Source organism: Peribacillus sp. NPDC094092, from assembly GCF_050279365.1.
GTDB lineage: Bacteria > Bacillota > Bacilli > Bacillales > DSM-1321 > Peribacillus.
On the sequence record NZ_JBNNUC010000002.1, the window covers coordinates 488,539 to 545,620 of the forward strand.

General features: G+C 41.8%; 62 protein-coding genes and 4 riboswitches (2 of these 66 running past the window's edge). Of the genes, 33 read left to right on the forward strand and 29 right to left on the reverse strand.

Annotation, left to right across the window (positions count from 1 at the left end):
• From ACQKNS_RS11320 to ACQKNS_RS11335, 4 genes are all read left to right on the forward strand, one after another.
• Positions 1–10 carry the 3' portion of an SNF2 helicase associated domain-containing protein gene (locus ACQKNS_RS11320; protein ID WP_427642928.1) on the forward strand. Its footprint begins 3,200 nt before the window's first position, so only the last 10 of its 3,210 coding nucleotides appear in the window; its start codon lies beyond the left edge, outside the window; it ends in the stop codon at positions 8–10.
• Positions 11–215: 205 nt separating this feature from the next.
• Positions 216–698, forward strand: a complete 483-nt coding sequence (locus ACQKNS_RS11325; RefSeq protein ID WP_427642929.1) for a DUF2975 domain-containing protein — start codon at positions 216–218, stop codon at positions 696–698.
• A 10-nt stretch (positions 699–708) separates the two neighbouring features.
• Positions 709–930, forward strand: a complete 222-nt coding sequence (locus tag ACQKNS_RS11330; protein ID WP_427642930.1) for a helix-turn-helix domain-containing protein — start codon at positions 709–711, stop codon at positions 928–930.
• A 70-nt stretch (positions 931–1,000) separates the two neighbouring features.
• Complete coding sequence (locus ACQKNS_RS11335) at positions 1,001–1,792, forward strand: DUF817 domain-containing protein (RefSeq protein ID WP_427644178.1); 792 nt, start codon at positions 1,001–1,003, stop codon at positions 1,790–1,792.
• Between the two features lie 113 nt (positions 1,793–1,905).
• Here the strand turns inward: ACQKNS_RS11335 and ACQKNS_RS11340 are convergent, their stop codons facing one another.
• The 3 genes from ACQKNS_RS11340 to ACQKNS_RS11350 all read right to left on the reverse strand — a co-directional run bounded on the left by ACQKNS_RS11340 (position 1,906) and on the right by ACQKNS_RS11350 (position 3,806).
• Positions 1,906–2,220 carry a DMT family transporter gene (locus tag ACQKNS_RS11340; protein WP_427642931.1) on the reverse strand — a complete coding sequence of 105 codons (315 nt, stop codon included), beginning with the start codon at positions 2,218–2,220 and terminating at the stop codon, positions 1,906–1,908.
• Positions 2,220–2,561: a DMT family transporter gene (locus ACQKNS_RS11345; RefSeq protein WP_427642933.1), complete on the reverse strand. Its 342-nt coding sequence runs from the start codon at positions 2,559–2,561 to the stop codon at positions 2,220–2,222. Before ACQKNS_RS11345 ends, ACQKNS_RS11340 begins: the two co-directional genes overlap by 1 nt.
• Positions 2,562–2,635: 74 nt before the next feature.
• Positions 2,636–2,737: riboswitch (guanidine-I (ykkC/yxkD leader) on the reverse strand.
• Positions 2,738–2,834: 97 nt separating this feature from the next.
• Positions 2,835–3,806, reverse strand: a complete 972-nt coding sequence (locus ACQKNS_RS11350) for a DMT family transporter (protein ID WP_427642935.1) — start codon at positions 3,804–3,806, stop codon at positions 2,835–2,837.
• Between the two features lie 500 nt (positions 3,807–4,306).
• Between ACQKNS_RS11350 and ACQKNS_RS11355 the strand changes: the two genes are divergently transcribed.
• Positions 4,307–4,591 (forward strand): AbrB/MazE/SpoVT family DNA-binding domain-containing protein, encoded by a 285-nt coding sequence (locus ACQKNS_RS11355; protein WP_427642936.1) that lies wholly within the window; start codon positions 4,307–4,309, stop codon positions 4,589–4,591.
• A gap of 59 nt (positions 4,592–4,650) precedes the next feature.
• On the opposite strand, the gene ACQKNS_RS11360 is transcribed toward ACQKNS_RS11355, so the two are convergent.
• The 4 genes from ACQKNS_RS11360 to ACQKNS_RS11375 form a co-directional block, all read right to left on the reverse strand.
• Positions 4,651–5,088 carry an N-acetyltransferase family protein gene (locus ACQKNS_RS11360; RefSeq protein WP_427642938.1) on the reverse strand — a complete coding sequence of 146 codons (438 nt, stop codon included), beginning with the start codon at positions 5,086–5,088 and terminating at the stop codon, positions 4,651–4,653.
• Positions 5,089–5,349: 261 nt separating this feature from the next.
• Entirely contained in the window at positions 5,350–6,495 is a 1,146-nt protein-coding gene (locus tag ACQKNS_RS11365; protein WP_427642940.1) for a Ger(x)C family spore germination protein, read from the reverse strand.
• 4 nt (positions 6,496–6,499) lie between these two features.
• A complete protein-coding gene (locus ACQKNS_RS11370; protein WP_427642941.1) occupies positions 6,500–7,984 on the reverse strand; it encodes a spore germination protein in 1,485 nt (494 codons plus the stop codon).
• Positions 7,959–9,059: an endospore germination permease gene (locus ACQKNS_RS11375; protein ID WP_427642943.1), complete on the reverse strand. Its 1,101-nt coding sequence runs from the start codon at positions 9,057–9,059 to the stop codon at positions 7,959–7,961. The genes ACQKNS_RS11370 and ACQKNS_RS11375 overlap by 26 nt, the downstream gene beginning before the upstream one ends.
• Positions 9,060–9,297: 238 nt before the next feature.
• Here ACQKNS_RS11375 and ACQKNS_RS11380 point away from each other — a divergent pair, with 238 nt between their 5' ends.
• The 4 genes from ACQKNS_RS11380 (at position 9,298) to ACQKNS_RS11395 (ending at position 13,768) form a co-directional block, all read left to right on the forward strand.
• Positions 9,298–9,816 (forward strand): YfiT family bacillithiol transferase, encoded by a 519-nt coding sequence (locus ACQKNS_RS11380; RefSeq protein WP_427642944.1) that lies wholly within the window; start codon positions 9,298–9,300, stop codon positions 9,814–9,816.
• A gap of 34 nt (positions 9,817–9,850) precedes the next feature.
• The gene (locus ACQKNS_RS11385; RefSeq protein ID WP_427642945.1) at positions 9,851–10,360 is read left to right on the forward strand and encodes an N-acetyltransferase family protein; all 510 of its coding nucleotides are present in this window, start codon (positions 9,851–9,853) and stop codon (positions 10,358–10,360) included.
• Positions 10,361–10,374: 14 nt separating this feature from the next.
• The gene (locus ACQKNS_RS11390; protein WP_427642947.1) at positions 10,375–10,860 is read left to right on the forward strand and encodes an SRPBCC family protein; all 486 of its coding nucleotides are present in this window, start codon (positions 10,375–10,377) and stop codon (positions 10,858–10,860) included.
• A gap of 826 nt (positions 10,861–11,686) precedes the next feature.
• Positions 11,687–13,768 (forward strand): methyl-accepting chemotaxis protein, encoded by a 2,082-nt coding sequence (locus tag ACQKNS_RS11395; protein ID WP_427642949.1) that lies wholly within the window; start codon positions 11,687–11,689, stop codon positions 13,766–13,768.
• Positions 13,769–14,225: 457 nt separating this feature from the next.
• On the opposite strand, the gene ACQKNS_RS11400 is transcribed toward ACQKNS_RS11395, so the two are convergent.
• Positions 14,226–14,507, reverse strand: coding sequence for a HesB/IscA family protein (locus ACQKNS_RS11400; protein WP_427644179.1), 282 nt, complete (start codon positions 14,505–14,507; stop codon positions 14,226–14,228).
• A 380-nt stretch (positions 14,508–14,887) separates the two neighbouring features.
• Here ACQKNS_RS11400 and ACQKNS_RS11405 point away from each other — a divergent pair, with 380 nt between their 5' ends.
• A complete protein-coding gene (locus tag ACQKNS_RS11405; RefSeq protein WP_427642951.1) occupies positions 14,888–16,090 on the forward strand; it encodes an NlpC/P60 family protein in 1,203 nt (400 codons plus the stop codon).
• On the opposite strand, the gene ACQKNS_RS11410 is transcribed toward ACQKNS_RS11405, so the two are convergent.
• The 8 genes from ACQKNS_RS11410 to ACQKNS_RS11445 all read right to left on the reverse strand — a co-directional run bounded on the left by ACQKNS_RS11410 (position 16,080) and on the right by ACQKNS_RS11445 (position 24,746).
• Positions 16,080–16,724 carry a poly-gamma-glutamate hydrolase family protein gene (locus ACQKNS_RS11410; RefSeq protein ID WP_427642952.1) on the reverse strand — a complete coding sequence of 215 codons (645 nt, stop codon included), beginning with the start codon at positions 16,722–16,724 and terminating at the stop codon, positions 16,080–16,082. The genes ACQKNS_RS11405 and ACQKNS_RS11410 overlap by 11 nt on opposite strands.
• Before the next feature lie 81 nt (positions 16,725–16,805).
• Positions 16,806–16,955, reverse strand: coding sequence for a CapE family protein (locus ACQKNS_RS11415; RefSeq protein ID WP_427642954.1), 150 nt, complete (start codon positions 16,953–16,955; stop codon positions 16,806–16,808).
• 70 nt (positions 16,956–17,025) lie between these two features.
• The gene (locus ACQKNS_RS11420; RefSeq protein WP_427642956.1) at positions 17,026–18,609 is read right to left on the reverse strand and encodes a gamma-glutamyltransferase family protein; all 1,584 of its coding nucleotides are present in this window, start codon (positions 18,607–18,609) and stop codon (positions 17,026–17,028) included.
• Between the two features lie 69 nt (positions 18,610–18,678).
• Positions 18,679–19,953, reverse strand: a complete 1,275-nt coding sequence (locus ACQKNS_RS11425) for a CapA family protein (protein ID WP_427642957.1) — start codon at positions 19,951–19,953, stop codon at positions 18,679–18,681.
• 10 nt (positions 19,954–19,963) lie between these two features.
• Complete coding sequence (gene pgsC, locus ACQKNS_RS11430; RefSeq protein WP_063232582.1) at positions 19,964–20,413, reverse strand: poly-gamma-glutamate biosynthesis protein PgsC; 450 nt, start codon at positions 20,411–20,413, stop codon at positions 19,964–19,966.
• A 15-nt stretch (positions 20,414–20,428) separates the two neighbouring features.
• Positions 20,429–21,610, reverse strand: coding sequence for a poly-gamma-glutamate synthase PgsB (pgsB, locus tag ACQKNS_RS11435; RefSeq protein WP_427642959.1), 1,182 nt, complete (start codon positions 21,608–21,610; stop codon positions 20,429–20,431).
• 792 nt (positions 21,611–22,402) lie between these two features.
• Positions 22,403–22,618 carry a hypothetical protein gene (locus ACQKNS_RS11440; RefSeq protein ID WP_427642961.1) on the reverse strand — a complete coding sequence of 72 codons (216 nt, stop codon included), beginning with the start codon at positions 22,616–22,618 and terminating at the stop codon, positions 22,403–22,405.
• 448 nt (positions 22,619–23,066) lie between these two features.
• Entirely contained in the window at positions 23,067–24,746 is a 1,680-nt protein-coding gene (locus ACQKNS_RS11445) for a methyl-accepting chemotaxis protein (protein WP_427642963.1), read from the reverse strand.
• A gap of 185 nt (positions 24,747–24,931) precedes the next feature.
• Positions 24,932–24,974, forward strand: a riboswitch (PreQ1 riboswitch).
• 55 nt (positions 24,975–25,029) lie between these two features.
• Here ACQKNS_RS11445 and queC point away from each other — a divergent pair.
• From queC to queE, 3 genes are read left to right on the forward strand one after another with little or no spacing between them, the layout of a single operon-like run.
• Entirely contained in the window at positions 25,030–25,695 is a 666-nt protein-coding gene (queC, locus tag ACQKNS_RS11450; RefSeq protein ID WP_427642965.1) for a 7-cyano-7-deazaguanine synthase QueC, read from the forward strand.
• The gene (gene queD, locus ACQKNS_RS11455) at positions 25,695–26,165 is read left to right on the forward strand and encodes a 6-carboxytetrahydropterin synthase QueD (protein WP_076366231.1); all 471 of its coding nucleotides are present in this window, start codon (positions 25,695–25,697) and stop codon (positions 26,163–26,165) included. The genes queC and queD overlap by 1 nt, the downstream gene beginning before the upstream one ends.
• A complete protein-coding gene (gene queE / locus ACQKNS_RS11460) occupies positions 26,158–26,886 on the forward strand; it encodes a 7-carboxy-7-deazaguanine synthase QueE (protein WP_427642967.1) in 729 nt (242 codons plus the stop codon). The genes queD and queE overlap by 8 nt, the downstream gene beginning before the upstream one ends.
• Positions 26,887–26,937: 51 nt before the next feature.
• On the opposite strand, the gene ACQKNS_RS11465 is transcribed toward queE, so the two are convergent.
• The 4 genes from ACQKNS_RS11465 to ACQKNS_RS11480 form a co-directional block, all read right to left on the reverse strand.
• A complete protein-coding gene (locus ACQKNS_RS11465) occupies positions 26,938–27,285 on the reverse strand; it encodes a DUF4260 domain-containing protein (protein WP_427642968.1) in 348 nt (115 codons plus the stop codon).
• A gap of 51 nt (positions 27,286–27,336) precedes the next feature.
• Positions 27,337–27,906 (reverse strand): TetR/AcrR family transcriptional regulator, encoded by a 570-nt coding sequence (locus tag ACQKNS_RS11470; RefSeq protein ID WP_427642969.1) that lies wholly within the window; start codon positions 27,904–27,906, stop codon positions 27,337–27,339.
• A 227-nt stretch (positions 27,907–28,133) separates the two neighbouring features.
• Positions 28,134–28,574, reverse strand: a complete 441-nt coding sequence (locus ACQKNS_RS11475) for an SRPBCC family protein (RefSeq protein ID WP_427644181.1) — start codon at positions 28,572–28,574, stop codon at positions 28,134–28,136.
• A 47-nt stretch (positions 28,575–28,621) separates the two neighbouring features.
• Positions 28,622–29,095, reverse strand: a complete 474-nt coding sequence (locus tag ACQKNS_RS11480) for an SRPBCC family protein (protein ID WP_427642970.1) — start codon at positions 29,093–29,095, stop codon at positions 28,622–28,624.
• Between the two features lie 184 nt (positions 29,096–29,279).
• Positions 29,280–29,322: riboswitch (PreQ1 riboswitch) on the forward strand.
• Between the two features lie 50 nt (positions 29,323–29,372).
• Here ACQKNS_RS11480 and ACQKNS_RS11485 point away from each other — a divergent pair.
• Both ACQKNS_RS11485 and ACQKNS_RS11490 read left to right on the forward strand, forming a co-directional pair.
• Positions 29,373–29,915 (forward strand): VUT family protein, encoded by a 543-nt coding sequence (locus ACQKNS_RS11485; RefSeq protein WP_427642972.1) that lies wholly within the window; start codon positions 29,373–29,375, stop codon positions 29,913–29,915.
• A 20-nt stretch (positions 29,916–29,935) separates the two neighbouring features.
• Positions 29,936–30,085, forward strand: coding sequence for a hypothetical protein (locus ACQKNS_RS11490; RefSeq protein ID WP_289319850.1), 150 nt, complete (start codon positions 29,936–29,938; stop codon positions 30,083–30,085).
• 111 nt (positions 30,086–30,196) lie between these two features.
• Here ACQKNS_RS11490 and ACQKNS_RS11495 read toward each other — a convergent pair whose 3' ends face one another.
• Positions 30,197–30,517, reverse strand: a complete 321-nt coding sequence (locus ACQKNS_RS11495; RefSeq protein ID WP_427642973.1) for a PadR family transcriptional regulator — start codon at positions 30,515–30,517, stop codon at positions 30,197–30,199.
• 310 nt (positions 30,518–30,827) lie between these two features.
• Here ACQKNS_RS11495 and ACQKNS_RS11500 point away from each other — a divergent pair, with 310 nt between their 5' ends.
• Positions 30,828–31,574, forward strand: coding sequence for an alpha/beta hydrolase (locus ACQKNS_RS11500; protein WP_427642974.1), 747 nt, complete (start codon positions 30,828–30,830; stop codon positions 31,572–31,574).
• A gap of 106 nt (positions 31,575–31,680) precedes the next feature.
• On the opposite strand, the gene ACQKNS_RS11505 is transcribed toward ACQKNS_RS11500, so the two are convergent.
• Positions 31,681–32,385: a DUF421 domain-containing protein gene (locus ACQKNS_RS11505; protein ID WP_427642975.1), complete on the reverse strand. Its 705-nt coding sequence runs from the start codon at positions 32,383–32,385 to the stop codon at positions 31,681–31,683.
• Positions 32,386–32,601: 216 nt separating this feature from the next.
• Positions 32,602–32,702: riboswitch (purine riboswitch) on the forward strand.
• Between the two features lie 172 nt (positions 32,703–32,874).
• Here ACQKNS_RS11505 and ACQKNS_RS11510 point away from each other — a divergent pair.
• Positions 32,875–34,068 (forward strand): nucleoside transporter C-terminal domain-containing protein, encoded by a 1,194-nt coding sequence (locus tag ACQKNS_RS11510; protein WP_427642976.1) that lies wholly within the window; start codon positions 32,875–32,877, stop codon positions 34,066–34,068.
• A gap of 91 nt (positions 34,069–34,159) precedes the next feature.
• Here ACQKNS_RS11510 and ACQKNS_RS11515 read toward each other — a convergent pair whose 3' ends face one another.
• From ACQKNS_RS11515 to ACQKNS_RS11525, 3 genes are all read right to left on the reverse strand, one after another.
• A complete protein-coding gene (locus tag ACQKNS_RS11515; protein ID WP_427642978.1) occupies positions 34,160–35,302 on the reverse strand; it encodes a CAP domain-containing protein in 1,143 nt (380 codons plus the stop codon).
• Between the two features lie 39 nt (positions 35,303–35,341).
• Complete coding sequence (locus ACQKNS_RS11520) at positions 35,342–35,647, reverse strand: hypothetical protein (protein WP_427642980.1); 306 nt, start codon at positions 35,645–35,647, stop codon at positions 35,342–35,344.
• 149 nt (positions 35,648–35,796) lie between these two features.
• Positions 35,797–36,168 carry a winged helix-turn-helix transcriptional regulator gene (locus tag ACQKNS_RS11525; protein WP_427642982.1) on the reverse strand — a complete coding sequence of 124 codons (372 nt, stop codon included), beginning with the start codon at positions 36,166–36,168 and terminating at the stop codon, positions 35,797–35,799.
• A gap of 185 nt (positions 36,169–36,353) precedes the next feature.
• Here ACQKNS_RS11525 and ACQKNS_RS11530 point away from each other — a divergent pair, with 185 nt between their 5' ends.
• The 8 genes from ACQKNS_RS11530 (at position 36,354) to ACQKNS_RS11565 (ending at position 46,070) form a co-directional block, all read left to right on the forward strand.
• Positions 36,354–37,559, forward strand: a complete 1,206-nt coding sequence (locus tag ACQKNS_RS11530) for an MFS transporter (protein ID WP_427642984.1) — start codon at positions 36,354–36,356, stop codon at positions 37,557–37,559.
• Between the two features lie 173 nt (positions 37,560–37,732).
• A complete protein-coding gene (locus tag ACQKNS_RS11535; protein WP_427642986.1) occupies positions 37,733–38,575 on the forward strand; it encodes an aldo/keto reductase in 843 nt (280 codons plus the stop codon).
• Positions 38,576–38,772: 197 nt separating this feature from the next.
• The gene (locus ACQKNS_RS11540; RefSeq protein ID WP_427642988.1) at positions 38,773–39,801 is read left to right on the forward strand and encodes an NADH:flavin oxidoreductase/NADH oxidase; all 1,029 of its coding nucleotides are present in this window, start codon (positions 38,773–38,775) and stop codon (positions 39,799–39,801) included.
• 351 nt (positions 39,802–40,152) lie between these two features.
• Positions 40,153–42,666 (forward strand): PEP/pyruvate-binding domain-containing protein, encoded by a 2,514-nt coding sequence (locus ACQKNS_RS11545; protein ID WP_427642990.1) that lies wholly within the window; start codon positions 40,153–40,155, stop codon positions 42,664–42,666.
• 42 nt (positions 42,667–42,708) lie between these two features.
• Positions 42,709–44,043 carry an MFS transporter gene (locus tag ACQKNS_RS11550; RefSeq protein WP_427642992.1) on the forward strand — a complete coding sequence of 445 codons (1,335 nt, stop codon included), beginning with the start codon at positions 42,709–42,711 and terminating at the stop codon, positions 44,041–44,043.
• Between the two features lie 114 nt (positions 44,044–44,157).
• The gene (locus tag ACQKNS_RS11555; protein WP_034309364.1) at positions 44,158–44,469 is read left to right on the forward strand and encodes a rhodanese-like domain-containing protein; all 312 of its coding nucleotides are present in this window, start codon (positions 44,158–44,160) and stop codon (positions 44,467–44,469) included.
• 269 nt (positions 44,470–44,738) lie between these two features.
• Complete coding sequence (locus tag ACQKNS_RS11560; RefSeq protein WP_427642994.1) at positions 44,739–45,821, forward strand: tartrate dehydrogenase; 1,083 nt, start codon at positions 44,739–44,741, stop codon at positions 45,819–45,821.
• A 63-nt stretch (positions 45,822–45,884) separates the two neighbouring features.
• Positions 45,885–46,070, forward strand: coding sequence for a sporulation protein Cse60 (locus ACQKNS_RS11565; protein ID WP_427642995.1), 186 nt, complete (start codon positions 45,885–45,887; stop codon positions 46,068–46,070).
• A gap of 103 nt (positions 46,071–46,173) precedes the next feature.
• On the opposite strand, the gene ACQKNS_RS11570 is transcribed toward ACQKNS_RS11565, so the two are convergent.
• Entirely contained in the window at positions 46,174–47,103 is a 930-nt protein-coding gene (locus ACQKNS_RS11570; protein ID WP_427642996.1) for an SDR family oxidoreductase, read from the reverse strand.
• 63 nt (positions 47,104–47,166) lie between these two features.
• Between ACQKNS_RS11570 and ACQKNS_RS11575 the strand changes: the two genes are divergently transcribed.
• The 3 genes from ACQKNS_RS11575 (at position 47,167) to ACQKNS_RS11585 (ending at position 48,557) form a co-directional block, all read left to right on the forward strand.
• Positions 47,167–47,421, forward strand: a complete 255-nt coding sequence (locus ACQKNS_RS11575; protein ID WP_427642997.1) for a hypothetical protein — start codon at positions 47,167–47,169, stop codon at positions 47,419–47,421.
• A gap of 241 nt (positions 47,422–47,662) precedes the next feature.
• Positions 47,663–48,223 (forward strand): MEDS domain-containing protein, encoded by a 561-nt coding sequence (locus tag ACQKNS_RS11580; protein WP_427642999.1) that lies wholly within the window; start codon positions 47,663–47,665, stop codon positions 48,221–48,223.
• A gap of 19 nt (positions 48,224–48,242) precedes the next feature.
• A complete protein-coding gene (locus tag ACQKNS_RS11585) occupies positions 48,243–48,557 on the forward strand; it encodes an MGMT family protein (protein WP_427643001.1) in 315 nt (104 codons plus the stop codon).
• A gap of 124 nt (positions 48,558–48,681) precedes the next feature.
• Here ACQKNS_RS11585 and ACQKNS_RS11590 read toward each other — a convergent pair whose 3' ends face one another.
• Complete coding sequence (locus ACQKNS_RS11590; RefSeq protein ID WP_427643003.1) at positions 48,682–49,947, reverse strand: NAD(P)/FAD-dependent oxidoreductase; 1,266 nt, start codon at positions 49,945–49,947, stop codon at positions 48,682–48,684.
• 205 nt (positions 49,948–50,152) lie between these two features.
• Here ACQKNS_RS11590 and ACQKNS_RS11595 point away from each other — a divergent pair, with 205 nt between their 5' ends.
• On the forward strand, positions 50,153–51,754 hold the full coding sequence (locus ACQKNS_RS11595) for a putative polysaccharide biosynthesis protein (RefSeq protein ID WP_427643005.1): 1,602 nt from the start codon (positions 50,153–50,155) through the stop codon (positions 51,752–51,754).
• A 126-nt stretch (positions 51,755–51,880) separates the two neighbouring features.
• Entirely contained in the window at positions 51,881–52,603 is a 723-nt protein-coding gene (locus tag ACQKNS_RS11600; RefSeq protein ID WP_427643007.1) for a pseudouridine synthase, read from the forward strand.
• Positions 52,604–52,688: 85 nt separating this feature from the next.
• Here ACQKNS_RS11600 and ACQKNS_RS11605 read toward each other — a convergent pair whose 3' ends face one another.
• Positions 52,689–52,910 (reverse strand): DeoR family transcriptional regulator, encoded by a 222-nt coding sequence (locus ACQKNS_RS11605; RefSeq protein ID WP_034309346.1) that lies wholly within the window; start codon positions 52,908–52,910, stop codon positions 52,689–52,691.
• Positions 52,911–53,448: 538 nt separating this feature from the next.
• Here ACQKNS_RS11605 and ACQKNS_RS11610 point away from each other — a divergent pair.
• A complete protein-coding gene (locus ACQKNS_RS11610; RefSeq protein ID WP_192206148.1) occupies positions 53,449–53,799 on the forward strand; it encodes a hypothetical protein in 351 nt (116 codons plus the stop codon).
• A 249-nt stretch (positions 53,800–54,048) separates the two neighbouring features.
• On the opposite strand, the gene ACQKNS_RS11615 is transcribed toward ACQKNS_RS11610, so the two are convergent.
• Positions 54,049–54,807: a DeoR/GlpR family DNA-binding transcription regulator gene (locus ACQKNS_RS11615; protein ID WP_427644183.1), complete on the reverse strand. Its 759-nt coding sequence runs from the start codon at positions 54,805–54,807 to the stop codon at positions 54,049–54,051.
• 219 nt (positions 54,808–55,026) lie between these two features.
• Here ACQKNS_RS11615 and ACQKNS_RS11620 point away from each other — a divergent pair, with 219 nt between their 5' ends.
• The gene (locus tag ACQKNS_RS11620) at positions 55,027–55,779 is read left to right on the forward strand and encodes an ABC transporter ATP-binding protein (protein WP_076364522.1); all 753 of its coding nucleotides are present in this window, start codon (positions 55,027–55,029) and stop codon (positions 55,777–55,779) included.
• Positions 55,772–57,082, forward strand: the 5' portion of a protein-coding gene (locus ACQKNS_RS11625; RefSeq protein ID WP_427643009.1) for an ABC transporter permease subunit. It continues 306 nt past the right edge of the window; 1,311 of the gene's 1,617 nt are visible here — the first part of the coding sequence; its start codon is at positions 55,772–55,774; the stop codon falls past the right edge of the window. Before ACQKNS_RS11620 ends, ACQKNS_RS11625 begins: the two co-directional genes overlap by 8 nt.

Sequence of the window (57,082 nt, forward strand, 5' to 3'; positions counted from 1 at the left end):
GATGATATAGTTACGCAAAACGGTAGTCAGGAACAATTTATGAATCGTTTATTCATGGAGCATTTCTTTGTAATGAGGAATGCTTTTTTTCTTTTTTAAAAAGAAAAGGATATTTCGGTAACAATAATAATATAATAAAAAACAACAATGTTTTATTGTAAAACGATAAATCATATGTTAAATTAAGTGGACAATAAATAAGTGAGGTGCTTTTAATGAAACTAGGAACAACACTCTTTTTAAAGATGGCTGTCATTCTTATTGGAATGCCGGTTCTTGCTTTGTGCATCTTTTTTGTGCCTGAGATAGCGAACTTTGCCGCTGAATTATATCCGGATATGACTTATTTGAAATATCTCGTTTTCATCGATATGTATGCATCGGCGATACCTTTTTACTTTGCTCTATATCAAGCCTTTAAACTTTTAAGCTATATTGACAGTAACAAAGCTTTCTCGGAATTATCCGTAAGAGCTTTAAAGACTATAAAAAATTGTGCAATCACGATCAGTGGCTTGTATGTGGTAGGGATGCCGCTCTTTTATCTCATAGCGGAAAAGGACGACGCCCCAGGAATCATATTGATCGGAATGGTCGTTATTTTTGCTTCCATGGTGATTGCAGTCTTTGCTGCTGTTCTTCAAAGGCTTTTACAGGAAGCCATCGATATAAAATCAGAAAATGACTTAATAGTCTGAGGTGAATAACTTGGCGATTATAATCAATATTGATGTGATGCTGGCAAAAAGGAAAATGAGTGTTACAGAACTTTCCGAGAGGGTTGGAATAACGATGGCCAATCTTTCCATATTGAAAAACGGTAAGGCAAAAGCGATTCGATTAACAACTTTAGAGGCGATTTGTAAGGCTTTGGAATGCCAGCCCGGAGATATTTTAGAATACCGAAATGATGAAGGCACCCAAGAATAAAAAAGTGGAAGAAAAAGAAAAAGGGGAGTTACTCATGAATTCAACCATTAAAAAAATGGAGGCACCAATCATGAGACCACTGAAACAACTCGTTCGTTTTGGTTGGGAGCAGGCTTTATCATGCTTGTTTCCTGCCGTCATTTTTGCCTCTTTGGCTATTACAAAATTAATACCGCTTCCCTTCCTGCCTCGGTATGACTGGCTGCTCATCATCTGCCTTCTGATGCAGTGGTGGATGGTGCGTTCAGGGCTTGAAACAAAGGATGAACTAAAGGTAATCACATTGTTCCACCTTATTGGACTTACTCTTGAACTTTTCAAGGTAAATATGGGCTCCTGGACCTATCCAGAGGAAGGCCATTTCAAGATTTTTGGAGTCCCTCTTTATAGCGGATTCATGTACGCAAGTGTAGCGAGTTATCTTTGCCAGGCGTGGAGGAGGTTAAAGGTTGAACTGGTCAAGTGGCCGCCGTTTTTAGCCGTTGTATCCCTTGCCGCTGCGATATATTTGAATTTTTTCACCCACCATTATTGGATGGATGTTCGTTGGTGGTTATCTGGACTCGTCATCATCGTCTTTTGGCGATCATGGGTCACATACGATGTTGGCGGAACCCGTTACCGTATGCCAATCGCACTTTCATTCGTTCTCATCGGATTTTTTATATGGATAGCCGAAAATATCGCAACATTCTTTGGAGCTTGGGAATATCCAAACCAAACCGAAGCATGGAGTCTCGTTCATCTAGGAAAGGTAAGTTCATGGCTCTTATTAGTGATTGTTAGCTTTCTTATAGTGGCGACGCTAAAACAGGTTAAGGGGAAAGATTCCACTAAGATGGATGCAAGTCAATTTTTATAAAAAGAAATTCAGCGTTCGCGTGAAAAAAGCTACTTAGTTCAAATGAAAGACGGCACATAATGGGCATATATGTGCCGTCTTTGATTTTCTGCGAGTTTCACCATCACCTATTCCTATGAAACAAGTTTTAATCCTACTGCTGCCCCAAGGACCATGGCTATAAAAATGACCCTTCGCCAATCTTTGGATTCCCCGAATAGGAGCATCCCGATTATCGCTCCTCCTGAAGCGCCGATTCCTGTCCATATGGCATAAGCCGTCCCCATCGGCAAGGTTTTCATGGCATAAGCAAGAAAGAGGAAACTTGCTCCGAATCCGATGAATAACAGCAGCAAGGATTGCCAATTGCGGTCCTTGTGCACTTTATTTATCATCGCAACCCCGAACATTTCAAATAGCCCCGCTAAGATTAAAGAAATCCAAGCCATTATGATTCATCCCCTTTCTCCGCTTTATCATCAGTCACTAATTTCAAGCCGATCACTCCTGATAATAAGAGGAGGATCAATAGCGTTTTGCTCAGCTTGAAGGACTCCCCAAAGAAAATGATTTCGGAAAGAACGGTCCCGGCCGTCCCCATCCCGACAAAAACGGCATATACCGTTCCGACAGGAAGCTTCCTGCCAGCCATTATCATCAAATAAAAACTGATGATGATCGAAATGACCGTTCCAGACCAAGTCCAAAAGTCATCTGCATGTTTTAAGCCAATCACCCAAAATACTTCAAAAAAAGCTGCAATGAATACTTTTATCCAGTTTGTGCTCATGAAATACCGCACCTCCGATTTTATTCTTTACCAAAAAAAAACAAAAAAAGCCCAAGAGATAACCGTTAAACAGTTTCTCCCAGGCTTTTATCCTTCCGTGGCACAGCACATGCTGTGAGTTTTCTCTCGGACCAGACCAGCGATGGACGCACTGCGGAACCCTAGAAAACCTTTGACATATGCAATTACCTTTCATTATACATACTTTTTGAACTTACTCAAGGTAAAAGTTTAAAAGCCCCGATAAGATTTCGGGGCTTTTTGACTTGCTATTTAGGCACTCACGATCCGTTTCCGGGATGGACCTTCTTTTTTATGTGATACATAGCTATGCAGGATCATTCCTATTATGACGATAAAGATGCCAAACCACGATAACGGAGAAGGGATCGGTAAAGAGAGGAAGAGTAATTCGCCAGCTAATGCAAAAAGGACCTCCATCGATTGCGTAGCTTCAACGGAAGCTAATTTCTGCATATTTCCGCTTACCAAATCGGTCGCCTTGAAAAAAAGGACCGTGGCGATAACTCCCGAAAATAGTGCTACCAAAAGGGATTGGAAACTCTGCATCTTCGTCGGCGCCCCCACTGTAAAGAAACCGTACAATGAAAGAAGAAACCAGAATGGCAGACTCGCCAAAGTCATTCCCAATACCCGCTGATAGGCATCCAGACGTCCTTCGGATACTTCCATCATTTTGCGATTTCCCAAAGGGTATGCAAATGAGGCGATGACGATCGGGATTACACCAAGCCAAAGATTTGCCATTGAAATGTGCTTGGTGTGTTCCAGCTGCATCAGGATGATTCCAAGCAGGATGATCATGGACATAAGGAGGCCTTTCACAGAAACCTTTCCTCTTTGCCTTTCGAGCCCATCCTTCGTTTGGACATTCTCAAAAAACAGCGGCGCAAGCAATGCACCCGAAATGATCGTGATTTGCCAAGTGCCGGCAATTAGCCAGCCAGGTGAGTAGGCGGAAGCAAAGCATAAAGGAGCATAAAATAACCCAAAACCGACAAAACTCCAAAGCAGCCAAGGACCAGGCTTTTCCCTCATCGCTCGTAAAAGGGGAAGCAGATTTTTTCTGCTCAACACGATACACAACAGAAAAGGCACCATAAAGATATAACGCAGCGAAGCACTCCATATCCAACTTCCGCCAGATAACTCCATGGCCTGATTTAAAACAAACGTAAATGCAAAAAAGAAAGCGGAACAAATACCTAATATAATCGGACGCAATTGACTCACCTCAATCTGTATTATGAGTCAGTAAGACTCTGGAAGCATGGCAATCGTTTCGGATTTCTGAACGATTTTTCAGAAATACCACTATGCCAAAAACGGAATGAATTTTCGGAATATTATAAGCAATCAAGTTAAATTGTCCTTCAAAAGCAATAGAAAATCAACAGGATTCTTTTAAGCCAGTGAAATTCATTCTCCATGATTCGACATGGAATGAAAAGAATGACTTCTTGAGTTAAATGAAGACGTTTCCATTTCAATCTGCCAATTAGAAAAATGTACCAACGAAATGAGCAGAAAACGTTGTTATGGCAGGGATTATGAAGAAATTACAAATGTTTTATATTAAAATCATATAGAGGCAGATAATATATGAAGATACGAGAATTGACGAATATGGTAGGGAGTGGTATCTTTATAAAAGTGCAAATAATGTCGAATGTTGACGAAATAATGAATGCAACATTCGCAAGAAAGTTAGTGGGGTAAATTAAATGAAATCTACAGGTATTGTACGTAAAGTTGACGAATTAGGGCGGGTAGTCATTCCGATTGAACTGCGCCGAACATTAGGAATTAATGAGAAAGACGCACTGGAGATTTATGTAGAACAAGATCGCATCATCCTTCAAAAATATAAACCAAACATGACTTGCCAGGTTACGGGTGAGGTTTCCGATGACAATATGAAACTTGCTGACGGTAAATTAATACTTAGCCCTGAAGGTGCCGAACTACTAATTAAAGAAATTCAAGCCAGCATGGAAACGGTTAAATAATCAATATACTAGATACATAGCATCCAAGTGTAGGGAAGGTTTTCCCTACACTTTTTTAATTAAATGGTGAAATAATAAAAATGGTTCGATTCACGGACGAAACCCATTCTTTCATAAAGTCTTTGTGCGTTTACATTATCCTTGCCTGTCTCCAGTGAAACCCCTTTGGCGCCAGCATCGCGTGCAAATGTGATGGCCGCATTCAATAACTCCTCGCCAAATCCCTTTTTTCGGGCGGACTCCTTCACGAATAAATCATTCAATACCCATGACCGCATCATACTCACAGATGAAAAAGAAGGATATAATTGTACAAAACCTATAGGATTTCCTTCATCATGGGCCATAAAAACCACAGACTCCCCATTCGTCAGCCTTTCCCTTAAAAACTCCCTTGCGCGACCAGGATCGGATGCTTGCTCATAAAACACTCTGTATAAATCAAAAAGTTCGGTCAATGATTCCAGCTCATGCAACGTAGCCTTCTGTATGCTCATAAACGACTCCCCCTAACGGTTTAATACCCCTAATTTACCATTTATTTAGGCTATCCGACAAATTCAGGACCGGCTTTTCCAGCGCCAAAAATCAGGATGGAGCTCAAAAGGCGCCATCCTGATTTTATTTCATCATGAAACGGGCTATTAAACCCAAGTTGAGGAGCAAACGCATGGATGATAGGCATCTACTCGTGAGTTTGGAGCAAATACTCGTGAAAGGAGCATCTTCAAATGGTCCACTAAAATCACAAACCAACATTACTCGAGTGGTTTAGCTTCCAAACCGCCTGTATTGAGGATGTGAACCTTAACGTTTATCTCATGTAGTGAATCCTTATCTAAGAAATACTTCGGCTCATCTATATGATTCTTTTGCCAGTATTTTGTCTCTTTGATATAAAGGATTTTGCCTAAGTTTAATGGGTCTGCGTTCTTTTGAATCCCTTTCATGAAGGTTGATTGGATTTCTTTTTTTATTTGGCTTTCGAATTTTCGTTTTATTTTATCGATATCCATTTGTGTATCAAGCCCCAGAATTTTACCTGATACGTCAACGTCAATAATGAATTTGTACTTTCCATCCTTGAGAACTGGCTTTACTTTATAATGCGGATGGGAGAAAGAGGCATAGATGTCTTGATTATTCACGTTAATGTTTACGGGAGTTTTGTTGGTCCTTTTAGTGAGCCAGCGTAAGCCGCTCAGTTCCTTTTCAGAGAACCAGGGCTGGGATACTTTATAATAAATGGAAAATGCACCATCCATATAGATGCTTTTTCTTTTTTTATCTTTTTCTTTCCATACTTTATCGTTCCAGGAAATGGAGGGCAGGATGGTTGTGGATGCTTTTTCCCTCTGGTTAGAATAATACTTTTGGACCGTAATGGGCTCGATGTATGAACGATTACGATAGACATCTTCTGGTAAATATAATGTCGTGTATAAAGGTGACAAATTAAAATAACCGTTAATGGAGAATAGCTCATCCATGGAACTTTTTGTGCCAAAGATATTGGCTGAGTACCTAAGTAACTGGTTTCTGTATATATAATCCACTATTTCTGTACTTTGCTGCTTCAAAACATTTTCACTGATGACAAATGTGGAAACATGCCCGATATAGAGGGCCTGTTGAGTATTCTGCGTTAGTTTATTAACAGCGATTGAGATGGAACGCCCTTTTTCTTTCCCTACATATACGGGCGGGGCTTGAGCGGGTTTTGCCTCCGTTTTAGCTACCGCAGCGAAGTCCACAAGTTGCGTATATACAATGTATTCCCCATCTTTGTAATCTATCCCGATGGCCGTTATATAATGAAAGTCCTGGATCGTTTTTTCATCCCAGCAGCCTGAAAGTAAAAGGAATAAAGGGATGGTTACTAATATTTTGCAGATGCGGAACATGGCCTTACTGCCCCTTTCTGGTCTTATCATTAGCTGCCAAGGATCGTTTGCTTATGGAATTCCATGGCCTCATTATGAATGAATCCAGGATATTTGTAATTCTTGGCGGGTTCATTCCGCCAATATATGAAATCCCGAATGAATCAAGCCTGGATAGTAAAGTGACAATGGTAAGGAAACCGATTATCGTGCCGTAGATTCCATAAATACAGCTTAGTAACAGCACGAACATACGCAGAATCGTTACGACCCCTGTTAAAGACTGGTTAACAAGAGTATAAGACGCGACAGAGGTTACGGCAGTGACCACAAGCATGGTTTGTGAGGTCAGTCCGGCCCTTATCGCGGCATCACCGACAATGAGTCCGCCTACAACGGCAACTGTCTGCCCAACAGCTTTAGGTAACCTGACTCCGGATTCACGGAATAATTCAAATAAAATGAGCATGAGAATGAATTCCATGGTGGCGGATAAGGGAAGTCCAAGCCTAGAAAGGGTGATGGTGGCCAATAACGGGAACGGCACTTGGTCAATGTTGAAAGCGGAAATGGATATCCAAAATCCCGGCAATAAAACGGTAATGCCAAGTCCCATAAAGCGAAGAAGTCGCTCAAGGCTTACAAATAGATAAGGAAGATTGGAATCTTCTGCTGTTTTTATTTGCAATAATAATGTAGAAGGAGCCACGATTATTGTTGGCATACCGTCGACGATAAGAATGAATCTTCCTTGATTGAGTGCTTCCACGACAAAGTCGGGGCGACTTGTATAATGAGTGAGTGGAAATATGCTGAATTTACTGTTTGTGATCAATTCCTCTAATTGTTGGCTGCTCACCAATATATCAATATCAATGGAGTTAATTTTGGACCTCACATTTTTAACGAGTTCTTTATCAATGATGTCTTCCATGTACATTAGTGCGACTTTCGTTTGGCTGCGCCTGCCGACGATAAAGTCTTCATAGGCAAGCGATTTTGTTTTTAGCCGTTTTCTGATCAAAGCGGTATTTATGGATAAATCCTCGACAAATCCATCTCTTGGTCCTCTTACAGAGACTTCGAAGGAAGACTCCTCAGGCTGCCTGTTCGGAACATTGGATAAATTTATTGAAAATAACTTTTGGGTGGATGGAATGAATAATAGGACATTCCCGGAGAAAATCAGCTGCTGGACGCTATTGAATTCACTATCAATCGTCACTCTAGTCAAATCTATCAATGGCTTTAGCTTGTTGATTGCCTCTTTTTCATCGATTCTCTCATCCAATTCCATCATTTTATTTAACTTTTCCAAAATCCCCTCGTTCAGTAAACTGATATCAGCCATACCCGAGCAATAAAATATAAGGACGGGAATGGGTCTTTCGGTTTCTCCAATATAAATCGTGTCAAATATGATATCCGAGCTTGAACTGAATAACTCCCGATATGTCTCCTCCTTTAATTCAGGCAGGGAGGATTCATTTTTGGAACGTTTCATTCTCATGACGTTTACCCTCCTTAGATCTAATGAACGTGCCGATAAACAAAAAGGCGGACAAAAGTAACAGGAAATAAAGAGCGCCAGGATAATAAAAAGTTTGGGTCACATACAAAAACTTGAAATTACTGAATGGTACGATGGAGATGACGACCATGAGAAAGCCGACAGCGAAAAGAATTCCTACCTTCATTTTTTCCGTTTTCCTATTTAAGATTTCCGTTATTAAGAATAATCCCAGTGAGACACGGATATAGGCACCAGCAAGCCATTGATAAATGGAAAAGAAATCTGTATGTTCAATATATTTTCCAATAGTCAGCAGACGCCACTGTTCATAGGCAGGGTACCTCATGGCTTCGGCTAAGGTCGGTCCGAATTCAGCGAGTGCTGCTGTTAATGGGCCTAGAATTAAAAACAATAAACCGAGGCATATGAAAACCAATACTTTCCAACTGATTTTATCAGTAAGCTTTTCCTGGAAAAAAGCGATTAAAATCAATTCGGCAAGACCGTAACCAGAATACTGCAAGGTCTTAACGCCTTGAAAATAGCCATTCTCGAAAAGGGGAAGGAGGTGGCTATAGTCTTTAGTCGGTATATTACCGGTTGCAACGAAAATGCCAAGAATGATGACTATTGGCAATAATACAGAAGAGCTGATGGCGATGGAGCGCATACCTGAATGGGCAAGGAAGATGCATAGCAGCGTAAACGGAATGATAATCGCTAAACTTGGGGTTTCAAAAAGGAAGCTTGTCGTGATCCAATCAATGGTTTCCTTGGTTGTTGCCAATACAAGGCTGATCAGATAAATCACGATAAAGAATAAAACGATGTTTTTAATAGGTTTCCCAAATCTATTATCAAGCCAATTTGTCAGGGATTGATTATTCATATTCTTGATGATCCTTGATAATATGTAGACCCAAATCGGTATCAGTCCAATAATAAGGATAGAAAAAAACCAGGAATCCCTTCCGCCGGTGGATAGAAGGAAAGGGATCAAAATAACGTGATTAAGAAGGCCGATTGATAAAAAGAAGATGCTAAGAGTTTGTATCGAACTGATTTTCTTCAAGATGATCCTATCCCCATTTCCATTGTTTAAAGAGTGGATTGATGCACATGCCATTCTTTTGTTATGGTTGCTAAATGTGGAAATAGTATACGTGATAATGATTGGATTAATATTCCTGAGGACTAATGAAAGAATGTGCAGGCTTGCAAAACAAAGAATGGCCGGTAAAAAGGATTTGTCTCAATCGATAAAGAATATATACTAGAGCTATTTTTATTGAACAACAGGGGGAATGAAGATGGATTTAAGATACCCGGTTGGAACGTTTCAGTTTGACGGGGAAATTACTGCTGATGTAGCCGAGGGGTGGATCCACGAGATTGAAGCTTTGCCCCGGATGCTGCGGGAAGCGGTATGTAACATGGATGACGAGAGGCTTGATACGGCTTATCGGCCTGAAGGATGGACGGTCCGGCAGGTGGTGCATCATATTGCCGATAGCCATATGAATGCGTATATTCGTTTTAAATTGGCCCTTACGGAAGAACGTCCGGTCATTAAACCGTACGAAGAGGCACAATGGGCAGTGCTGCCTGATTATGATTTGCCGATCGAAGTTTCTCTATCACTAATCGAAAGTGTACATATCCGGATGTGCAAACTTTTATCCGGTCTTCATGCAGACGAAATGGGCCGAACATTCATCCATCCTGATTCAGGAGAGGTGACGGTCGGTGAAAATATAGGGATTTATGCATGGCACGGACGCCATCATCTGGCCCATATTACTTCTTTATCAAAGCGCCAGGGATGGTGAATTTGATTGTATCACCTGAAAGGTTGTGATTACTGTGGATGCTGAGTTGAAAATCGAACAATTAACATCAATCGAACCCCACCTTAATGGACTTTCGGAACTTCTGGTGCAGGTGGTGGAACATGGAGCGTCCATTGGTTTTTTACCTCCCATGAAACGGTCTGAGGCCATTGATTACTGGGGTGGCGTCCTAAATCCTGATGTGAAACTGTTTGTCGCTAAATTACAGGGTGAGATTGTAGGGACCGTACAGTTACATGTATGTTCAAAGCAAAACGGCAGCCATCGTGCGGAAATCGCGAAATTAATGACACATACTGGGTATAGGCGAAATGGAATAGGACGTTCACTCATGCTTGAGGCTGAGAAGAGGGCCAAGCAGGAGGGACGGACATTATTGGTCCTGGATACAAGGGAAGGAGATCCTTCTAACTCCCTGTATACTTCATTGGGATATATTCAGGCAGGCAGGATTCCCGAATATGCAAAATCTGCAAATGGTGAATTCCATCCAACCATTTTTTATTATAAAAAAACGAAATGAATGGGGGAATGTAGATGCAAGCTGTAATCGAAAAACAGGGTAAGGGGATTATTGCAAGATTCGATCGACTGCTCAATCATTCGGTGGAAAAGGTATGGAGTGCTTTAACGGAGAATGATAAGGTGGAAAAGTGGATGTCCAACCTGGAAGTGAAGGACCTTCGAAAAGACGGGATCATAAAATTCAATTTTAATGATGGGTCAGGGGAATCTTTTGATATGAAGATCAGGGATTTTCGGGAATCTGCACTTTTGGATTTTGATTGGGGTGACGGCTGGGTTCGTTTCGAGATATCCCCTGTAAAGGATGGATGCTCATTAATATTGAAAGAATCCATCACGCCGGTCAATGATCATACATCAAAGGATTTGGCAGGCTGGCATGTTTGCCTCGGTATGTTGAGTGATTTACTTGATGGTCATCATCAGGACTTCCCAATGGATGAATGGGAAAAATGGCATAAGGAATATAAGGCCGCCGTCGAACGACTTGATGGATGAATGGAATGCAGGTGAATGAATAAAACCAAAGTGATGCTACAGAAATAAAGGAAGCTTATTGTTGATATTCCAGTTGGTGCCATGTTAAGATGGCTGTACTTTTAAGAAATGGAGGTTTTCCTCGTGACATTTATCAGACTTCGATTCCTATCTTTGAACCGTGAATTGAATACGTTCAAGGGCTCTGAATGTCTGCAGGGTAAATGGGAATGGTCTGTCTATTTTTAAGGAAACCTTCATTTTACGTTTTTGTGAAAAAGAGACGATTCAACCTCCGCCTACTGTCTGCCAAGCCTCCTCCACGCAAGCGTCTGTCGGGTCTCGGCTAGCCAGTTATTCGGCAGGAGTGTCGCAAATTTCTTCAATCCATTGAGGATAATCTAGGTACTTGTTATAAAATCATGGTTTGAGTTGAGACCACTCCGCGCGCCATGTTGTCTATAAACTGATGTCGGCATACTCCATCGTCGGTCGTTTAATTTGTACAATTGACTTTGTTTTTCGGGATACGAATGCATGATTTCTTTGTATCATTTTTAGCCGCAGCGTTACGCTGAATCTCGTTATATTGCTAACTCTATTAAACCCTTGGATTCTTTACAATCCAAGGGTTTTTTATTTGAAAATGAATTATAACTTTGGACCTATTAATTTATCTTCTGTTAGTGATTGACAAGGATTAATTAGGTCTATAGTATGTTAATGTGGAAAAATAAAGTAACTGATCGTAAATAAGGAAAGATCCATTTTGAGCATAGATTGAATCTTTGTTTTCACACAGGTAAGCAAGCGCATTTGCAGGTCAAATAAAAGGGGGAAATGATCAATGGGAAGTTCATCGATTGACAAGAAAGAAAAAGTAAAGAGAAGGATATCGCTCCGGATAAAATGGTTATTATTTATATGTACATCCGTTTTTCTCGCGATAGTCGTATCCGTTTCCATAATGGGGGTGAAAGTGACCTCCATTTTTAAAGAAGATAGTATATCCATAAACAAAAGCTCGGCCCAAAATGCGGCGTCACAAATCAATCTGAGCATGGCCACGTATGAAAATTCGATAGAGCAGTTATCACAGCTGGTTTCCAATCAGATCAAGAATGGTGATTCGATCAAGGATATCCAAAAAACGATAGAGGCATTTCAAAAGAACAATGAAGATTTAATTTCTGTTTATTATATGGATGGAACGGATGGTTCCTTGTATGCTTCGCCCCACATGGATTTCAATCAGGATGCAAGGGAAACTAAGACTTATACGCAGCTGACCAAAAGACCGGAAACGAAATGGATGGATGTGTATAAGGATGGGGGTTCAGGGATGATCATGACTTCCGTTGTCACGCCCGTTTTATCGGACGGTAAAATGGCAGGGGCCCTTGGTTATGATATCGACCTTACGACAATCGGAAAAATGAGGTCAGCCATCGAAAAAGATTCCACTAGCAATTTGGTGATCTTGGATTCACAAGGTTTTATCGTGAGTTCCTTCATGAAGGATATGGACGGGAAGAATATGAATCCTGAAAAAAGCGGCATGGAAGAAGGGGTGGAGGATTTCATTGCGGATAATGACCGATTCAATTCAGAGTTCAAGTGGGTGGCTGACCTGTATAAGGGGGGCGTCAAGGCGAATCAAGCCTTGATGTTGGATGGTGAAGAGTATACAGGTGAATGGAGTACGGTCCCTGAAGTGAACTGGAAGGTGGTGGCGCTCACTCCAGACAGAATCCTGCAATCAAAACTGGATGATATGAATAGAATTGTAGTGGTTTCAGGTATTTTAGGCCTTTTGCTAGGGACGGTATGTGCTCTTTATCTAGCAGGAAAGTTAACGAAAATCATGGCCGACTTTCAAAAAATCATAGAAAAGACAGCCAGTGGGGATTTAGTGACCGAATTTGCGGTTAAATCCAATGATGAGATCGGGGACTTGAGCAAAAGCTATAACTCGATGCTGGGGAAATTAAGGGGCTTGGTTGCCAAGGTAAACGGCAATGCGGAATCGGTGACAAATGCCAATGCCGGCTTAAGCCAAATAGCTGCCGAAAATAGTGCGGCCATTACAGATGTTTCACGTGCCATAGAAGAGATTGCAGCGGGTGCATCGAATCAATCTGAACAGGTTGAGCATGGTGCGGGCACGATCCGGGTTCTTGGTGGAGAAATCGATGGGTTATCCAAAAAATCGAGGGAGACCCAATCCGTATTGGAGCTTGCATCTGAAAAGATAGAGTCAGGGAAACAACAGGTAAGTGGTTTGGAAACGTCGTACCAAAAACTTGAAATGGCGTTCGCTGCAGTCACCAGCATGAGCTTAAGACTTGTGGAAAAATCAAAAACCATTTCAGATGTCACGAATGCCATTTCGAAAATATCGGAACAAACCAATTTGTTATCATTGAATGCATCCATAGAAGCTGCAAGGGCAGGGGAGTCCGGCAAAGGGTTTGCTGTTGTGGCGAATGAAGTACGGAGTTTGGCTGATGATTCAAAAGAAGCTACAAAAAACATTCAAGCCATCATTCAAAGCATTCTGTCAGATACAGAGGAATTGCTGAAAACGACCAATGAAACGAATCAAATCAGCAAGGATCAGAAAAATGCCGTGAACACGGTAAGTGAAGCCATGAAAGAGCTGGAGGATTCCGTCGCGAGGATATCCACTTCGATTCGGGAAGAAACAATATCGATTGAAAGCATCAATCAACAAAAAGAAATGGTCATTAAAGTGATAGAAGAAATCACAGCCGTATCTCAGCAAACGACGGCTTCATCAGAAGAAATTGCATCATCAATGGAGGAACAAGCGGCTGCATCCAATGAACTTGCTCAATATACTCAGCAGCTAACCCAGTTAATAACAGATTTGGAGCACACGCTCGGGGAATTCCAGATAAAGAATTAGAGGAATGGAAAACATAAGCAAAAGGGGAGGCCATTAAGTGGTCTCCCCTTTTTGGTTGTATTGCCATATCATTCTGAAGGGATTAAAACACGGATTCGTTGTACGGGGCTCACTAGAAGCACAAATTACAATTTTATGGGGCGGGTCAAGTATCCACACTTTATTATCAAAGGGGAATAATATATAGGAATCGGACAAGTAGTAGGGTCCAATGGCATTTTTTTGTGTCAATGCCAATGAAGACGATGGTGACGCTGCTCCACCCAGTAATTATCCGCATTACTCATTATTATCTCCCCATTTTCCATTGCACAAAGACAGATGACTAGATTAAAAATCCTGGAGACTCCAATGATATAAAAACATGGCGTCCATTAAGGGCGGAAAACGGTGTACATGCCATAGCTTCATAGAAAGGAGGGGAAGGCCATTTAAGCTTTCCCCTTATTTACTTCTGCTAGATGATGGGTGATACCAACGGATTAGGGTTCCTGATCAAAAATCCATCGCCTTCGTAATCAATTTCCGTTTGATCTGTAAAATGGGAATCCGATGGGTCGAGCAACATTTTTATATCATGTAAAACGAGTATTTCCTCGTGCTCCTTTTTAGAGGTTGCCAAGCTTAATGCATAGTTCATCTGGTTACAGCAAGATCTGTTTATGCCAAACCTTAAATACGTTTCCCCTCCAAAATTATGCTGCATATCTTTAATTGCCTGCCGGGCTTTTTCTGTCATTTTAATCAAAATGTTCACTCCTATATCGTTATCCACTTTGGGGCAAGCCGTATTTGCACGTCATGACCGGGATTCCTTTAATCTTCCTTTACCCATTCTGCATAAAAAAATAATATCCTCTAGGAATTCTTCGATTTCCATATATCTCGGACGGGTGGAATTTTACAGCGCTGATTTATTTTTAACGTATTTATTGAATCCCGCTGATAGTTTTTTTGCGAGAAACAGGCTAAAGGTTTCATTCGGTGCGCCGATAATATCATTATTATGAGCATAAAGGCTCATCTAATGGGTTGGTAGTAGGTTAAAAGGTTCATGTGGTGGGATTTACTTTAACATCGTAAAAATAAAATATTTCAGCGTATAAAGGAAGGGTTAAAATGTTTAATGGAAAAATAAGCTGTATGATACTTACATTGGTATTCATGGTTAGTTTCACTTTTCTATCTGGTTTAAAGGCCGAGGCTGCAGATCCTGTGCATACTGTACTCTCCGGCGAAACGGTAGAATCGATTGCCAGGAAATATGATATATCGGCTGAGCAATTAATGAAAGCGAATGGTTTACCGGATGATAAGTTATTTGCGGGCCAAAAGTTGACGATCATTCAAACGGCATATACTCCTTCCATCTATCAATGGTCGGAGAGAGGAAAACAAATTGCGAGATATGCGAAATCTTTTATAGGGTTTAATAAGGCAGCAGGGGAGGAGACGCCTGAAAAAGGGTTTGATTCAAGCGGGTTGATTCACTGGGTGCTTTCCCGGCAAAATGTGCCGGTTGACCGTTTGACAGTAGATGGTTTTTATAAGCAAGGGATGGATACAGCCACTCCGAAAACCGGGGATATTATATTCTTTCTGGATAAAGACAGCTTAAAGGTCGTGACTGCGGGTATATATGTAGGCGAAAACCAATTTGTCAATTCCGGATATGGTGCAGAAACGGTTCAGGTGAGATCCACTACAGAAGATTACTTTGCAAAATACCAAGTGGCATACAAAACATACACGCCTAAAGGAGAGCATATCGTCCAAACGGGGGAAACGCTTAATAGTATATCGGAGAATTACAGCATTTCCATGAGTACGATCAAAAGCCGTAACGCTTTAAGGACGGATGAGTTGATGCAAGGACAGTATCTTCAACTATACAGCAACCCGTTATATCCGTTTTATGTAAACCAGGAGCCTGCATATGATAAAGCATATGATGTCATCAAATATGCATATACTTTACGCGGATTCACCTATGTGTTCGGGGGGGAAGATCCAATGAACGGAATGGATTGCAGCGGCTTCATTTATTGGGTCATGAAGGAGCAGGGCCTTTCTGTAAAACGAGATTCCGCAGCGGGTTACTTCTCATTGGTGCCTAAAATAGAAAATCCGAAGGCAGGGGATTTAGTATTTTTTAGGGACACAGGAACAAGGCTAGGTGTGACCCATGTAGGAATTTATCTGGGTGATGGCCGTTTTCTTAATACAACGGAAAACACAGGCGTTCATATCTCCAACCTTTCATCAGGTTATTTTGCCGAGAAATTCGAAAGCTTCGGTCAGGTTGAAGGCCTCATGGACTAAGAAAGTCAACAGCCTGTTTATATTCAAGAGTCGCTTTTTCAATGGCAGTAACGAACCGTTTAAAAGGATCACAGTGATTGACCCTGTTCTTACTGGTAAAGTCATCACCTTTGAAAAAGCTTTTTCTAAGCTTTGTGGAAAGTTCCAATTGCACGCCTGCACCCGTCTTGGATGAGTTGGTGATGTTATTACCTTTTATGCCTGAAAGGTGCTGCGGTGCATGGTCAGTTTGGAATCCAGCTTTGTTGAGGTATAGCTGAATAAGCTTCTTATATGTTTCGTTCCTTCCGCCCATGTAAACGAGCGCATTATGTATGTCGTAGTGGCCATGGATCGAAAGGATGGTTTGAGCGTTCGCTGCCATTGAAACGCCGTGCGGTTCATTGAACAAGCAGGATGTTATATGGAGGACCTGGTTACCCCTTGGTTTAAGGCCTTCGAATAGATAGGTGCTTGAACAAAGTCTCTCTCCAAGTGCGGCTGCAATCTCGCTGGTTCCCGGTTCGATATTCCCGCCGTGTATGGCTAGAATGGCGATATCAGGATTCCTGTGATGAACGATGATGCGATAATCGAGTTCTTCTTGTTCATTTTTCTGCAGATCAATAAAATCAGTATAGCTATTTCCATTCATGGTTTTCCTCCGTATCTTGTAGGGATTTAATTCCATAACGTTGACGGCAAATAAAAAAAGCGGGGATGCCCCAGCTTTTTTTTATTCTTCGATCGTCGTATATTGTTCTATTTTCATTTGTTCTTCGGGTGTTAACGTTTCTGTCCGTTTAAATGTATTCATGGTCACAAGCAGGGCTGCTATTAGAACAATGGGTATAACCCAGCTTGTTATTTTTTTTACGATATTCATATTCTATGTCCCCTTATACATCGCTAAAATTCATATGATATTTAGAAAAGGAGGAACTGGATCGTCCCTTTTATTGCTCGGCTTTCCAGCTTCCATTTCTTCTTTTATCCCCAGCTCCGGATACTTGCCCATTTTTCTCGTTTTTAACGAGTACTTGAACCCCGCCGTAATACATGGGGGAGATCTTCTGGATGACTTCATATCCTGAATCTTCCAAGTCTGATATTATTTCATTCGAAAGCCTGGATTCCGTATAAATCTTCTTTCCATCATAGACGAATCGGTGACGGTCGATGATATCCTGAAATGAGCCTTCATTCTCTGTATACGAATAAAGGACCTGCATCAATACTTGAGGAATCCTATCACCGCCTGGTGAGCCGATCCCGATCGATTCCTGCCCTGGTTTCTTGAGAATGGTAGGAGCGGTGAAAGTTCTTGAGCGTTTATATGCCTCTTGGGCGTTCAAGCCGGACCGGAAATTTTTCAATTGATCGTTAAGGAAAAATCCATTCGTATAATCACCAGCTCCGAAAAAGTTACTGAGCGTATTTGTTGCGGAAACGACAGTGCCATATTTGTCCATGATCACAAAATGTGTTGTACTTTCATGTTCTTCAGAACCATTCGATTCTTTATCTTCCCATTTTTCACTTTTGATCTTATTTTTAAGATTGTCCAAGTGAATGGGGGAGAGCAATTTTTCCGCCATGGAGTGGCTTATTCCATCCCCAATATTGGCGGTCCGGTCTTGATAAGCCGTATTTGTGATGCCCCCCAAGACCTTCATATAAGTTGATTTGCTTCGAGAATCACCGAGGTTCATTTCCTCGGCGAGCTTTAACATTTCTAGAACGGTAATCCCGGAAAAGGGAGGCGGGGCGGTAAAAACATCATAACCGGCAAATGTTCCTTGGACCGGCTTACGTTCTTTCACCTCATAGCGTTTTAAGTCCATTAAGTCGATATCTGATTCTCTTTTGATATCCCGCGCAATTTCCCCTTTATAAAAACCATCAGGACCTTCTTTTTGAATCTTCTTCAATGTTTCAGCAAGTCTTTCTTGGACGAGGGTTTTGCCTGGTTCAATGGCATCACCATCAGGATAAAAAAGTGAAGTCTCATCGGAAGATATCCTTGGCTGAGCCGCTTCTAAGCGTGAGGATAAAGATTCGTCGACTTCAAATCCGCCTTCAGCCAAATCTATCGCCGGCTGAAGAAGGTCTGCCATTGGTACGCTCCCATACTTATCACTGATAACCTGCATGCCGGCCACTAAGCCAGGAATCCCTGCATCGTGTCTTGAACTTGGATCTTCCGGAGAGGATTCACGATAATCGATAAATTCGGGTTCGCCGGATTCCGGGGCAATCAGCATACCGCCGCCGCCGCCCACGCCAGATCCATAAGGTTCAACTACACCTAATACATAGGATACCGCAATGGCGGCATCCGCCGCCGTTCCACCATTTTTCAATATATCCATCCCGACAGCTATTGCGATTGGATTTGAAGAACTGACCCCATATGATTGTTCCGTTTTACTCTCTATCGGATCATTCGTGTCAGAAATAGGGGGTGTCTTCGAACATCCAGCAATATATATGAGTATGCCAATGGGAATGAGCACTTTTCTCGTTAAACGGTTAATCATCGATTATTCCCCCTTCTCGTTGAGCTTCCAAGTTGTTTCTCTTTTCACATAGTAGTATCCAATCGATCCTTATTGAATGGGCTGTATGTCCTGTTGTATAGCTTGTGCTTCTTTTTTCTCTTGTTCAGCTTTCTTTTCCTTTGCTGCTTGTGCTGCTTTTTCTTCTTGCTCTCGTTGTGCCTTATGGTCGATTACCTTCTTGTGATCCAAGGTAATCTCGATGTGATCCTCTTTTTTCGACCATTGGACTTTTTCGCTCGTTTCCTTCGTCAACTGACGGTAAACACGTGATTTGTCAATTGACGTGGTAGCTGGCCTTGGTGTTGCTTCTTCAATTTGCAGTGGAACGACATCGATTGTAGCTTGTCCGTCTTCCGCTAAATGGTATTGAACCATGGCAGAGTCCTTTGTTCGTGTCCAGCCTTGATCGAAAATGAAATTTCCTAAACTATAGAAAATGATTCCATCTTTATATACATCAAACGATTGAAGCACATGGGGGTGATGGCCGATGATGATGTCAGCCCCGGCATCGATGATAGCTTTAGCCAAGTCCGTTTGACGGGCGGTTGTAGATGTTGAATATTCTTGTCCCCAGTGCATATTCACCACAACCAAGTCTGCGTTGCCTTGCTTGTCATCCCTTGCTTTGCCGATCATTTCAAATAATAAATCAGGGTTGGAGTTCAGTAGACCGGCTTTATCACTTTTTGACACGGCATCCTTACCGTAAACATCCGTGAAGCCAAGTGTTGCGACACGTACGCCATTAACATCCGCATAGTCGATGCTATTTTTGGCTTCCGTAGTGTTCGATCCAACACCGACATAGTGCATATCCGCACTTTTAAATTCATCCATCGTATCTAGAAGTCCTTGTTCTTCATAGTCCATCATATGGTTATTGGCCAAAGTCATTACAGAGAAGCCAGCATCTTTAACCGCTTCCACACCGCTAGCATTGGAGTTTAACCGTATGGGCGTATCCGCTCCCTTGTAGTTGGATACTTCTTCTTTTAAAGCGGTATGTTCATAATTCCCACTGACATAGTCTGAATGGGCAAAATAGGGCTTCATATAACGGAAGAGGTATTCATACCCGTGCTTTTCCGTCACTTCTTCAACATAACGTCCCATCATCACATCACCAACCATTGTCATCGTTAATGGCTGATCGGATTTTGAAGCGGTGGTTTTCATTTCCTCAGCCCGTCCCATCCAAGTGGTAATGACTAAAGCGATTAGTAATATAGGTAGTATGATTCCAGTGTATTTAAGATTCTTTTTCTTCGTATGTTTAATAAAGATAAGTGTTTTTTCTTTTGCATTTAAAGTCCGTTTCATTTTTTGCACCTCAGAATAGGTAGTACACGTTCATTAAACCGAAAGTCAAGCCGGATAATAAAAGCGTGCTGCCAAGTGTCAATGGCATTCCTTGTCTTTGTATGGTATTCGCAATCAATCCGGGTACGATTATACCGATTCCCCGAAACTCGAATATTTCAAATGGCATGACGGGGTAGACGAAGTCCAAGAGGAGTTTCAAGCAAATCCCGGTGACCATCATGGCTGCGAATTTTCTTCTTCCATATAAAATCACCCATCTTGAAAGGCCGTGGGTGACGATCAAATAAGTTACGACACTAATGATCAGGATGGTCAGCATGATTTCCCATTGGTCAAATACTAATGCCAAATAACCTGGCACGATAAGTCCTGCGGGTACGACACCCGTCTTTTCTGAAAATATAAGGCTAAGCGTTACTCCCAGTACTAGGGCTACATATAAATCCGATCCAAACATTAAGGTTCCTCCTACTTAACTCGCTTTTTGCTTTGTTTTAGATTTCATGAATGCTTCAATTAAAGGTTCCGCTGCACCGTGAATATTCCCGACACCGTAGACGATGCGATTTTTCATCAATGGGCGGAGGCGGGCAACGATTTCTTCGGTTGACCAGTTTTCTAAATCCCAATATTCTTTTGTATCCAATTGACCTTGCTCGAATGCCCGAGTGATCGGAGATGTGGTTTCACCAATGGAAATGACGATTTCAGATTTTATGTAAGGCAATACATCTCTAGCAAACTGCTCGGTACGGTCCACGCGGTCGGGACGGCAATTCATGATGACGATAGGAGGTTCCGTGCTGTATCCGAACGTATTGACACGTTCCCAGATGTTCAGCGTCGATGACGCGTCATTTGCAGCAAAGCCATTTACAAAGAAAGTTGGCTGGATGGGATCCCCGAATTTGGTGATCCGCATGGCCCCTGGATCGGGATGTGCATTCAACATTCCGCGAAAAGCTGTTTTTTCATCGATGCCCAAAGCTTCCGCAACGGCCAAGGCCAGTGATGCATTATCAGGAAATACCATATAGTCGAATTCGCGTAGAAAGTCTTCCGAAATTCTCGAATTGTCTGCAACAATCACTTTTGTGTTGCGTTCTTCGGCAATTTGCCTGAAAAAGTCCAAATATTCACTTTCGATGGTTATTAGGTGACCATTATAGGGAATGGTAGCAGTGAAAGCTTCAGCAACCTCATCCAAAGTCGGTCCCATGACATCCATATGGTCTTCCAAGACATTTACGATTACCCCAATGTTTGCTTGGATCATTTTGTTTTGGAAGATTAGTTGATAGTCAGGCTGTACGGCCATGCACTCACAAACCAGTGCTTCCGTGCCTAATTCGGCAACTTCTTTAACTACACGCCGCTGTTCTCCTATGTTTGGTCCTTCCGGGCGGCGTACAATCGGTTTTTCCTTATCGGTAAACCAATAGATCATTCTTGCAGATGTTCCGGTTGTTTTGCCTACTGTTTTGTACTTAGCTTCCTGGATTACACCTGTAATTAGACGCGTTACAGTCGATTTCCCCCGAATCCCATTCACATTCACACGTACCGGGATGGAGTCGAGACGCTTCTGATGGCGTTTTTGTTCGAAAATGCCATAGCCAAGCAAAAAGATCGCACAAATAAATATCGGTGCCATTTTTTAACCTCTCTTTTTTCAAATATTTGAATTACTGAATACACACTACATGATTTTAAACTTAATAGGCAAGGGCTAATTATTTTATCGTAATATAGTTATTATCAGCTTTTTCAAATAAATGTATATTGGGGTGTAATAGTATCTAATGGGATAAATTGTTTTATGAGTACAAAGTTATGGCTGGAAATCGGAGGAATACGCGGTCATTTTACACTAAATTATGGAAAGTTTAATGAAAAAACAATTTTGGCCGGAATCAAGGTAGTTTCATGAGTATTTGAACCTGATTCTTAATGGCTATATTTGAATAATATTTGGTTCTTAAAAGTGACGTTTATTACAGTTTGGTAATTGTTTATACCCATTGTTCGACATAAACGTAACAATATTTATGCATTTGTTATTCAATGTAAGATATTGCATCTAACGACTCAATTAGTTGAACTCTTTTGAATTTGATTAAAGATGAGTAAAAGAACACATCTCTTTTTTTTTACATTTTCCGGTTTTTTTCTTAGAAAATACCCAACGGGACTATATTGGATCTTTTACCTGAAACATGAAATAAAACTAAAGTTAACCCATTTTTTAAAAAAATACCTAGTTTCTTCTATAGATATACTGTTTATAGAGGAATGAAAAACAAAAAAAGCTCAGAAGCATATCTGAGCTTTTGGCTTATATATTGTAAATGAATGGAATGGCCACGAATGTCCGTTTAACATGGAGATTTACCGTTTTTGGGTCTTGAGCCACAGCTTTTGGCAGCTGATTATGGAAGGAATCAGGTTAACTTGATTTCTTTCTGTCAGAAATCTCAAGGTTGGAGCCCTTTTTACCGCCATCAATCACATAAAGTCTAGGAACTAATCTCCTTCTTTTTCCTTGATTGTCAGGATTCATCTTCATATAATTTTCGTATTCTTTGCGAAAGAATTCTTCGGTTTCCCGTTCCAGTGCTTTTCTTTCGTTAAAATCTGTTATGAATTTGAAAAAACGTTTCATATGAATTCCTCCTTATGGGGTTAAAAGGTCTTGGTTTAATAGTAACATATCAATCGTGTAATTTAACCTTTTTTTACAGTTTTGGAGTGGAAATCGCGTTTTTTTTGTGAATAAAGTCGTGAACAGTTTGATTCGAGAGAAAGCATGCAATGGATCTTACTGAGTATAAGTGCACGTGCATGGTGTTGAAAGGAAATGACGGGAATTGCAGTAGCGGTTATTGGAAGTGATGGTTATTTAAGTTAAAATATTCCTTTAATCAATTATACACTAAATATTCTGAAAATAAAGGAAAATATTCAATCCCAGCCGCTTTTGATAGATTCGCTTTTTAATGGTTTATTATTGTGTATAGTTATTTATTCCCCGAAGATACGAAAATGAAACAACCCATATAATGGGAGGGAAAAGCAATTTCCCGCATTCATGTAACGGGAAATTGCTAGTGTCATAATTGGAATTTCCTGACCTGTTCAGTCAGCAGTTCTGCTGAAGATGCAAGTTCACTGGCATGATTCGTGATTTCATCCATTGAAGAGCTGGATTGCTGAGCGGAGGCGGAGACTTGTTCGATTCCAGCCGCGGACTCTTCAGAAACCGCTGCGATATCTTCGATGGCCTGATTGATTTTTTGGCTATTTGTGGAGATATAGTTCAATTCGTCTGTTATATGCTGTATTTTCATTTCCATATTCCCGACAGAGTGATTGATAGTTTCAAAGGTTTGGCCTGTGAGCGTGATCTGTTTCGTACCTTCACCCACTTGTGTATAACCATCTTCCAGGGAGTGGACGACTGTTTTTGAATCCGTTTGAATGGCGGAGACAATATTGGTGATATCCCCAACGGAGTGTGTGACCTCTTCAGCGAGTTTCCGCACTTCATCGGCGACGACGGCAAAGCCCTTGCCATGTTCACCAGCACGAGCGGCTTCTATGGCAGCATTCAGCGCCAATAGATTGGTTTGATTGGATATATCCTTGATGACCTGCACAAGCTGCGAAATTTGCTGCGATTGAGAATCGAGCCCTTTCACTTGCTCTACGGCATTTTTTACAATCCTGTCAATACATTGCATCTGTTGGACCGAACTGCGCATTAAAGTGGTGCCCTCCTTGGTCAAGGAAAGGATTTCGGATGAACTTTTAGCTGCATCCACTCCTTCCAGGCTGGCCAACTCGATCCTGCCGGTGAAATCATCCATCATCCGAACCATTTCAGCTGCCCGGTTGGCTTGTGACTCTGAACCTTCCGAAAGTTCATACATCGTCGTGGCTATTTGTTTGCTGCCCTGCTGCACTTCTTTTGCTGATTGAGTTAGGTCCTCACTTTGGTTGGAAACGGATTCGGACACAACGAGCATTTTTTCGATCGTATCACGAAGGTTACTCTGCATTTGGTTGGCGGATACCGTTAATTGGCCCATTTCATCATATGACTTTTGCTCCAGGGGCTCATGATTCAGCTTTCCTTCAGCCACCATTTTCATCCTGTCCCTGATTTTAAGGAGGGGGGCGGTAATGAGATTGGCAGTCACAAGCGCCAGCAGAAGGCCGATGAGGACTGCCGCAATGGATATGATGATACTTGTCTTCTTAACCGATTTCCCGCTTGCGATGACGGTTTTACCTGAAGCGGCAATCAATTCCTCGCGTTCAGAAGCAAGCTCCTTGAAACCCTCCATTACTTCATTGCTGATTGGCGCCACTTCATTTTTGAGTATCTCTTTCGCGCGTTCTTCATTTCCCTTTTCATATTGTGGAAATACCCGGTCTACAATCATCGTCCTCCAATCCACGCTTTTCTCGATCAATTCCTTCGATTTATCAGAATCGCTTAAAGAGAGGAGATCCTCCTGGATGGCCTTGCTGTCTTCGGTATATTGTAAAAACCTTTCTTTATAACTCTCGTCACCATATAGAATATAGGCTCGGGCGAATGCGGTTCTTTGTGCTAGATTATATAGCAGTTTTTCATCTTGGATAAGAAGCGGAAGTTCCTTTTCGATGATATCCTGGGAATATACCAGAGACTTGTTGCTGGAATAAATGTTGAATGCTCCTAAGATGACACATAAAGATATGATGAGTGAAAATGCCACCAATATCTTTCCTTTAATGCTTTTCAATTTAATGGACCCCTTTATCGATTTTTTATTCACATTATTTTATCGGACGGATAGGGTGATATTTAAGCGATGAAAAGATAACCAAATTTTCCATCAGATCTACTATTCACTAAATATAATCATCTTGATTTATTGTCGTTTTCAAGTTACTATTGACTTGGAAAAATATAATATTCCGCGTTAAGGCGGAAGAGGTTCTAGCTACCCTCTCAAAAAAACTAAGGAGAAACAGTGCTCTATTCTTAGGGTGCTGTTTTTTTCCGTAAAAAGGAGTTTTATCGTAATGAAGAAGAAAGAAAAGGCAGTGGTTGTGTTTAGCGGAGGCCAGGACAGTACGACGTGCCTGTTCTGGGCATTGGAGAGATTTGAGGAAGTGGAAGCAGTGACGTTCGATTATAATCAGCGGCATAGCTTGGAAATCGAATGCGCTCAAAGCATTGCCAAGGAATTGGGCGTGAACCATCATATCCTTGACATGTCGCTGCTGAACCAGCTGGCACCGAATGCATTGACGAGAAGTGATATTGCAGTGGCGGACGGGGAAGAAGGGGAATTGCCCTCGACGTTCGTACCAGGGAGGAATTTGCTGTTCCTTTCGTTTGCCGGTGTGCTGGCGAGTCAGATTGGCGCTAAACATATTGTCACCGGTGTCTGTGAAACGGATTTCAGCGGATATCCCGACTGCCGTGATGTATTCATTAAATCGTTGAATGTGACCTTGAACTTGTCGATGGACCAGTCCTTCGTGATTGATACGCCGCTGATGTGGCTTAATAAAGAAGAAACATGGGAGCTTGCGGATCAGCTTGGCGCATTCGACTTTGTCCGCGAAAAGACCCTGACTTGCTATAACGGGATTATCTCAGACGGCTGTGGAGATTGTCCGGCATGTAATCTGCGGAAAAAAGGATTGGATGATTATGTTAGCAGACGGAAGGTGCTTTCATGATGTACGGTTTTACTATAGTGGATAAACTCCAAAAAATAGATGAAGATATTCAGCGCAGCCAATTGAAGTATACAAACAAGAGGGTTCTCGTGAGTAAGGAATTCACCTTTGACGCGGCGCACCATCTGCATGACTATGAAGGAAAATGCAAGAACCTGCATGGCCACACATATAAGGTCATTTTCGGATTGAGCGGGTATACGGATTCACGCGGTTTGATGATAGATTTCGGGGACATCAAGGATATATGGAAAAATGAGATTGAAATCCACCTGGATCATCGCTATTTGAATGAAACCCTGCCGCTTATGAATACAACAGCTGAAAATATGGTTGTCTGGATTTATGAAAAAATGGCCGAAGCCCTTTCATTAAAAGAATATGAGGGTGCTAGAGTCGAATTCGTTAGACTATACGAAACGCCGACAAGCTATGCCGAAGCCAGACGGGAGTGGATGGAAAGTGAGTAAAATCCCGGTTATGGAAATCTTCGGACCGACCATCCAAGGTGAAGGAATGGTCATTGGTCAAAAAACCATGTTCGTTAGGACGGCCGGATGCGATTATTCATGTGCCTGGTGTGATTCCGCATTTACTTGGGATGGCACCGGTAAGGAAGATACCGTCCAAATGACTGCTAGAGAAATATGGGATGAGCTGAAGCGAATTGGGGGAACCGGTTTTTCCTTCGTGACGATATCAGGCGGAAACCCGGCTCTGCTTAAAAACCTAAATGGCTTGATAGCGATCTTACATGAAAATAAAATGAAGATAGGTGTCGAAACACAAGGGAGCCGATGGCAGGATTGGTTTCTCGATATTGATGAACTGACGATTTCGCCTAAGCCGCCGAGCTCTAGAATGAACACGGACTTTACGGTGCTCGATCAAATCCTCTCGAACCTTGCCAATCGAAATCCTGAAAACCACGTCTCATTGAAGATTGTCGTCTTTAACGAGGAAGATTACCAATATGCCAAACATGTACATGGGCGTTACCCGGATATTCCCTTTTATTTGCAGGTTGGCAATGACGATAGCAGGACAGCGGATGATCGTCAATTGATCAGCGGTCTTTTGAAGAAATACGAAGAGTTAATAGATAAAGTGATAGCAGATGATGAATTGAATGACGTGAAAGTGCTGCCCCAGCTGCATACCTATATATGGGGAAACAAGCGGGGCGTATAAAAGTGAGCAAAAGGCAGTGTGATGGCATGATCACACTGCCTTTTACGCTTTTTAAAGCCTTTGAATATGTGTGTCTGTGAAGGAAGATGTGTATTTAAGGCCATATCCCAATAAGCGATCCATTCCAATATGCGCCGTCCAAATTAAGCCAATCATCAACAATGCATCAAACTTTAGAAAAATGGCAAGCAAAATCATGAAGATGGACAGGGTATATGTGTGAAATAGGTTATAAACCTTTGCTCCAATTCGATCATTGATCAGATAGGCCAGCATGGAAACATCAGGAGACAAAATCAATAACAGGAAAATCCACCAGCTGTATTCATGTAACGAATAGATGTAAATCACCGCTAAAAGAACCATGAGTCCTTCAATATGAAGGAATTTCTTTACCATTTTAACCCCTCCCAATTATTATTTGACCAATGGTCAATATTGTTTGAAAAATTATATGATGCTTCCGATGATATTTTTAACATGAAAATAAGCTAAGCCTTTTACATCCTCATAAGATAGTTCAGAATTAATATAAAAAGTGATGAATCCGTGAAGAGAAAGAAAAATCGACCATATGGATGCAGGATTCAATTTATTGTCCGTTAGGTCCGTCAGGGACTGGATCAGTTTTTCGTATGTTTTATTAGAATCGAATTGAAGTAACTGCTGAATTTCTTTTTCCTTCGATAAAAACATGATGGAATAATGATTCTGTTGGGCTAAACCGAACTCCAAGAAGCACAATAAAATCTTTTCCATTTTTACAGAAGGGTCATTTTCCGACATGATGATTTCATCGATTAAATTATTTAAAACGGAAAAATCCGTTTTCACCAGACTATAAAAAATTTCTGCCTTATTTTTAAAATGATAGTATATGGCCCCATGGCTGCAATCCAATGATCTAGCCAATTGCCTCATCGAGACATTCGAATACCCTAACGTTGCAAAAAGATTTCTGGCTTCCTTCAATACCATGTCCCTGGACAGTTCTTTACCTGCAGATTTCCTTGGCGACATCTTGTCACCCCCTTGTTTATTGACCACTGGTTAATTAGGATGATAACTCACTGATTTCCGAATGTCAATTATTAGAACATATTATAAAGTACTGTTTTTTGAGGGTGGATTTACCATTTGATGAACGGGAATTTCACCTACGCTGCAAAGGAGGGGAGGCAGGACCGAAAAAAACCTCAGATACCCTAAGAGTTCTGAGGGTTTATGCAATTAAAAGGCGGACTGAATTAAAAAATTATGGATGCTCTCAAAGTATTAACCCCATTTTCTAAATAACCCTTTAAACAGGTTAATGTATAAACCCAACCTTCTTTTTGTCCTATCATTTTATTCATCAATTCGGGGTCGTCCTCTTTCAAACCTGATTCGTTCACTTCAATACTTGTACTCATTTCATCCAACTCTTTCAGTGTAATTGTAACAATCGTTTCTTGATCATTTCCTCCCCATGAGAACATGATTTTACTATTTTCCTCTACTTCCAATATATGAATATCCACTTCAGCATCGTATTCGTTATATCTCAATGTAACCGTCCTGCCTTGTTCCCATCTTTCAGAACTCGATGAGAACCAGAAATTCCCGATTCTCTCTGGGTCCACTATGGCTTCAAACACTTCATTGGTTGGTTTGTCTATTTTAAATTTCGTAATGATTTGCGTATCCATCAATAACAACTCTCTTTCGATTTATTTTTATCGTTATCCACTGCCGCTTAATTATCCCGATCTACAGATATTGGCGGCAGGGTCCGTCCAGTTTCAAGCAAGCTCTTCAGGTTACTTAGAATCGCTGGCCATCCATTATTCAAGCCTTCAAAGGTATCATCATCATATACAAAATCCGTCTCCAAAAGCTCCTTATGCCTAAGCGTTAGCTTCACAGTCGAATCATCCAAAGGCTGCAGGATAAAAGTGACCCGAGTAGGCTGCTCGCGGGGTGTTTCGTCTCCTGTCATGTTCCAAGTGAAAGAGAGCAGGTGCAGCGGCTCACACTTAAGTACTTTACCATGATCAGTAATACGCCCATCTTCCAGCAAATATTTAACGCTTGAGCCTTCTTGCCAGTCAGACTGGACATGGCATCCAAAATGGTACTTCTTCGTTACTTCGCCGCTCGTCAGGGCTTCCCAAAGCTTTTCTGGTGTGGTTGCGATATAAATAACATGAACAAACGATGGTTTTTTCATTATCCTTTTCCTCCTCGCCTTATACCTCATACCAAGATCGTAACATTATCCTATCAATCATTGTCGGCTTTTCACATACAGCCGGTCAAGCAGTTTTCTGCGACAAAAACCGGCACTATGGAAACTTCTTGATTTCCAATCGCTTTCAAGCTACGATAAATAAGGAAAATGATAATCCGCATGGGCGGAAGAGGTTCTAGCTACCCTCTCAAAAAAACTAAGGAGAACAGTGCTCTTTCTTAGGGTGCTGTTTTTTCTGTATAAGGAGAATTAAGAAATGTTAAGAATTTTATTGTATTTAGTATCCATCATCACGGCGAATGTGGTAACAGCAGCTTTTGCGCCATTGCATTTTGGCATGTTCATCATTCCGATGGGGACATTGCTCATCGGGGGAACCTTCATCTTTCGAGATCTGGTCCAAAATAAATTCGGCCGCGCGAAGACCTATATATGTATCGTCACTGCACTTATTTTATCTGCGTGTGTATCATTTTTATTAGGGGATACGTTATTGATCGTATTTGCTTCCGCATTATCGTTCGTGGTCGCAGAAACGGCGGATACGGAAATTTATACCCGCTTAAAGCTCCCGATGAGTTGGAGGGTGTTTTACAGCGGAATCGTGGGAGGATTTTTCGATTCGGTGATATTTGTCGTGATTGGCCTAAGCCCATTGGGTGCCAATATATTGCCATGGGAAGCAGTACCCGCTGCGATCATCGGCCAAATCATCGTTAAAACGATCATTCAGTCAATCGGTGCCGTACTGTTGGGACGAATCAACTTAGAACTGGAGAAACGTGTAGTCTCCAGTTAAAGCCAGGAGGGATGCACTCGATGGATGGAACCAAAAAAGAAGAAGAGAAATGCTATTGCCTCGAGGCCTTTCGTGAAAAATATGGCCCGCATGTTCAAGGGGAATGCATGAAGCTCTCCTGCGCCAATTATCGCAAGCATAAAGGGATAGACAAAAAAGGACCTAATTAGGTCCTTTTTTTGCGTGAACGGAGTAACTTACGAGTAAATGTCTGAACTCACGAGTAAACCAGCAAAAAAAGCTTCCTGCTCCGTTCAATAATGGGTGCAGGGAGCTTTTGTTTAGAATTGCTCTTCGCTTTTCCGGACTAGTTTTTCCAGGAAGTAAAAGCATTCTCGTTTTCGTTCAAGTTCGGTTTGTCCATTTTCGGTGACATGATAATATTTCCTGCGGCCTGATTCTGACTCTTTCCAATGTCCTTTTATGAATTCTTTTTTTTCTAGCCGTTTAAGGGCGGAGTAGAGGGTGCCTTCACTTATGTGATATGTGCCCATGCTCATTTTCTTCAAGATCTTCGTGATTTCATAGCCGTATAGCTTTTTTTGTGAGAGAAGTGAAAGCAAAAGGAGGTCAATGCTTCCCTTCATTAATTCTTTATCCAAATAAATTCTCCTCCTTTTCATTTTTAAAGTGTAATACGTTGTACATCGTATCACAAGGTGCATTTTACTTTTCTAAAAAAAAATGGTTAAATGACGATTGCTAAATAATTTTAATCATAGTAAAATGTGCTTCGGAACGGATGAGTTGTAAAGAGTGTGGTAACGATATTATATACATGATTTAATTATTTTAATGAAAATTCGGAATAGGATAGAAGAATCACTACCCAAGAGGTATTAATTGATTTTTTTTCAAAAATCATTTAGATTCTATTTATCAACAAGAGCATAGAAAGAAGGTCCTAGATAGATGAAAGTGAAAGCACCTGAGTCATTCACATATAAAGGTGGAAAAAGAGCTGTTCTTTTACTTCACGGGTTTACCGGGAGTACAGGAGATATGAAGAAATTGGGAAAATACTTGAATGATCTCGACTATACTTGCCACGGACCTCTTTATAGTGGGCACGGAGTATCAGCCGAGGAACTTGTTAAAACAGGTCCAAAGGAATGGTGGAAAGACGTAGTTAATGGTTATCAATTCCTTAAAGACGAAGGCTATGAGGAAATTGCTGTTGTAGGAATTTCTTTAGGAGGAGTTTTCTCATTAAAAGTGGGAATTGAATTGCCTGTAACAGGGGTGGTTTCAATGTGCGCTCCGACGCAAGGAAAAAGTATCGATCGACAAAAGAACCGCTTGCTCAATTATGCACAGGCTTATAAGAAGTTTGAGGGCAAAGATGCAGACCAAATTGCTGCAGAAGTGAAGCTGCTGGAAGAAGAGCCTATGCCTCAACTAAAAGATGTGTTGGATATTATTAATGAGACAGGTGAAGATTTAGATTTAATCACATCACCAACTCTTGTTTTGCAAGGTCGTTTGGATGATCCCGACTATACGGAGAGTGCTACAGCGATTTTCAATGAAGTCGATACGCAGCATAAACACTTGATATGGTATGAAAAATCAGGTCATATCATCACATTGGGTAAGGAACGTAATCAAGTGTATGAAGATGTTTATAAATTCTTGAATACACTGAATTGGTCGGAGTAATAAGCGAGTTAATAAATCCCCTAAGTTGAACGTGTTAAAAGCCTACATTCATACGTAGGCTTTACACCATGCTTGAGGGGATTTTATAATGGCTGCAAACGAGTACTTATTTGTAGAAAAAGACCTTTAAGTTATCGTTATTATCAAGAGTTGCTAATAAAATATTGTTCACGTCGGCATTATATGTTGTTTTGATTTTTTTTTTCAGCCAATCTTCGTCTTTACCGCCCCGTTTTAATTCTTTGGAATCAATCTTCCCCTCTTTAATAATCGTTTTAGGAAAATGGAAGGCAGTTGTTGCTAGATGCATATCTGCTGGTGTTGCTGCTTTATATTGAGGGTATAGAAACAATGAAATGGTACCGCCCGGTTCCCATAGTGCAAGGGATACCTTTTGAATATCTTCGACCTTTTCTTTTCTTAATTCCGATAATAGATCATCGATGGAGATTCGGGCCCTTGCTAGGCTTTTGTAGATGATTTGTCCATTTTCGATAAGCGGAAAGGGGTCAGAGTCAAAAAAACTTCGGAGTTTCCTCCACTTAAGGCTCGTAAACACACTAATTATATATAAGATGACTAATGCAAAGGTCGTGATCATTGAGCCCTTCAAACCTAACTGTTCATCAGACAAAGGGTGGGCAAGAATGTTCCCAATAATTAATGCCATTATGAAATCAAGTAACCTTAACTGGGAAATGGACCGTTGTCCCATCAATTTAACTGAAAAAAGTAAGAAGAAGAAGGATACGATGGCTCTTAAAGTCCACTGAATGGCAGTAAGGGTTTCCTGGCTATTAAAAAAATCCACAAAAATTCACGTCCTTATTTCCTGTAAGAAAATGTAATGGTTAGTATGGTGAATTGAAACAACTGGGAGGGTTTAAGCCAGTCCTTCATAAGTATTACCCAACATTGGCACTTGGAGACTTTCTTGACTGTTTTCGAAAAATTTATATTAATATAACAACTTTGAAACGTATTGTAATTAAAAATAAACTGATTTAAAATGATATCTTTCCTGAGAAATTTATTTAAAAAATATCCTTGTATAATATCAGTAATGATGGTCTGATAGTTTCTACCTGGCAGCCGTAATGCCGGACTACAAGGAAGTATGAAAATAGAAGAGATGTACAGGTTTATGTTGGTTCGCTTGAAGAGGCCTGATCCACAAAACGTTTCAATAAAAGCTCTTACTTTTTCACACTTTCTTCCAGCGGCTGAAAGTGTAAAAAGGTGAGGGCTTTTTATATAAAAAAAATGAATGGGAAATAATATATCCAAAGGGGATGAAAGCATGTATTTCTTATTGAATATACTAGGTGTTTTGGTTGTAATGGGCATAGTTTACCTTTGTTCACCCAATAAAAAGAATGTTAAGTGGAAAGCCATTCTTACCTTGCTGGTTCTTGAATTACTTATCACATGGTTCATGTTATCCACTAAAATTGGGGCATGGGTCATCAATCTGATCGCTTCATTCTTCACCTGGTTGATTGAATGTGCAAATGAGGGGATTTCTTTTGTCTTTCCGTCACTAATGGCAAATGAACAAGTGGATTTCTTTTTCAGCGCATTGATGCCAATTATCTTCATTATCACGTTTTTTGATGTTTTATCGTATTTCGGTATACTTACCTGGATCATTGATAAAGTGGGTTGGCTCATCTCAAAAGTATCCGGTTTGCCAAAACTTGAGAGTTTCTTTTCGATTCAGATGATGTTCCTTGGGAATACCGAGGCACTTGCCGTACTCCGCATGCAGCTCAGTGCGATTAAGGATCAGCGTCTATTGACATTTGGAATCATGAGCATGAGCAGCATCAGTGGTTCAATCATTGGAGCCTACCTGTCCATGGTACCGGCAACCTATGTTTTTGTAGCGATCCCTTTGAACTGCTTAAATGCCCTGCTGATAGCCAACATGCTGAATCCCGTCGACGTCAGTAAAGAGGAAGACGTCGTTTATGTACCTTCTAAAGAGGAACGTAAAGATTTCTTTTCCACCATTTCCAACAGTATGCTGGTTGGGGCCAAAATGGTCTTCGTCATCATGGCAATGGTTATCGGCTATGTGGCGTTAACGGCCAGCGTAAACGGCATTTTCGGTTTCTTTGTGGATGGTTTGACCATACAAAAGATTTTCTCCGTCATTTTTAGTCCATTTGCATTCCTGCTTGGACTCTCTGGACATGATGCCATGTACGTCGCTCAATTGATGGGAATCAAGCTTGCCACGAATGAGTTCGTTGCCTTGCTCGATTTAAAAGATAAAGTCAGTACACTGTCTCCGCATACAGTTGCCGTGGCTGTCACCTATCTGACGTCATTTGCCAACTTCAGTACAGTGGGCATGATTTATGGAACATTCAATTCCATCCTAAATGATGAGAAATCGAACATTATCGGAAGGAATGTTTGGAAACTGCTGGTTAGCGGGATGGCTGTTTCCTTGATGAGTGCCATGGTCGTTGGGTTATTCGTTTGGTGATTTTAAACAAGGGCATCCATACTTATAAATGGATGCCTTTTCTTGTATGAAAAAAGCTGTGCAGGATTTTTCCATGCACAGCTTTTTTCGTTCATTTCGTCAAATAATTTTCCGTATAATATGGTTTATTTTCCTCATCGAAGGCAACTCCGACACCGAGCGATTCGAAGTCCTTCTGTAATTTGTTTTCCCTGTGGCCAATGGAATTCATTAGGCCCTCATGGGCAAAAATACTGCTGTTCTGACCGGCAGCCAGGTTTTCACCCGCCATTCGAAAAGTGATTTTGTCATCTTTCATCCGGTCGAACGGGGATTCTCCTTCAAGGTTTGTATGGTTGAAGTATTGATTCACGGCCATATCTGCACTATGGTCCTGTGCCGTGACCTTCACTCGTTTATCCCATGAAAGCACTGAGAGATCGTGATTGACCCGTGATGCATTGGTCAAATCGAATAATTGATATTCAAAGCCCTTCTTCAATTCAGGGCCGGCTTCTGCAAAATAGCCGCTCTTTTGCTTTTCGAGTTTTGCGTCGATGATTTGGATTGCCGTGACTGTATTTTTTTCATGTTTGTCATAAAAAATGGTCACATAGCTATTATCCATTTCAAACATATCGTATTCGCCGCTGTCACTTCGAATCTGGTAATAGACGTTTCCTTTAAGCAGTTTTGTTACAGGCTCCCCCATTATCCCTGTAACGGTTTCTTTGGGAGTGCCGCGTTCAATGCCTTCCTTCGAGGAAATCAAATCTTGATTCGTATATAAACCGACAACTTTATTGTTGTTATCGTAAGCAACCATGAAGAAATTTTGATAATTTTCGTGATAGGCGAACCAGTCCACGCCATATTCATTCCGCGTATTCCGCTTAGCTTCACCAGCCAATTTTTCTACATCTTCCTTCGTGTCGCCCATTTCGATATTACGGACCGAGAAGGATGCATCAGCAGGTGCCTCCAGTGCTGGTTTTTTCACTTTTCCCGTTTCCTGCGACTCTTTTTCAGAAGCGGAATCCAATGTTTCCGTCAACGAGCCAATGAGACTGCTGACTCCAGTGCTCAGTTTTTCCAAGGCTGTCGTAACCTCGGGCCCGGTAATGAAGGAACGAACATCCGTTACAAAAGCACCGACCCCCGCTTTGAATCCAGACTCCTGAATATCTTTACCATATCCATACCATAATCCAGAGAGTAGAAGTATGAGGACCACAATATTAAACAATTTCCGCAAATCGTTCACTCCTGCTCTATCCAGGATATAGAATCCCGATTAATGAAAGATCATTTGCAGCACACTTAAAACAGGCGGGGCACATAACAAAAATACTGAAGAAAGAATGAGTATTTGTGAGGCCTTTTTTGGAAGCTTTTCCTTCCCTTTTCCCGCATACCAGCCACTGAACTGAAGTTTATTTCTGTACCAGACGAATAATAAAAGCAGGATCGCAATCGTGCCTAGCCAGCCATACTGATTCACTCCGACGTTTATATATATGCCGTTTACAATCATCGAAATGATTGTCCCGGCTATCCCGAATATTAGTATGATGCGTATCAATTCTAATAAGACCCTCATATGTCACTCCTTGGTTTCACCATTATACTTCTTCATTTAGAAAATAAAAAATTTAAAGTTGTGCTTTACATATTATACCGAAAAGTAGAGAGGATAAAACGGTGTACAAAAAAAGATTAGCCGCTACGGGCTAATCTTTTTGTTTGGAATTATTTCAATGGATCATTCAATACACTTTCCTCGAGAACGGAAAACTTATCTCCATACACTCTGGTTATGTGATTTTCCCCCCACGTACATAGTGCGGACAGGATGCTTTCCAGGCTTTGCCCATACTCACTAAGTTCATATTCCACTTTAGGGGGGACTTGGTTGTAAACGATGCGATTGATGACATCGTCCTTTTCCAACTCCCTCAATTGTTGGGTCAACATTTTTTGGGTGATGTTCGGCATAAGGCGCTTCAATTCACTGGTCCGCTTTTTTCCGTGGGTCAGATGGCAGAGGATCACGCATTTCCACTTTCCGCCCATTACTTCCAGCGTCGCTTCAACTGATATATTGTATTTCTTTTTTTGCATGATTGGCATACTCTCCTTATTTTATAGGTACTAAAAGGTGCCTATATCACTTTAAAGTACGTACTATTTTTTATTTGCGTTATATCTCATAATAACATTTGCACACCGAATTCCACTGTAGTTATAAAAAAAGTTGCTAAGGCAATTTCAATGATAGTACAAAATGACAAGAAGGAGAAGAGGTTATGATTTCAAATAAAAATAGAAGTACATGGGCATTGCTGGCTTTAGCGATCAGCGCCTTTGCGATTGGAACAACAGAGTTCATCAGCGTGGGATTATTGCCACTCATTTCTAAAGATTTACACATTACAGTGACGACGGCGGGATTGACGGTATCCTTATACGCCTTGGGGGTCATGTTCGGGGCACCTATCCTGACATCCCTGACATCGAATATGTCGCGAAAGACTTTATTGCTTTGGATAATGGTCGTGTTCATTGCCGGAAATGCATTAGCGGCTTCTGCAACCACGGTCGGTGTATTATTGATCGCACGTGTCATTTCAGCGCTTGCACATGGTATCTTCATGTCAATCGGCGCGACGATTGCGGCTGATTTGGTCCCTGAGAACCGCAGGGCGAGTGCCATCGCCATCATGTTTACAGGTCTGACGGTGGCAACGGTGACCGGAGTTCCTTTTGGAACCTTCATCGGTCAGCAATTCGGCTGGAGATTCGCTTTCATCACGATTGTGGCAATCGGCTTGATTGCTTTCATCGGAAACGGCGTCCTCGTCCCATCCGATTTAAGAAAGGCTGCACGGACCACGTTCCGTGATCAAATCAAATTGGTGACGAATGGCCGATTGCTGCTAGTATTCATCATTACAGCATTAGGGTATGGAGGTACATTCGTTGTCTTCACGTACCTGTCGCCATTACTTCAGGAAGTGACAGGGTTTAAAGAAGGAACTGTGGCCTTGATTTTGTTAATATATGGAGTAGCGATAGCAATAGGAAATACCCTAGGCGGGAAATTCGCCAATCGCAATCCTATTAATGCCCTATTCTATATGTTTCTTATTCAAGCCATTGTACTTGTGGTTTTGACTTTCACGGCACCGTTTAAGATAGCCGGGTTAATTACGATCATATTAATGGGTTTGTTTGCATTCATGAATGTTCCGGGGCTTCAAGTGTATGTCGTCATGTTAGCGGAGCGTTTCGTGCCAAGTGCAGTGGACGTGGCATCGGCCATCAATATTGCCGCCTTCAATGCGGGAATAGCCATTGGTGCCTACTTAGGAGGGGTGATTACGGATTCGATCGGACTGATCCATACAGCATGGATAGGTGGTGTCATGGTGTTTGCAGCCGTGATTTTAACAGCTTGGAGCCGTGCCTTGGAAAGTAAAGACCGTGCCAAGGGAACTGACAAAATAGCATAGGATTGAAAAAGTGATGCATGTTAGAAAAAGCATGGCATGCGTTTAGGGTATCAATAACCAAGTACATTGCATCCCTTCAGCGAATGATGGAAGGTTCCTTGAAGGGATGTAATGATACTGATACTTAATCGCATTACAATCTTTAAAACAAAAAAATTTGGAGGTAAAATATAATGGTGAAAAATTTACAAGATACAACAACGTTGCATAATGGCGTTAAAATGCCTTGGTTCGGATTGGGCGTATTCAAGGTGGAAGAAGGACCGGAGTTGGTAAATGCAGTTAAAGTGGCCATTCAAAAGGGGTATCGCAGTATCGATACGGCTGCCATTTATGAAAATGAAGAAGGGGTCGGACAAGGGATCCGTGAGGGCATAAAAGAAGCCGGAATTTCCAGGGAAGACTTATTCGTAACTTCAAAAGTCTGGAATGCCGATTTAGGATATGAATCAGCAATTGCGGCTTATGAAAAAAGCTTAAAGAAACTTGGCTTGGAATACTTGGATTTATATCTTATCCATTGGCCGGTGGAAGGAAAATATAAAGAAGCCTGGAGAGCGTTGGAAACTCTTTATAAAGAAGGAAAAGTAAAAGCGATCGGTGTGAGCAATTTCCAGATTCACCATCTTAAAGATTTAATGGAGGATGCCGAAGTGAAGCCGATGGTCAATCAAGTGGAATGCCATCCGCGTTTAACTCAAAAAGAAGTTCAGGCATTCTGTAAGGAACAGGGGATACAACTTGAAGCATGGTCACCATTGATGCAAGGTGAACTTCTGGATAATGACGTTTTACAAGCGATTGCGACCAAGCATGGCAAATCAGTTGCACAAGTCATTTTGCGCTGGGATATCCAAAATGGGATTGTAACGATTCCAAAATCCACTAAAGAACATCGCATTGTAGAAAACTCATCAATATTCGATTTCGAATTGACGGAAGAGGACATGAACCAAATTGATGGTTTGAATCAGAATCACCGTGTTGGTCCAGATCCTGATAATTTCGACTTTTAATAAATATGAAGGGGAGGGAGGGGATTTCCGTCCTCCCTTTTTTTATTGGATCACCGCATTGGTGGGGATGGGAATGCTGTACCAACAGACGGTGGCGTTTACAATGAAAGATTCGGGAATCTGATTAGTTGACACAGTATGAATCAGATGATATAAATGCATGTGCATGCATTATATAAAAAAGGAGATAAAAAATTATGAATGATTTATTTTCACCTTATCGCATAAAAGAACTTGAACTTAAAAATAGGATCGTCATGCCGCCGATGTGCCAATACTCCGTCGAAGCGGAAGATGGTATACCAACAAACTGGCACCAGCAGCATTATGTAAGCAGGGCAGTTGGCGGCACGGGATTGATTATCGTGGAAATGACCGATGTGGAGCCTGATGGGCGCATTTCGAATCGTGATCTTGGATTATGGTCCGACGACCAAATTGGAGCTTTCTCCAACATCGTTAAGGAAGTTCATCAATACGGTGCAAAAATCGGGATACAAATTGCCCATGCAGGCCGTAAAGCGGAGGATGCCGAAACTCCGGTGGCACCATCAGCCATTGCGTTTGATGAAACGTTCAAAACGCCAAGAGCTTTAGAAACGGAAGAAGTGAAGGAAATGGTCGATAAATTCCGGGCATCTGCCAGAAGGGCTGTTCAGGCAGGATTTGACGTAATCGAATTACATGGTGCACACGGATATTTAATCCACCAATTCACATCACCGCTTACGAATAAACGTGAAGATGAATATGGAAAAGACCTGACCAAATTCGGAGTGGAAGTCATTAAAGCAGTGAAAAGCGAAATGCCTGCCGACATGCCTTTAATTATGCGCATTTCTGCAAAAGAGTATGTTGAAGGCGGATATGGCATAGAGGAAAGCATTGCCTTTTCACAAGTCTTTAAAGAAGCAGGCGTCGATATGTTCCATGTAAGCTCCGGAGGAGAAGGCCCGATTGGAGCAGACGGAAGACCTGGTACGCATGCTAGCTATCAAACTCCGTTGGCGAGGGAAATCAAAAAAGCTTTGGATATTCCCGTAATTGCTGTCGGTCGATTAGATGATCCGATTCTAGCCAATTCAATCATTGGCAATGAAGAAGCCGATTTGGTTGCCGTCGGCAGAGGGATGCTGCGAAATCCTTATTGGGCATTGGAAGCATCTAAAGCTTTGAATATAAAAACGGAGATCCCTAAACAATATCAACTGGGATTCAAGCATTGATATGGATTTTAAAACCGCCGGCGAATGGTAGATTCGCCGGCGGTTTTTCATTCCGGCACCATTGTGACTATTGTAGGGATTATTCGAAGTGATTGGATTTAATGTATTTACTTAATAAATGTAAATAAATATAAAATTGAATAGTTTGTTGCATTTTTGCCGATCGATCATCCGGAAGAATGGCAATAAAGCCCTAAGAATCATTGCGGGGCAATGCCCATCATGAAATTTAATGTAAGCCTTTTCATATGAAATCTAACAGGATTTACATTATGGTTAAGAGTGGGAAATATACCTATAAATGGGTAGAACCCAATCTTGGTTATTCGACGTGATGGAAGGGGAGCGAATATGTATACAGAGCGATTTGAAAATGCTGCAGAGTCCAATGAAATCGTAGGGGGAAAAGCTTTACATTTAATTAAAATGAAGAAGTTGGGCATGCCCGTGCCAAATGGGTTTGTCATTTGCAATGATTCATTTATGCACTTTGTGGAAAGAAATGAACTGGACTTACAAAGTGAAGCCATCCAGGCCGGGATTATGGAAGCGAGCATCCCGGATGATTTGTCGAACATCCTGTTGAGCTCTTTTCATGAGCTGCGGGAAGACTTTGCTTCAGTGGCAGTCCGTTCCTCCTCGGGTGCAGAAGACCTGGAAGGGGCATCCTTTGCCGGTCAGTATGAAACATACCTGAATGTTAAAACGGATGAAGAATTCCTATCAAGGGTAAAGAGCTGCTGGGCCTCCTGTTTTGAGAACCGGGTTCGGCAATATACCGAAACCATTCATGAAAATGTTGAAAAAATATCATTGGGCGTTGTGGTCCAAGGTCTGATACATTCAGATGTTTCAGGAGTGATTTTCAGCCAGGACCCCGTTACATACAATCCAGATCATATAGTGATAAATGCCAGTTATGGGCTCGGGGAGGCGGTGGTATCTGGTATCGTAACACCCGATACCTATTTGGTTAGACGTGATGGCACGAAGGTCGAGAAAATCAAGGGCCGCAAAGAACTGAAGATCGTTTCCGGTTCCACAGGCACGTTAGAAGCGGAAACCACAAAAGCGGAACAGGATGCATATTGCCTCAATGATGCGCTGCTTGCACAATTGATCGAATTGACACTGGAGGTGGAGAAGCACTATGGACATCCTGTCGATTTGGAATTCGCCATTCAAGCTCAAAAGGTATACCTTTTGCAAGCCCGCCCGATTACAACAGTGATCGAAGACGCTGAAGGCATTCCAGAAGCAAGGAAAGAATTTATTTTGGATCGGACTGATAAGGATGACTTTTGGTTTTTGATCGATTCAAGATTTCCCGATCCAATTTCCCCCTTATTCGCATCCATATTCACCCGACCATTTTATCAAGGAATGGCGAAAGCGACAGAGGAACTCAGGGACCCGTCGGGATACATCCAAATGAAAGTCCATAACGGGTATTATTACGGAAAGCAAATCCAACTTAAAACGGACCCACAGCAATTATTCATGGAAAACGAAAAGCTTATGGAGAACTTGTATCCAGATCTGACGAACAGGATGCATGATATCATCCATGATCATTTACTGCCAATCTATCGATATATGGATGAAGAAGCTTCGAAGGAATTCACGGCAGCCAAAGCCATAAGAGGGTTGGGAGAGTTAGAAGGTTTTTTCAAAGAGGTCTATTACTGGCATTTCATGATCGTCCTTCCGCATGCGAGTATTACGATTAAACTTGAACGGCTATTCCAAAGCTTGCTGGACACCGAACCACTCCATGAACTCTACCAATCCATGGCTGGAGTGATGAATAAGTCTTTGGAGTCCGATCGAATACTGTGGCAATTATCTTTGAAAGCGAAGGATGAACCACAGTTGCTGAAGGCGGTCATGGATGCTGATGAAGGAAATATATCCAGGGGCCTGAGCGCGTTTGGGAAAGGGAAGGATTTTCTGGAACGTGTTGATCATTTCATCAATGTGTACGGATACAGATGTCTTAAGGCACATGATTTCGTTGGGGAGACCTGGATTGAAAATCCTGAGCATGTCCTGCAAATCATTAGGAATTTCATCATCAATGGATATGATTTCGATAAAGAATTCGAAACGGCAGTAGCTGACGGGAAACGGATATACCAAAGGTTTTTAAATGGAATTGAGGATTCCGCTGAGCGGGACGCATTTAAAAAATATTACCAGATGGTCTTGGATGCTGCTGTAATCACGGATGATCATCATTTTTATATTGATGCCATGTTCGATGCAAAGGCACGTTTATACTTATTGAAAGTTAGTGAGCTTTTAGTTGAACAGAACGTACTGGATGACGCAGAAGATATTTGGTTTTTATATAAAGATGAGATCATATCCGCTTTGGATGCCCCCCACACTTTAAGGGAAACGGTATTGGAAAGGAAAAGGCAATATGATTTGCAGGGTAAAATGAAAACGCCATCATTTTTTGGCAACCCTACGGATGAAGAGCGTGCTTTCGTGGAAATGGTGTTTGGCTCATTGGAAGAAAACAAGGGAAATACGGCGAGTACGATTAAAGGAATTTCAGCATCCAGAGGAATTTGCGAAGGGAAAGTCAAGGTGATATCGGGTATGCATGAAGCCTCTAATTTTAAAAAAGGAGATATTCTGGTCTGCAGGAGCACGACACCAGTCTGGACGTCCTTTTTCCAGGATGCAAAAGCAATCATTACCGATACAGGCGGCATGCTGTCCCATTCTGCGATCATTGCCAGGGAATATCGGATTCCGGCAGTGTTAGGGACAAAAATAGGAACGGAGCGCTTAAAAGATGGAGATCGTGTCATTGTCGATGGGAATACGGGAACCGTTACGATTATCGATGGATGAGCCAATGGAACATAGTGTTGTTTTAAGGACCGAGGTGAAAGAATGAGCAGACAGAAAGAATTCCTGATGATTATTTTTACTTTAATGGCAGCGTTTCTCGTACCGATCAATTCAACGATGATTTCGATAGCACTGGGCTCGATTTCAGACTTTTACGGTTTGGATATTCACAGTGTCACTTTGGTCGTCACCATCTATCTCATTGTAATGGCCGTTACCCAGCCTATTGCGGGTAAACTTGGGGATTTATATGGCAATCGGAAAATCTATATAATTGGCATATTACTATTCCTTGCTGCCTCGATTGGATGCGGCCTTGCACCAAATATAGGCATGCTTGTCGCTTTTCGGTCACTGCAGGCCATAGGGGGCGGATTGCTGATCCCGAATGTCGTTGCCCTTATCCGACAGACCGTTTCACGTGAGCGGCTACCGGGGGTGTTGGGATTTTTCGGATTGGGAATGGGGCTGGGAGCGGCAGTTGGTCCATTGATAGGATCGTTTTTGATAGCTGTATCCAGTTGGAAAGCGATATTCTGGGTTAACGTCCCTTTTTTATTGGGTGCACTTACCGGAGGCATTTTTCTTTTGCCAAAACTGCAGAAAAAGCATTCCCGGCAGCCATTGGACGTTATCGGTTCCATTTATTTAGCCGTTACGATCACTTTATTGATTACTTTGACTCATGCAGAATCAACGTCGATGTACATCGTACTCGGTTTGGGGGTCCTCCTATTTCTGGGATTATTCGTACGGAAAGAACGATCTGTCCCATCCCCGATTATAGACTTTAGCTTATTTAAGAGTCCTATATTCGTGAATGCCAATTTATCTGTATTGATCAATAATTTCACGATGTACGCGATTTTGTTGGTCATGCCGCTTATCATGACCACAAAAATGGATATTTCGGCCTCCATGAGCGGTGTCATGTTATCACTGTTCTCCATTTCAATGGCATTAAGCAATATGATAGGCGGACAGCTTAATCGGAAATACCCTTCGGAAAAAGTCATATTCCTTTCATTCGCCATCACGGTGTTAACGAATCTATTACTCTTATTCGTGATCCAATTCCAGTCGCTTCTGTATCTAGCCATTACACTCATCGTGAATGGGTTGGCAATCGGTTTAGGGCTTACAAGCATGCAGGTCGCTTCCCTGGAAGCGGTGGAAGAATCAGCATCAGGCTCGGCTTCGGGAATCTTTTCGACCTTTCGATATTTTGGGAGTATCCTTTCATCTACATTGATAGGAATCATCGCCAATTATTCGATCCTTTTCGGTATCCTGATAGCGGCGGCAGTGTTAGGAGCCATATTAACCAGGATGGTTTTTAGAAGCAATAAAAATTTCGGTGTGGAAGATCATTTCTGAAAATAAATGGATGGCATGAGGGAATTTTCATCAGCGAATCCATTATGTGATGTTTAACTGGAAATTTTGCTATAATGAAAAAGATAAATCAAACGATAATTCGAGGTGCTAATTATGGAAGAAATCAAAATCATTACAACTGAAGAAGTGGAAGCGAAGCTTGAGGCAGGCGAAGCGATGGAACTTGTCGATGTTCGTGAAGACGAAGAAGTGCAAGAGGGAATGATCGAAGGCGCGAAACATATTCGCATGAATGATATCCCGGCGAACCTTGACTATTTTGATAAAGAAAAAGAATATATTTTTATTTGCCGTTCAGGACGCCGAAGTGAAAATGTATGCCATTATCTTCAGGAACAAGGATATAAAGTGGCAAACATGGTTGGCGGGATGCTTGAGTGGGACGGCGAAGTCATTGTTAAGTGAGGTTCTTCAAAAAGACCTGTTACTTTTGTAAGCGTAAATCCAAGAATGTGACGGCTTATTTGAATGAAGAAAGAAAAAAGATCATGGTTTGTTCACAGTGCCGTGAATATGCGGAAAGACGAGCATATTTGAAGGCGTGAAAAAAAGAGCCCTTTCATCTTGAAAGGGCTCTTTTTTTATGAATGGACCTCCCCCTGATGGAAAGTGAAAATTATATGTTAAAATTAGGATGCTGAAATCAGAAAATATAGAAAAAGGAGAGTGGAAGAATGAATGTTCATAAAATAGCGGTCATTGCAGGTGACGGCATTGGCCCTGAAGTGATTAATGAGGGTGTAAAGGTACTTAAAGAAGTGGCTGCAACTGCCGGGGATTTTTCTTTCGAGTTCACCTATTTTCCATGGGGCTGTGAATATTACCTTGAGCACGGCAAAATGCTGCCCGACGACGGGCTGGAACAACTGATGAAGTTTGACGCCGTGTATCTTGGGGCTGTCGGTTATCCTGGTGTCCCGGACCATATTTCTTTACGTGAACTTCTGCTGAAAATCAGAAAGGGATTTGACCAATATGTGAATGTTCGACCGGTTAAATTGCTTCAAGGTGCACCTTGTCCCTTAAAAGATGTGACCCGTGACCAAATCGATATGGTTGTCATCCGTGAAAACAGTGAAGGGGAATATTCTGGTGCCGGCGATTGGCTTTTTAAAGGCAAGCCGGAGGAAGTGGTACTGCAGACGGGAGTCTTTTCCCGAAAAGGAACGGAGAGGATCATCCGTTATGCGTATGAACTGGCACGTAAGACGGGCAGGACGCTAACGAGCATAAGCAAGGCGAACGCATTGAATTATTCAATGGTTTTTTGGGATCAGGTTTTTGAAGAAATTGGACAGGAGTATCCGGAAGTAGAAACGAATTCCTATCTGGTCGATGCCGCAAGCATGTATTTTGTCAAACAGCCCGAACGCTTCCAAATCGTCGTCACCTCCAATTTATTCGGTGACATCATCACGGATTTAGGAGCTGCCATTGCAGGCGGGATGGGACTGGCGGCGGGTGCCAATTTAAACCCGGAACGGATTTATCCCTCGATGTTCGAACCGATTCATGGATCAGCCCCGGATATAGCACATCAAGGCATCGCCAATCCACTAGCGGCCATATGGTCCGCCAGCCAGATTCTCGATTTCTTTGGGCATGAGATTTGGGGTGCAAAGGTTTTGGAGGTGATCGAACAGGTGATGGTCGATAAAAAGGCACTGACTCCTGATATGGGCGGGGCAGCTTCTACAGAAGAAGTCGGGGATGAAGTTGTTGCAATCTTATCCGCGTTACAAACAAATCAAGTATAAATATCATGAAAAATGGGCATCCTGCACAATAACTATCATTATAGTAAAAGGGCGGGAGAGCCGATGATACAAGTCAAATTATTTGATTATGAGCATGAAAAGGATCTAGAAGATGAAATGAACTTTTTCCTTGAAGACATTCGCGAGAATCAAATCGTCGACATCAAATATAATGTAGCCACTACAGGTGAAGAGGAAGAGGAACAGATTTACTGTTTCAGTGCGATGATCATTTATAAGAAAAAATAGAGGCCGGCCGGCAAGGCCATATCATTCATAAAAGACTACCTATTGCTGCAAGGCGGGCAATCCAAGGTAGTCTTTTTTTCGTGACTCCCAGGGAGGGGCATATTTACGACGATGTCGCTTCCCCGCCGTTGACATGAAGTGTTTGTCCTGTCACAAAACGGGAATCATCAGAAGCGAGATAGACAAAGGTGGGGGCCAGTTCGAATGGCTGGCCTTGACGCTCCATCGGGTTATCGACTTGTGTCACTTCGTCTTCCGAGAAACTTGCCGGGATGAGCGGTGTCCAAAACCTCCCGGGAGCAATGGCGTTCACCCGGATGCCTTGATCGACAAGATTGTTTGCCAATGCACGGGTAAAACCAATATTGGCCCCTTTAGTCGCCGTGTAATCAATTAATTGCCTATTCCCATTAAACGTCACGACAGAAGATGTATTAATGATGGAGGACCCAGCTTTTAAATGGGGAAGGGCAGCACGGGTCGTATAGAAGTGGGAATAGATATTGACTTTAAAGGTATCATCGAATTGTTCATCCCTAATATCAAGCAAGCTTAATTGCTGAAATTGAATACCCACGTGGATACAGAGAATATCGAGCTTTCCAAATGTTTCGATGGTGTCTTCCACGATATGGATGCATTGCTGCTTATCCCTTAAGTCACCAGGCAGCAGTATGCAACGTTGTCCAAGTTCTTCAATTCTCGTTTTAGTCCGATTGGCATCCTCATGTTCATCCAAATAAGCGATGGAAACATCTGCACCTTCTTTAGCAAAAGCGATGGCAGCCGCAGCGCCAATCCCACTGTCTCCGCCAGTTATCAATGCGACCTTCCCGGTTAGTTTCCCGCTGCCCGTGTAATTGGAATTTTCAATGATGGGCCGGGGCACCATTAATTTTTCTACACCAGGTTGGCGGAATTGGCGTTGCTCAGGAACCGTGATGGGAACGTCTTGATAACGGGTGATCTTTCCATAATTCGGATGCATGGGATAGCTTTTATCGGGTGATTTCGTTTTCTTATCTTCTGCCATGAGGGGTCCTCCTAAAAAAGAATTCAGTCGGATTACTTTATGATGATCGGGTATATGCCGTGCATGAAGAACATGTATGCGTACGGGCTCGTTGCCGTGCAGCGCGAATATGCTGAAGGGGAGAAAAAAGTTTTTGGAGGCCTCAATATGCCCTATTATTATAGCGAAGAAGTGAAGTTATTATTGGTCGAACAATCAGATGAAAAAGTGGAGTTGTTATATGATTCCAATCCGAATACCTTTGAATTGCCGCTTATCGGACCAAGACCGCCATATTATTATAACCCGCGGTATGTGCCGTATTATCCCGTGATTTAAGGGTGAACATCAAAAGGGAAAATTCATGAAGAATGAAGTCCGCTGAATGGGCTGCCTTGGTCTTTCAATGAGTGGACTACATGCAGCCTCTCAATTCGACTCAACGAAATTCCCGGGTAAAACAGATGGCATTAGGGAAAAATGACTATATTCTTCTATGAATTTTACAAATACGGAGATAATGGTTAAAGTTATACATAATACATAGTGCGGACTGGTGTATTTGAAGGAGAGAACCATTTTGGATAATAACATGTTACAACTACTAGAAAATATACAGCAATCGGATGGTGGCCATATTTTATACTGTTTTAATGAATTGGAAGCCTACATTGAAAGTGAGGCGACGTTCATCATTGCCGGTGTTGAACAGGGAGACCATATCCTGGTCGTCGAAAATGACCGTATCTTTCCTTTCGTGTATAAGAAATTGCAGCTTCATTTAAATGAAGAGCAATTGGAACATGTGCATCTTATGAATAATTTTGATTTTTATTGTTTTCATGGAGACTTCCATCCTTCGACGATGGTGAATTATTTCTTGGAAAATATCGATATCTACACTAAACGCAATCAGCATGTGCGGACTTGGGGCCATGTTGAATGGGGCCATGACGATCAAGTCAGTTTAGCGATAGGCGAATATGAAAAAGGAATCGACAAACTGATCAAGGAACGTGGTTTGATTTCCGTTTGTGCATACGATGACTGCAGATTGCCTGCTGAATTTAAAACAAACTTGATCAAGCATCATGGGGTGCTGATAACCGATGAAAAAATTACGATGTTAGCAAACGGATAGAATAAAAGGGGCGAGTTATTTGGAAAGTTTTACTGAACGGGTAATTACCATCATACAGCATATCCCTTCCGGTAAAGTGATGACATATGGTCAAATTGGACAGCTCGCCGGCAGTCCGCGCGGTGCAAGGCAGGTCGTAAGGATCCTTCATTCAAGCAGCAAAAAACATGACCTTCCTTGGCATCGGGTAATCAATGCCAAGGGAGAAATCGGCATAAAAGCGGAGGGCGCCGCAGAACACCAGAAGGCGATGCTCGAGAGTGAAGGCATCATATTCACGGGACGGAATACCATTGACCTCGAAGCTTTTCGCTATCATCCAGAAATATTTTAAACGGGAAAGCCGGATAAAAGAGGCGGAGCAGGTGCGGACGAAAAAACGGCGGGACGGTGCAAATAAAGGACTTGCGAAACCATTAAAAGAGGCTGATCCAAGCGGATCAGCCTCTTTTTAGGAATTATGAACGGGCATACATGGCAGCATTCATGCCTGCGAGCCTTCCGGTTACTAATGCCGATGTGATATTATAGCCGCCTGTGTATCCGTGTATATCCAGGATTTCACCGCAGAAATACAGTCCGTCCATCAGTTTGGATGCCATTTCTTTTGGGTGTATTTCTTTGACGGATACGCCGCCGCCCGTGACGAAGGCTTTTTCTAGCGGCTGGGTGCCGTGTACTCCGAATTGGAAGTCCTTGCATAGTTCTGCAAAGCGGCGGATTTTTTCATTTGATATCGTCGCTCCTTGTTCTTGAAGGTCGATGCCGCTTCGCTCAAGCAGAAAGTGAAGGTATCGTTCAGGAACTAAGCCTTTTAAGGTATTTTTAATGGCTTTTTTCGGTTCGGCCTTGATTTCCTTCATGATGTCTTGAAAGACCTCTTCCTTGTTTCGGTCCGGCAGGGCATCGAGTTTCATTGTGACTTCCGGCAGGTTCCATTTTTTCATCGCTTTCACGACGAATTGGCTGCATCTTAGGACAGCTGGTCCGGAGACGCCAAAATGGGTGAAGAGCATATCCATTCGGTGAGTGATCAGGGCCTTGCCCTTTGGGTTAAGGACACTCAATGAAACATCGCGAAGTGCGAGACCTTGGAGTGTTCGATCTTTAATGAATGTTTCATGGCTAAGTACGGGAACTTCAGTTGGGAACAGTTCCGTAATCGTATGCCCCGCCTTCTTAGCCCATGCGTAGCCGTCCCCGGTTGAACCGGTGTGGGGAACCGATTTCCCGCCGACTGCAATCACGACTGCATCTGTATCAATGGTCTGTCCATCTTTTAACCGGACACCGCTTGTTTTTCCATGTTCATAGAGAACTTCCGCTACTGGAGAGTTCTTATAGATCTTTACTTTTAAAGTAGACAGGCGCGTCAGAAGGGCATCCACGACACTTTGCGCTTTATCGTTGACAGGAAACATCCGGCCATGGTCCTCTTCTTTAAGCGCCACGCCCAATTTTTCAAAGAATTGAATAATGTCTTCATTATTGAACTCTGAGAAAGCACTGTATAGAAATCGCCCGTTTCCAGGGATATGCTGAATGATTTCATCGATTGAGAGCCTGTTCGTCACGTTGCAGCGTCCGCCGCCAGAGATGGCTAGCTTCCTGCCAAGCTTCTCGCCCTTATCCACTAACAAGACATGGGCCCCTTTTTCCCCGGCAGCTATTGCTGCCATCAATCCGGAAGGACCGCCGCCAATTACCACTACATCATATTTCAAATTGATCACCACTTTATCATTTTCAGTCCCTTCATTATATAGCAAGAGCCTGTCAGATTGCGAATGTAGAAAAAAAGGAATTATTTGTTTGTGTATTATCTTCGAAAACGATAAACTTGAGTGTAGTTTTCTATAGAAAAAATCCTTTAATATGATAAGATAAAGAGCGTGTGAAACGTAACTGACAGAGGCAGGAAGGGATTAGATGTCATCTAAGTTTTTAAAAGGGGCTTTTATATTAACGCTGGGAGCGATCATTTCCAAGGTACTTGGTTTATTTTACGTCATCCCATTTGAACATATGGTTGGGAATAAAGGGGCTACCCTCTACCAATATGGGTACGTTCCGTATACCATTTTCATTAGCTTTGCAACGGCAGGCATGCCGCTTGCTGTTTCAAAATTCATTTCGAAGTATAATGCGCTCGAGGAATACGCCGTAGGTGAGAAATTATTTAAATCAAGCCTGAAATTAATGCTTGTCACCGGTTTTCTTGCTTTTTTGATTCTCTATACGATGGCACCGATGTTCACTGGAGTCTTTGGGGTCAGGCAGGAAGATGTCCGGGATGTCACGGAGATCATACGGGCAGTCAGCTTCGCCTTGATTTTTGTACCGTTCATGAGCATCATCCGCGGTTTCTTTCAAGGTCATGAAGCGATGGAACCAACGGCCATATCTCAGGTTATCGAACAAATTGTCCGCATCGTGTTCCTTTTGGCCGGTGTGTATGTTGTGTTGAATGTCCTGGATGGAGAGTTAGTGAGAGCCATCCAAATGGCTACCTTCGCGGCGACGGTCGGGGCTGTCGGCGGTTTAGTGGTGCTATTTTGGTATTGGAAAAAACAAAAACCACATTTGGACAGCTTGATGAAGAAAGACCGGGGGACGATGGACATCTCCCTGAAGGAGATCTATAAAGAAATATTTCTATCGTCGATTCCTTTCATATTCGTCGGGATCGCGATGCCATTGTTTCAGTTTGCGGACCTATTGTCATTCAATAAGGCGATGTCGTCCATCGGGTTGCAGCATGTCGCAGAAGATGCCCTTGGGGTGTTGAATGTATATGCCCAAAAGCTTGTCTTGATTCCGATGACACTTGCAACCGGGTTTTCAATGGCGCTTCTCCCTTCGGTGACGAAGGCATATGTAAGCGAGGATTCGGAAGAGCTAAACCGCCAGCTGAACCAAGCTTTCCAAATTTTGTTGTTCATTACGATTCCAGCGGTCGTTGGCATGTCAGTGCTAGCCGATCCGATCTATAGTGCCTTTTACAGCCATGATCCACTTGGAATCAGTGTTCTGAAGGCATATGCGCCCGTTTCCATCTTGTTTGCGCTTTTTTCCGTTTCGGCGGCCATTTTACAAGGGATCAATCAGCAAAAGTATACGGTGCTCAGCCTGCTTGTGGGCTTTTTGATCAAATTGAGCCTGAATATCCCCTTGATCAAGTTATTTGAAACGGAAGGATCCGTTTATGCTACGGCATTCGGCTACTTGGCTGCTGTGCTGCTGAATTTGTATGTCATTACCTACTTTACTGGATATCGTTATAGCCTAACCATCAGAAGATCTGTTCTGATCACCGTTTTTTCAATAGTAATGGGACTGGCTGCATGGGGCATGAACAGTTTATTATCGCTGTGGCTTACAACGGAAGGGCGGTTCCAGGCGATTTTGATCGTGGCCGTTTGTGCAATTTTTGGGGCGCTCATTTATGCGGCGCTTTCCTTGAAAAGCAAACTTGCACACCGTTTGTTCGGTGCCCGGATCGATCGGTTAAAATCTAAATTAGGTTTATAAGCTGGAAGTTTGATGTGTAAAAAAAAGGGTATTGAATGGTGAATCCCCAGATTTGAATTATTTATTGGCCTTGCCTTTCATTAAAGTGGGCAAGGCTTTTTACGGAAAAGGCTTTAGGAGGACACGATGAGAATTGATAAGATTTTATCCAATATTGGTTATGGCAGCAGGAAAGAAGTGAAAAAGCTCCTGAAATCCGGCGCCGTCAAGGTCAATGACAGGCTGCTCAAGGACCCGAAGGAACAAGTGGACCCTGATACGGAAATCGTGACGGTTCATGGTGAACGGGTTGAATACAGGGAATTCATCTATTTAATGATGAATAAACCGCCAGGCGTATTGTCGGCAACGGAAGACAACTACCAAGAAACAGTCATCGACATCTTGGAGCCGGAAGATTCGGTATTCGAGCCATTTCCTGTAGGCCGTCTTGATAAGGACACAGAAGGTTTATTGCTGATCACGAATGACGGAAAGCTTGCCCACCAACTGCTTTCCCCGAAGAAACATGTCCATAAAACATATTTCGCGGTCATTGATGGCGAAGTGACGGAACGGGATATCGAGGCATTCCGTAACGGAGTGACCTTGGATGATGGGTACGAAACAAAACCAGGTGAATTGAACATTTTAAAATCAGGTCTGACATCGGATATCGAGCTGACGATCATGGAAGGGAAGTTCCATCAGGTGAAGCGGATGTTTGAAGCAGTTGGCAAACGTGTCGTCTACCTAAAGCGTCTTTCCATGGGGAGCCTACAGCTTGATGAGGATCTTGAGCTTGGTGAATACCGTGAGTTGACGGCGGAGGAGCTTGAACAGTTAAAGGCGGGCCAACCGGCTGAATGATAGATGCACAAAAAATGAGGCGGACAAAAATTGTCCGCCTCAAAGTATTTTACATATCGATCTTGTGTTCGGGTGGTCGTTCTTTTTACGATGACATCTTCACCTTTTTACTTGTTGTCGTCCAAAGGCCTCGGCTTGGGCTTTGAACAAGGTCATTGTATGCTAAGACATTTAAATCGCGCTGCACAGTTCGAGGAGTGATGCCAAATTCTTCTACAAGCTCTTGAGTAGAAACCGTACCGTTATTACTAATGAACATATAAACGGATTTAATACGGGTTAACATGCGATTTGTTGAAGGTTTCAAAAAATCACTCCTTATTCTTTTCATTGTTATTTTGAACAAATGAAAACAACCGATATGTCGGACAGCATTTCAGCTGTCACTATGTACTTGCTATACCCACCCTATAACTCCTCGGAAACATTTAGAAAAAATAAGATGTCATTAGCTTCATTCTACCCCTTTGCAAAAGCAAATTCTAGGAAAAGATACTAATTGACTAAATATTACATTTATTATATCGAATTTTAACAAAAGTATTCTTTATACATATACAAAATTAATAAAGAGTCGTTCCATTTGTTCTTGATCATATTTTGCCAATAAGGACGCTAAATATGCATTTCGAGATTCGAGATGTCTTACAACATGAACGTTGACTCTTAAGGCATGTACATGTTACTTTACTTAATAAGATCTCAAATCGTAATTATTACGCTTTGTGTTTGAATAGGTGCTTGATGGCTTGCGGTTACGATGTCATAATGAAGTATCGGGCCGTATAGATTTTTCATACATATCTAAAAGGATTTAAATATAAACCAATTCGAGGTAGAGCCATATGAACGAAAGATTAATGGAGTTTTTATTGCGCGACGAAGTAACCAGACTATCTGGCGTCAAAAAACAAGTGTATGAATTCATCGTGAACGAAGAAGATTATCTTGCATCAAAGGCGGACACGGTCGATCAATTCATGAGATTGCTTGTAAAGCATTCACCTCCCAGGCTCGCAGCCCGTCATTTCAATATGCCCTACGGGGAAATCATTCGTTTCATGAATGAAATAGAAGATGAACTGAATGAGAGATTAGAGGAAAGATGCAAGAAAGTAAAGTGGATGGACTTCACGGAAAAGGACCAGCAGGCATTTGTGGAATATCATAGAAAGTTATATCTATTCGTAAATTAATAGGTTCATGAAAATGCCCCGGTATGAAAGGGCATTTTTTATTTGTTCAGAAACGTTAAACGGGAATCCGGCACAACCATTGTATGAATGGACCATAAGAGCAAGAATGAGGACGATTTGGAGCCGGATTGATTGTTAAAATGAGAACAATTAAATTTGCGGAAAGGGAGCGGATTTCTGAAATCAACTGCAACTTGAACAAAAAAACGGGAACTATACTACTGTATAGTTCCCGTTTTTTTCTTGCTTTTAAGAAAGGATCAAATGTGTGTCGGTCTCTTTAAACGAAGAGATAAAATCTTTATGTAAATGCTCGTCAGTGATGATGTAATCGATTTTATTCAGTGGCGATATCCCGATGGTCACGTCTTTCCCGAACTTTGAGCTGTCAGCGGCTACATAGACTTCCTGGGATAAATCAATGATTTTTTTCCGTGTATTCGCTTCTTCTAAATTATAGTCGGATATGCCTTTTTCAACGGTTATGCCACTCGCACAAATGAATGCTTTTGAAATATTCAATTCACTGAAGTTGAATAAGTATTCAAATGCAACGATGGATTGTTCATTTCGCCTGACTTTCCCCCCTATGATCAAAATCTCGATATCGCTATGAATGAGCTCATTTACAACAGGGATCGAACTGGTTATCACGGTCAGTTTCTTTTTCTGTTTTATATATTTAGCGATTTGATAGGTTGTCGAACCACTATCGATATAAATGCAATCTCCATCGTCGATATACTCACTGCATTTTTTGGCGATGGTTTCCTTTTCTTCTAATTGACTGAACATCCGTTCATCTATTGTCGATTCTCCAAACTTCGATTGAACCAGCTTGACGCCGCCGTAGATCTTTTCTATTTTTCCTTGCCTTGTAAGAAGGTTCATATCCCTTCTGATGGTTTCGATGGAAACTTGCAGTTCTTCAGTAAGCTCGGCAATCTTCATAACTTTTCTTATCGTTAATAACTCGATGATCTTCTTTTGCCTTTCAAGAGGAAGCATAAGTTTCACCTGCCTATTCTTCATATCTATCTTCCTGATTAGTGTACTGTTTACCATGAATATATTCAAGAAGTAGATGATGAAAATATCACTAGTTGGTCAAGAGTTGGTATGAAGTTAGTAAAAAAGTGTTCAACATTTACAGAGTATTTACAAAAAACTCAAATTCGTTTTACAAATGGCTTTTATACTAAGGGTGTATTAAAGGAGGTGAACGGTTTGCTAAAATTACAAAATATTAGCAAGCAATTCGATGGAAAATCAGTTTTGGATAATATAAATCTTGAAATTAAAACGGGGGAGATCGTTTCACTATTAGGACCAAGTGGAAGCGGCAAAACTACTTTATTACATATAATTTTGGGCTTGACGGGTATCAATCATGGAAAAATCATTTTCAATGATGCCGATTTGAGTAACGTGCCCATGAAAGACCGGGGATTTAATATCGTTTTCCAGGATTACGCCCTTTTCCCACATTTGAACGCCTATGAAAATATCGTTTATGGATTGAGGAATAGGAAAGGATCCGTTTCCAAGGAAGAGCTTCAGGAATACATCGACTTCCTGGAATTGACACCGCATTTGAAAAAAAGGATCAGCGAATTATCCGGGGGTCAGAAACAAAGGGTTTCGATCGCAAGGACTCTTGTGATGAAACCGAAGATCCTATTACTTGATGAGCCGCTGAGTGCTTTGGATGGTGTGATCAAGGAATCGATAAAGGAACGCATCAAGTCCATTGCCAGGGAATATAAGCTGACGACAATCATAGTGACACATGACCCGGAAGAGGCTTTGACGATGTCCGATAAAATTTTGATCATTAATCAAGGGAATATTTCTCAGTTTGGTTCACCACAAGAGATCATCAATCAGCCAGCCAATGATTTTGTTAAGCAATTCATTCTTAAACAACTGGAGATCAAGAGAGAAAATATTTATAACTTATTCGGTGAAAAGTATGCCTGAAGTAAAACCGGCAATGAGAATCATTTATATACCAATCTTACTGCTATTTGCCGCTTTTCTTTTCTTGCCGCTTGTCATATTGTTCGTCCGTTCCTTTGAAACGGCCGATGGAATCAATCTCTCGAATTATCTAACGGTCCTTTCGAATGCAGAGCTGATGAAGTCATTTGGAAACAGCGTGAATATCTCGGGTCTCACAGCCGTCATTACGACCGTTTTAGCCTTTTTCCTGGCCTATTCCATCCATTGCACCCGATTATATAGGCCATTAAAAAGTGTAATTAAAACAGGAATCCTGATTCCGATGCTGCTGCCGACAATCACATTCGGGTTTGCGATCATCTACTCTTTCGGCAATCAAGGGATCATCACGAAGATTTTTGGAAGGAATCTATTCGATATATACGGATTTAATGGTTTATTGATAGGTTATGTGATTTATACATTGCCATCAGCTTTTCTTCTCATTAATAATTCTTTCAAGTACATGGATAAAAAGTTCATCATCGTTTCAAAATTAATGGGTGATGGAACGATAAGAAGTTTCATGAATACGATCATACGGCCATTGGCGGGAACTTTGGGTGGAGCTTTTGTACTTTCCTTCATCTTGAGCTTTACCGATTTTGGGATACCGGCTTCAGTCGGCGGAACTTACTCCGTTGTTGCGACGCAACTGTATCAAGTCATGCTAGGTTCAATCCCTGATTTCAATAATGGTGCAGTGATTGCGATTCTCATGCTCATACCGGTAGTATTCAGTGTTTTCCTATTAAACTATCTCGAAAAATTGAACTTTCATTATGATAAATTCAGCGATATCGAATTGACCCGGCACAAAGGGAGGGATATCTGTTTTGGAGGTATCTCGCTGCTGGTCTTAATAGGGATGTTTTCAGTATTTGCGGTCATGTTCATTGCACCATTTTTAACTAGTTTCCCTTACGATCTCTCGTTCACATTAAAGCACTTTATCGACACCTTCCAATCGAGCGATATAACGGCAGTCTATAAAAATTCCTTATTCGTAGCCTTGATGACCGCCGTACTGGGGACGTTCATCGCCTTTAGCTCAGCTGTTTTGAATGTCCGGACGCCCCTTAAGGGGAAATCGACAATGGATGTCATTTCGATGTTGACGAATACAGTACCGGGAATGGTGTTGGGTTTATCGTATTTGCTGCTTTTCAACGGCAGCAGCTGGAAGGGTACCTTTGCCATCATCATTCTATGCAACATGGTCCATTTCTTTACGACACCCTATTTAATGGCAAAGAACTCATTATCCAAAATGAACCCTGCT

Excerpts from the sequence above, each read along its gene's own strand:
- ACQKNS_RS11415 (WP_427642954.1), bottom strand. The coding sequence starts at position 16,955 with ATGAATATCGTAAAAAAAATAACAAGCTGGGTTATACCCATTGTTCTA.
- ACQKNS_RS11380 (WP_427642944.1), top strand. The coding sequence starts at position 9,298 with ATGGATTTAAGATACCCGGTTGGAACGTTTCAGTTTGACGGGGAAATT.
- ACQKNS_RS11560 (WP_427642994.1), top strand. The coding sequence starts at position 44,739 with ATGAATGTTCATAAAATAGCGGTCATTGCAGGTGACGGCATTGGCCCT.
- ACQKNS_RS11340 (WP_427642931.1), bottom strand. The coding sequence starts at position 2,220 with ATGGCTTGGATTTCTTTAATCTTAGCGGGGCTATTTGAAATGTTCGGG.
- ACQKNS_RS11465 (WP_427642968.1), bottom strand. The coding sequence starts at position 27,285 with ATGGTAAAGAAATTCCTTCATATTGAAGGACTCATGGTTCTTTTAGCG.
- pgsC (WP_063232582.1), bottom strand. The coding sequence starts at position 20,413 with ATGTTTGGATCGGATTTATATGTAGCCCTAGTACTGGGAGTAACGCTT.
- ACQKNS_RS11355 (WP_427642936.1), top strand. The coding sequence starts at position 4,307 with ATGAAATCTACAGGTATTGTACGTAAAGTTGACGAATTAGGGCGGGTA.
- ACQKNS_RS11365 (WP_427642940.1), bottom strand. The coding sequence starts at position 6,495 with ATGTTCCGCATCTGCAAAATATTAGTAACCATCCCTTTATTCCTTTTA.
- ACQKNS_RS11345 (WP_427642933.1), bottom strand. The coding sequence starts at position 2,561 with ATGAGCACAAACTGGATAAAAGTATTCATTGCAGCTTTTTTTGAAGTA.
- ACQKNS_RS11550 (WP_427642992.1), top strand. The coding sequence starts at position 42,709 with ATGAGCAGACAGAAAGAATTCCTGATGATTATTTTTACTTTAATGGCA.
- ACQKNS_RS11545 (WP_427642990.1), top strand. The coding sequence starts at position 40,153 with ATGTATACAGAGCGATTTGAAAATGCTGCAGAGTCCAATGAAATCGTA.
- ACQKNS_RS11390 (WP_427642947.1), top strand. The coding sequence starts at position 10,375 with ATGCAAGCTGTAATCGAAAAACAGGGTAAGGGGATTATTGCAAGATTC.
- ACQKNS_RS11470 (WP_427642969.1), bottom strand. The coding sequence starts at position 27,906 with ATGTCGCCAAGGAAATCTGCAGGTAAAGAACTGTCCAGGGACATGGTA.
- ACQKNS_RS11570 (WP_427642996.1), bottom strand. The coding sequence starts at position 47,103 with ATGGCAGAAGATAAGAAAACGAAATCACCCGATAAAAGCTATCCCATG.
- ACQKNS_RS11480 (WP_427642970.1), bottom strand. The coding sequence starts at position 29,095 with ATGAAAAAACCATCGTTTGTTCATGTTATTTATATCGCAACCACACCA.
- ACQKNS_RS11510 (WP_427642976.1), top strand. The coding sequence starts at position 32,875 with ATGTATTTCTTATTGAATATACTAGGTGTTTTGGTTGTAATGGGCATA.
- ACQKNS_RS11540 (WP_427642988.1), top strand. The coding sequence starts at position 38,773 with ATGAATGATTTATTTTCACCTTATCGCATAAAAGAACTTGAACTTAAA.
- ACQKNS_RS11535 (WP_427642986.1), top strand. The coding sequence starts at position 37,733 with ATGGTGAAAAATTTACAAGATACAACAACGTTGCATAATGGCGTTAAA.
- ACQKNS_RS11410 (WP_427642952.1), bottom strand. The coding sequence starts at position 16,724 with ATGAATGGAAATAGCTATACTGATTTTATTGATCTGCAGAAAAATGAA.
- ACQKNS_RS11525 (WP_427642982.1), bottom strand. The coding sequence starts at position 36,168 with ATGCAAAAAAAGAAATACAATATATCAGTTGAAGCGACGCTGGAAGTA.
- ACQKNS_RS11400 (WP_427644179.1), bottom strand. The coding sequence starts at position 14,507 with ATGACAGAAAAAGCCCGGCAGGCAATTAAAGATATGCAGCATAATTTT.
- ACQKNS_RS11440 (WP_427642961.1), bottom strand. The coding sequence starts at position 22,618 with ATGAAACGTTTTTTCAAATTCATAACAGATTTTAACGAAAGAAAAGCA.
- ACQKNS_RS11500 (WP_427642974.1), top strand. The coding sequence starts at position 30,828 with ATGAAAGTGAAAGCACCTGAGTCATTCACATATAAAGGTGGAAAAAGA.
- ACQKNS_RS11555 (WP_034309364.1), top strand. The coding sequence starts at position 44,158 with ATGGAAGAAATCAAAATCATTACAACTGAAGAAGTGGAAGCGAAGCTT.
- ACQKNS_RS11530 (WP_427642984.1), top strand. The coding sequence starts at position 36,354 with ATGATTTCAAATAAAAATAGAAGTACATGGGCATTGCTGGCTTTAGCG.
- ACQKNS_RS11405 (WP_427642951.1), top strand. The coding sequence starts at position 14,888 with ATGTTTAATGGAAAAATAAGCTGTATGATACTTACATTGGTATTCATG.
- queC (WP_427642965.1), top strand. The coding sequence starts at position 25,030 with ATGAAGAAGAAAGAAAAGGCAGTGGTTGTGTTTAGCGGAGGCCAGGAC.
- ACQKNS_RS11425 (WP_427642957.1), bottom strand. The coding sequence starts at position 19,953 with ATGAAACGGACTTTAAATGCAAAAGAAAAAACACTTATCTTTATTAAA.
- ACQKNS_RS11610 (WP_192206148.1), top strand. The coding sequence starts at position 53,449 with ATGAACGAAAGATTAATGGAGTTTTTATTGCGCGACGAAGTAACCAGA.
- ACQKNS_RS11370 (WP_427642941.1), bottom strand. The coding sequence starts at position 7,984 with ATGAGAATGAAACGTTCCAAAAATGAATCCTCCCTGCCTGAATTAAAG.
- ACQKNS_RS11565 (WP_427642995.1), top strand. The coding sequence starts at position 45,885 with ATGATACAAGTCAAATTATTTGATTATGAGCATGAAAAGGATCTAGAA.
- ACQKNS_RS11325 (WP_427642929.1), top strand. The coding sequence starts at position 216 with ATGAAACTAGGAACAACACTCTTTTTAAAGATGGCTGTCATTCTTATT.
- pgsB (WP_427642959.1), bottom strand. The coding sequence starts at position 21,610 with ATGGCACCGATATTTATTTGTGCGATCTTTTTGCTTGGCTATGGCATT.
- ACQKNS_RS11615 (WP_427644183.1), bottom strand. The coding sequence starts at position 54,807 with ATGCTTCCTCTTGAAAGGCAAAAGAAGATCATCGAGTTATTAACGATA.
- ACQKNS_RS11485 (WP_427642972.1), top strand. The coding sequence starts at position 29,373 with ATGTTAAGAATTTTATTGTATTTAGTATCCATCATCACGGCGAATGTG.
- ACQKNS_RS11490 (WP_289319850.1), top strand. The coding sequence starts at position 29,936 with ATGGATGGAACCAAAAAAGAAGAAGAGAAATGCTATTGCCTCGAGGCC.
- ACQKNS_RS11475 (WP_427644181.1), bottom strand. The coding sequence starts at position 28,574 with ATGGATACGCAAATCATTACGAAATTTAAAATAGACAAACCAACCAAT.
- ACQKNS_RS11420 (WP_427642956.1), bottom strand. The coding sequence starts at position 18,609 with ATGATTAACCGTTTAACGAGAAAAGTGCTCATTCCCATTGGCATACTC.
- ACQKNS_RS11600 (WP_427643007.1), top strand. The coding sequence starts at position 51,881 with ATGAGAATTGATAAGATTTTATCCAATATTGGTTATGGCAGCAGGAAA.
- ACQKNS_RS11335 (WP_427644178.1), top strand. The coding sequence starts at position 1,001 with ATGAGACCACTGAAACAACTCGTTCGTTTTGGTTGGGAGCAGGCTTTA.
- queD (WP_076366231.1), top strand. The coding sequence starts at position 25,695 with ATGTACGGTTTTACTATAGTGGATAAACTCCAAAAAATAGATGAAGAT.
- ACQKNS_RS11360 (WP_427642938.1), bottom strand. The coding sequence starts at position 5,088 with ATGAGCATACAGAAGGCTACGTTGCATGAGCTGGAATCATTGACCGAA.
- ACQKNS_RS11395 (WP_427642949.1), top strand. The coding sequence starts at position 11,687 with ATGGGAAGTTCATCGATTGACAAGAAAGAAAAAGTAAAGAGAAGGATA.
- ACQKNS_RS11520 (WP_427642980.1), bottom strand. The coding sequence starts at position 35,647 with ATGAGGGTCTTATTAGAATTGATACGCATCATACTAATATTCGGGATA.
- ACQKNS_RS11595 (WP_427643005.1), top strand. The coding sequence starts at position 50,153 with ATGTCATCTAAGTTTTTAAAAGGGGCTTTTATATTAACGCTGGGAGCG.
- ACQKNS_RS11575 (WP_427642997.1), top strand. The coding sequence starts at position 47,167 with ATGAAGAACATGTATGCGTACGGGCTCGTTGCCGTGCAGCGCGAATAT.